The organism is Mesorhizobium sp. M0514 (assembly GCF_040321145.1).
In the GTDB taxonomy this organism is placed as follows: Bacteria; Pseudomonadota; Alphaproteobacteria; order Rhizobiales; family Rhizobiaceae; genus Mesorhizobium.
This window is the reverse complement of sequence record NZ_JAMYQZ010000009.1, coordinates 55,123-106,183: the sequence shown is the minus strand read 5'-3', so window position 1 is coordinate 106,183 and position 51,061 is coordinate 55,123. Positions and strand designations below refer to the sequence as shown.

Sequence of the window (51,061 nt, the reverse complement as noted above, 5' to 3'; positions counted from 1 at the left end):
GTAGGCAGTAGGCAGTAGGCAGTAGGCAGTAGGGCGACCTATTCGGGTGCGAGTTTGAGAATAAGTTGGCGAAGCATTTTTCCGATGGCCTCGGCTGCCAGAAGCAGGTGCTCAGCTTGCCCATGCGTGGCAACGCCAATGCGTTGAGCGATTTGGAGGTGTGTCTCGAACTCCTTAAGCGAGCCTTGGGCTATCCTGAGAAATTGCTGATAGGAGCCTCGGTTGTCTCGGCCATAGCCTTCCGCGATGTTTGCAGGGATAGAGGTTGCTGAACGGCGGATTTGGCTGGTCAGCCCATATATTCCTCTTTGGGCCATGTCTTGGTCAATGAGTAGGTGCTGACAGCCAGATCCATCGCCTGCTGCCATACGATAAGATCCTTGTACGAGTTGATCTTGCCGGTCATCTTTGCCTACTGCCTACTGCCTACTGCCTACTGCCTACTGCCGTCCGATCAACGCCCGCGCGATGATGACGCGCATGATCTCGTTGGTGCCTTCGAGGATTTGGTGGACGCGCAGGTCGCGCACCAGTTTTTCGATACCGTAATCATGAAGATAGCCGTAACCGCCATGCAGCTGCAGCGCCTCGTTGGCGACGTTGAAGCCGATGTCGGTGACGAAGCGCTTGGCCATGGCCGACCATTTGCCGGCGTCCGGCGCCTTGCGGTCTAGCTTCGAGGCGGCAGCATAGAGGAAAATGCGTGCCGCCTGCAGTTCGGTTTCCATGTCGGCCAGCCGGAACTGCAGCGCCTGGAACTGGTTGATCTTCGAGCCGAAGGCTTTGCGTTCGCCCGTATAGGCCAAAGCCTTGTCAAGCGCCGATTGCGCGCCGCCGAGCGAGCATGCCGCAATGTTGAGGCGGCCGCCGTCAAGGCCGGCCATGGCGATGCCGAAACCTGCGCCTTCCCCCGACAGCAGGTTTGCAGCCGGCACCTTGCAGTCCTCGAAGATCACTTGGCGGGTCGACTGCATGTGCCAGCCCATCTTGTGCTCGTTGGCGCCGAAGGAGAGGCCGGGCGCATCCTTCGGCACGACGAAGGTGGAAATGCCCTTCGGCCCGTCGGCGCCGGTGCGCGCCATGACGACATAGAGGTCGCTGTCGCCGGCCCCGGAGATGAACTGCTTGGCGCCGTTAAGCACATAGTCGTTGCCGTTCTTCACCGCGCGCGTCTTCAGCGCCGCGGCATCCGAGCCTGAACCCGGCTCGGTCAGGCAGTAGCTCGCCAGCCATTCCATCGAGGTCAGCTTCGGCAGGAAGCGTTGGCGCTGCTCGTCGTCGCCGAAGCGGTCGATCATCGACGCCGCCATATTGTGGATCGAGATGAAGGAGGAAAACGCCGGATCGGCGTGCGACAGTGCCTCGAAGATCAGCACGGCGTCGAGCCGGCCGAGCGCCGAGCCGCCGACATCATCCCTGACATAGATGCCGCCAAGGCCAAGCGGGCCGGTCTCGCGGATTACATCGGCGGGAAAGTGTCTTGCCCGGTCCCATTCGAGCGCATTGGGCGCAACGCGATCGGCGGCGAAGGCCTGTGCCATCTCCTGGATGGCGCGCTGTTCCTCGTTGAGCTCGAACTGACTGGTGCTCGCATCGACCGCGGCGTCCATGGCGTGCTCCCTGTGGTTCCCCAGCTGGGGTTGGCTTGCTGGCCTGTTGTTTTTGGCTTTGCGCGCCGCTCAATCTAGACCAATGATGCCGCCGCGCAACCCGGCTCGCCGCGCAGCCGCTGTGCATGGGATCAACGGAGCATTGCGTGCCGACATATTTCGACCAATTGCTCGACCGCTTCCATGCCTATCTCCGGGGCGTGGACAACGCGCTGGTGCGGGACGCCGTGACCCGGATCGGCTGGAATATGACGGCGCGCGTGCTCGAAGCGCATCCGCTGCCTTGCCTTGGTCTGCTCGACCGCATTGTCGAACTGGCGCCGCCGGACCCGCAGCCTCTGGCGCAACTGCTGGCGGAGCGTCGTGACGATCTGTGCTGGGGGCAGACCTACAACGCGAGCGATTTTGGTGAAGCGTTCTTGCAGAAATACGGCTGGCTGGAGGTGTTTGGCACGCGCGGCCATTTCGCCAATGAAGAGGTCGCGGCCGGATTGCTGATCCTGGGGCCCGGCATCACCTATCCCGACCATCATCACATTGCCGAGGAGATCTACATTCCGCTGACCGGCGGCACCGAGTGGCGCATGGGCGAAGGCGGCTTTCACACCCGCCAGGCGGGCGAAATTATCCATCACGCCTCCAATGTCAGCCATGCCATGCGCACCGGCAGCGAAGCGTTGCTGGCGCTCTACATCTGGCGCGGCGGGCCGCTGGCGCAGAAATCGACCGTTTCCGGCGCGCAGGGCAGGGGCTGAGCATGGCCAAGGCGATCATGCTGCAAGGCACGGGTTCGGATGTCGGCAAGACGGTGCTGGTGGCGGGGCTCTGCCGCGCGGCCAGGAATCGCGGGCTGAAAGTCAGGCCGTTCAAGCCGCAGAACATGTCGAACAATGCCGCCGTCGCCGACATTCCGGGCGACGACCGCCCCGGCGGCGGCGAGATTGGCCGTGGGCAATGGCTGCAAGCGCTGGCGTGTGGTGTTCAGCCGACCGTGCATATGAATCCGGTGCTGCTCAAACCCCAGAGCGACATCGGTTCGCAGGTGATCGTGCAGGGCAAGGTGTTCGGCGAGGCGCGAGCGCGCGACTACCAGACAATGAAAGCGGGGCTGATGGACGCCGTGCTGGAGTCCTGGACGAAGGTCGGTGAGGGCGCCGATCTGGTCATCGTCGAAGGCGCCGGATCGCCGGCCGAAATCAACCTGCGCAGCCGCGACATCGCCAATATGGGCTTTGCCACACGCGCCGACGTGCCGGTGATTCTGGTCGGCGACATCGACCGCGGTGGCGTCATCGCTTCGGTCGCCGGCACGCATCTGATCCTGCCGGAGGAAGACAGGCGCATGATCGTCGGCTACCTCATCAATAAGTTCCGCGGCGATGTCTCGCTGTTCGACGACGGCATCCGGTCGATCGAAAGCTTCACCGGCTGGCGCTGCTTTGGCGTCGTGCCGTGGCTGAAGGCGGCGGCGCGATTGCCGTCCGAGGATTCGGTCGTGCTCGAACGCCTGACGTCGGGCGAGAAGCGGGCGTTGAAGGTCGCCGTGCCGATGCTGTCGCGCATCGCCAATTTCGACGATCTCGATCCGCTCAAGGCCGAACCGCAGGTCGAAGTGGTGTTCGTGCCGCCGGGGCAGCGCTTGCCGGAGAATGCCGGCCTGGTGGTCATTCCCGGTTCCAAATCGACGATCGGCGATCTCATGAAGTTCCGCGAGAATGGCTGGGATCGCGATCTCCTCGCGCACCGCAAACGCGGCGGCCATGTCGTCGGTATCTGCGGCGGTTTCCAGATGCTCGGCCGCCTGGTGCGCGATCCCGATGGCATCGAGGGCAGTGTCACCGAGGCCGAGGGACTCGGCCTGCTCGACATCGAGACGGTAATGGAACCGGAAAAGACGGTGCGCAATGTCAGCGCCCGCTCAGTGCCGTTCGGCCTGGCGCTCGAGGGCTACGAAATTCATCTCGGCCGCACCACCGGGCCGGACATGGCGCGGCCGTCGGCTGTGATCAACGGCATCGACGACGGTGCGATTTCCGCCGACGGCAAGGTTTTTGGCACCTATCTGCACGGCCTGTTTTCCGCCGACGCTTTCCGGGCGAGATTCCTGGAAAGCCTCGGCGTGAAAGGCGGCGGCATCGACTATCGCGCGGACGTGGAAAAAGCGCTGGACGAGATCGCCACCGAGCTGGAGCGCCATCTTGAGTGCGATGCGATTTTTGGGTTAGCAAGGTAGGGCCGCCCATCGTTTCGTCATCCTCGGGTCTGCGCTTCCGCTTCGCCCGTTGATGACGAAGTTCGGGCGCTTCGCCGACCTCGACGCGGGCTTGCGGCCAAGGCCGATGGCGAGGGGTTCTGCGAAGCTGATCACCAGCGGGACGGTGAGCGAGGCGTATTCGACATTGCGAAAATGGCCGGGCGCCGTTTCGCGATAGCCACAAATGTCGGTGACCGCATTCTGCAGCAGCAGGCCCGGCGCGCGCCGCACCATCTCGAACCGGTCGGCTACCGGGCGGTGCTGTTGATCGTGGCGCTCCGTCTCGCCGGACATGGTCATCCTCCGCGCGGAAGAGCCTAACGGACCATGCATCCAAAGCAAAAGCGCCCGGCTTTTGACCGGGCGCTTCGAATTGCAGAGGTCGCGGGTGCCTAGGCGCCGCGCATCAGGCAGGCGGCGGCAAGCACGATGTATGCGATGAGGACAATCCACACCGCAGCCAGAGGAATGAACGCAAGAACGCCAAGCGCGGCGAGCACGCCGATGATGGCGATGACAAGGGATATGATGAAAACAAGCTGAGTGGGTGCACTAAGATTCATGTGTGGTCCCTCCAACATGATTCGTACAACGGCATCCTATCAGGCGTGCGGCTCATACACCAACTAGCTGGCGCAATGGGTTCGCCGGATCGGCCAGCAGCTTCACCGCCAGCGCGAGGCAGATGATCACCAGCAGCGGCTTGATCAGCCTTGCGCCGCTGCGGATGGCAAGGCTGGCGCCGAGCCGGGCGCCGAGGAACTGGGCGATGCCCATCATCAGCCCGATCTTCCAGTAGACGACGCCGGCGATAGCAAAGACGATGAAGCCGCCAATGTTGGAGGCGAAATTGAGCAGCTTGGTGTGTGCCGTGGCCTTGAGCACGCCGAAGCCGGCGAGGCTGACGAAGGCCAACATGTAGAAGGAGCCGGCTCCCGGCCCGAACAGCCCGTCATAGAAGCCGACCAAAGGGGCGATGATCAGCCCGAACAGGAAGGGCGACAGGCGCTCGGCGCGGTCGACATCGTTCATGTTGGGTTTCACGGCGAAGTAGATCGCGATGGCGATCAAAAGTAGCGGCAGCAGCGCCCGCAGGAGATCACCTGGCACGAATGCCGCCAGCAAGGCGCCGACGGCACTGCCGGTAAGGGCCAGAAGCGCCGATGGCAGCTGTCGACGCAGATCGACATGGCCATTCCTGGCATAGTGGATGGTCGCCGAAGCGGTGCCGAAAATGCCCTGCAGCTTGTTGGTTCCAAGTGCTGCGACCGGCGGGAATCCGGCAAGCAGCAGGGCCGGGATGGTGATCAGCCCGCCGCCGCCGGCTATCGAATCGACAAAGCCGGCTGCAAAGGCGGCGAAGGCAAGCATGATGACGGTGTGGGTAGCGAGGTCGAGCATCGGGATTTCTGAACATTCCGGCGGGAAAGGTGATGCCGCGCCTTCTCATGGCCATCCGGTTTGCGCAAGGCCGATTCCGCGCTACGTCCATCCAAGCGCGTTGCGCTTGGATTTCCTGTGGTGCATGTCATTATCTCAGTACCGCTGCGCAGTTTTGGGTCATGTGCGCTGGGCGGGCTCGGGAAAGGGACACTGTTGGCGATGGCATTGCTCGACCAGATACGCTCGATCTTCGATGGTGACCCCGGCGTGCGCAAGGTTGCCGACGACCCCGTGCTGTCGGCGGAACTCTTGATGCTGTTTCGCATGATCCTGGCCGACGGCTCGGTTTCGGAGAGCGAAATGGTCGCCTTCCGGCGCATCTGCAAGGACGCCTTCGGCATCCCGGAAACCAGCATCGACGCGGTCATCGAATATCTCAATGATTTCGGCTACGAGACCAACGGTTCGCAAGCCATGGCGCTGTTCCGCGATCTCGATGTCGAACGGCGCAAGTTGCTGGCGCTCCACATGGCGGAGATCGCCAAAGCCGATTCCAAACTGGCCGAGAGCGAGGTGCGGCTGTTGCGCCGCACGCTCGATTTGCTCGACATCAGCCCGGTCGATGTGGTGAAGCCGGAGGAGTGAGGCAGACCAGGGGCAACGGCCGCCCAGCCGGGTCCCCGCTGCTTCGCAGCGTCCCAGCGTTCGTGACCTTTCATCGTGCCACTGGCACGATGAATTCGCTCCGCGAACCGGTCGCTCAGCCCTGTTCCTGCATACGGTGAGCGATCGCCCGATGCAGATCGGGCGCAGCCGCGACCAGCGCCCTGGCCGCCTCCGACTGCGGATGATCGAGCACGTCGCCGGTCTTGCCGCGCTCGACGATCCTGCCGTCATGCATGACCAGCACCTCATCGGTGATGGCGCGGGCGACGGTCAAATCGTGAGTGATGAAGAGATAGCCAATGCCGAGCTTCTGGTTGAGCTCTGCGAACAGATCGAGGATCTGGGCGCGGATCGACACGTCGAGCGCCGAGACCGGCTCGTCGGCGACGACCAGCTTCGGCCTTGTGATGATGGCGCGGGCGATCGACAGGCGCTGGCGCTGGCCGCCGGAAAACTCATGCGGATATTTGTCCATGTCGCTGACGCCGAGGCCGACCTCGTGCAGCGCATGCGCCACCATCTCGCGCCGCTCGGCCGGTGTCGGCTTCTTTTCCAGTACATGCAGCGGCTCGGCGACCAGTTTCTCGACCTTCTGGCGCGGGTCGAAAGAGCCGTAGGGATCCTGGAACACCACCTGCATGTCGCGCCGCGCGGCTTTGAGCTCCGCCTCGCTTTTGCCGGTGATGGTCTCGCCGCGAAAGCGGATCGTTCCCGATGTCGATTTGTCGAGCGCCAGGATCATGCGGGCAAGCGTTGACTTGCCGCAGCCGGAGCGGCCGACCAGCGCCACCGATTGGCCCGGCGCCAGCGACAAGGACACGTCGTCGACGGCGCGGATTGGAGCCGCTGACTTGAACAGGGAGGTGCGCCGGCCCGGATAGTCCCGTGTCACGCCTTCGACCTCAAGCAGCGGTTTGCCCTGGCCGGTGGCGTGAACCTTGGCGCGCGCGGGCACGTGCATGGAGGCCAGCGCCAGCTGGCGCGTGTAGGGATGCAGCTGTTCCGATAGCGTGCGTGCGGTGTCGCCGGCTTCCATCACCTCGCCATGACGCAGGATGGTGATGCGGTCGGCCATTTCGGTGACGACGGCGAGATCGTGCGAGATCAGAAGCAGGCCCATGCGGTTTTCGCTGACAAGGCCGCGCAAGAGGTCGAGGATCTGCGCCTGCAGCACCACGTCGAGCGCCGTGGTCGGCTCGTCGGCGATGAGCAGCTTGGGTTTCAATGCGCAGGCAATGGCGATGACGACGCGCTGGCGCTGGCCGCCCGACAGTTCGTGCGGATAGCGCGACAGCGGGAATTTGGCCTCGGGCAGGCCGACGCGGTCGAGCATTTTGCGCGCCCGGTCTTCGGCTTCCGCGCGGCTTGCCCTGGTGTGCCAGCGTATGCCTTCAGCGACCTGCTCGCCGATCGTCTTGACCGGGTTAAGCGCCGTCATAGGTTCCTGGAACACCATGCCGATGTCGTCGCCGCGCAGCGCGCACATCTGGTCCTCGGTTGCGGCCAGAATATCGATGCCGTCGAAGGTCACGCGGCCGGTGGCGCGCGCAGCATGCGGCAGAAGCTGCATGATGGTCAGCGCCGTCATCGATTTGCCCGAGCCGGATTCGCCGACCAGCCCCATCACCTCGCCGGGCGCGACGGAGAGGTCGACCCCTTTCAGGATCGGCGTGTCGCCGATGGCCAGCGACAGGTTCTCCATCTGCAGCAGGCTCATCGCTGCCGCCGCGATTTCGGGTCGAGTATGTCGGCGATGCCGTCGCCGAGCAGATTGAGCCCAAGCACCGTGACGACGATGGCCATGCCGGGGAAGATGGCCATCCAAGGCGCCACCACCATGCGCGTCTGAGCGTCGAACAGCATGCGGCCCCAGCTCGGCATTGGCGGCTGGGCGCCGAGGCCGACATAGGAGAGGCCGGCTTCGGCCAAAATGCCAAGCGCGAACTGGATGGTGCCTTGCACCAGAAGCAGCGTGGCGATGTTGGGCAGCACGTGCTCGGTTGTAATCTGCGCTTTGCTCTTGCCGGCGGCGCGGGCGGCGAGGATGAATTCGCGCGGCCAGATCGCCAGCGCGCCGGCGCGGGCGACGCGCGCAAACACCGGGATGTTGAAGATGCCGATGGCGATGATGGCGTTGATTGCGCCCGGTCCGAAGATGGCGGTGATCATGATCGCCGACAGCAGCGCCGGGAAGGCGAAGACGAGGTCGGTCAGCCGCATCAGCGCCTCGTCGACCAACCCGCCGCGCGCCGCGGCGAAGGCGCCGAGCGGCACGCCGACGCCCATGCCGATGCCGACCGCGACCAGCGCCACGGCAATCGAGTTGCGGGCGCCGACCATGATCATCGACAGGATGTCGCGGCCGAAATGATCGGTGCCGAACCAGTGCGCCGCAGAGGGCGCCAGCGTCTTGTCCGAGATCACCAGTTTGGTCACGTCGTAGGGCGTCCAGACGTAGGAGATGACCGCTATTGCAGCCACCAGCACCGTGATGGCGAAGCCGATGAGGAAGGAGCGGTTGCGGAAGGCCTTGGCCAGAATGCTGCCCAACGTCTCCTGCGGGATGTCGATGTGCAGCGTCATTGCCGGCCTCGAAGGCGCGGATCGACGATGGCGTAGGAGACGTCGACGACGAGGTTGACCGCAATGACGGCGACGACCAGCAGCATGACGATGCTTTCCACCACGATCAGGTCGCGCTGAGTGATCGCCTGGAACACCAGCCGTCCGAGGCCGGGGAGATAAAAGACGTTCTCGATGATGATGGTGCCGGCGAGCAGGAAGGCGAATTGCAGGCCCAGAATGGTCAGAACCGGGATCATCGCGTTGCGCAGCGCGTGCCGCCATAGCACGGCGCGGTAAGGCAGGCCCTTGGCGCGGGCGGTGCGGATATAGTCCTCGTTCAGCACCTCGAGCAGCGCGGAGCGGGCAACGCGAGCCAGGATCGCGGCCTGCGGCAGAGCGAGTGCTACGGCCGGCAGCAGCAGCGATTTCAGCGCCGGCCAGGCGCCGGCGCTCCAGCCGGGAAAGCCGCCGGCCGGCACCAGCCGCAGCCAGACGGCAAAGAGGTAGATCAGCATCAGCGCGAACCAGAAGTTCGGGATGGCGACGCCGAGCTGGGCGGCGCCCATGGCGATCGTATCGCCGGCCCGCCCGCGCCGGCTGGCGGAATAGAGCCCGACCGGGATGGCAATGATGGTCGACAGCGCCAGCGCGATCAGCGCCAGCGGCAGGGAAACCGCCATGCGCTCGCGGACAAGGTCGATGACCGGCACCGAATAAGTGTAGGAGCGGCCGAAATCGAGGCTGAGCAGGCCACCGACCCAGTGGAGGTAACGCAGGAGAAGCGGTGCGTTGAGGCCCATCTGGTTGCGCAGGAGTTCGACCTGCTCGGCGCTGGCGTTGAGGCCAAGCATCAGCCGCGCCGGATCGCCGGGCAGGATTTCTAGCACGGCGAAGACGACCATCGAGGCCAGGATCAAGGTTGCGATGGCGATGGCGAGGCGTTTGAGGAGGTAGGCGGTCATGGTGGAGGGGCGCCCGGTGCGGCTGCGCCTTGAAAGTCGAGTTCCCCCCCACCCCCCTCTGTCCTGCCGGACCCGGCCCTTCGCTGTCGCTTCGGGCGTTCGTTGTTCGGAAAGCCAAGCAGTTGGCTTTCCGTCCGCTGCGCGGACCACTCCTCACCCCCCGCAAGGGGGGAGATCAGCAGTTTCCGTGTCGTCGACCAGCGTTCAACGTTCGCGATAGGCGAAAGCGGAGATGAGAGCCCAATCTCCCCCCTTGCGGGGGAGATGCCCGGCAGGGCAGAGGGGGGTGTGAAGGAATGCACACTGTTGCCTGTCGGGCGCCGCCTCAATCCGTCCACTTCACCTTGGTCAGATCATTCGCCTGGATCGGCGCATTCTCCCACAGGCCCTGCAGCTTGGCGTCCCAGACGCCGACCTTCGGCAGTTCATAGAGGAAGCCGACCACGGCGTCGTCGGCCAGGATCTTCTGTGCTTCGCCGAGCAGCGTGTTGCGCTTGGCGTCGTCGGAGGTGAGGTTCAGCTCGGCGATGATCTTGTCGAAGGCGGGGTTGTCGTAGTTGAAGTAGTAGTCCTTGCGCGAGTAGATATCGATGTCGTTGGGCTCGGTGTGGGAGACGATGGTCAGGTCGTAATCCTTCTTGGTGAACACCTGGTCCAGCCACTGCGCCCATTCGACCGGAATGATTTCCAGGTCGATGCCGACATCGCGCAGCTGCGAAGCGATGATCTCGCCGCCAAGCCGCGCATAGGAAGGCGGCGGCAGTTTCAGCATCGCCTTGAAGCCGTTCTCCAGGCCGGCCTGCTTCAGCAGTTCCTTGGCCTTGTCGACATTGTGCGGATAGAGGCCGGTGAGGTCGACATAGGCCTTGCTGGCCGGCGACATGTGCGAGCCGATCGGCACGCCGAGGCCGGCCGAGGCGCCGTCGATGATCGCCTTGCGGTCGAGCGCGAAGGCAATTGCCTGCCGCACCTCGAGCTTGTCGAAAGGCGGCTTCTTGTTGTTGATCGCCAGAATGGTCTCGCCCTCGGTCGAGCCGATCACCACCTTGAAGCGCGGATCGTCCTTGACCTGCGCGACGCTGTCGGGATCGAAGAAAGGGAAAGCCTGGATGTCGCCGGAGAGCAGCGCCGGCACGGCGGCGGCGGCGTCGGGAACGATGCGGAACTCGGCCTTGTCGAGGAACACCGGGGCGCCCCAGTAAGTGTCCGATTTCACCAGCGTGATCGACGAGCCCTTGGCCCAGCTCTGGAATTTGAACGGGCCGGTGCCGATGGGCTTTTCCTTGTTGGTGTCGGCGCTCTCGGGCGCCACAATCACCGCGTCGCCCCAGCCCAGATTGTAGAGGAACGACCCCTGCGGGTTCTTCAGCGTCACCTTGACCGTCGTCGGATCGACGACTTCGACCGTATCGATGGAGGCGAACAGGGCTTTTTGCGCGTTGACCGAATTGTCGGCGCGGGCGCGGTCGAGCGAGAACTTCACGTCGCCGGCGTCGAAATCGCTGCCGTCATGGAATTTGACGCCGGTGTGCAGCTTGAAGGTGTAGACCTTGCCATCGTCGGAAATGGCCCAGCTCTCGGCAAGGTCGGGCAGCACTTCGCCATTCGGACCGATGCGGGTCAGGCCCTCGAAGACGTTGGCGTAGAGCACTTCGTCGATCGCCGCGGCAGCACCGGCGGTCGGATCGAGATGTGGCGGCTCGAGCGTAATGCCGATCACCAGATCGGTGCGTGCGGCAAATGCCTGACTGCCGGCCAGTGCCAGCACCGCGGCGGCAAGAATGGTTTTCCACAATTTCATCGTGCAACTCCCAAATGCTCGAACCCTGGTGCGATAGAAGCGTGATTTCGAGGTGGAGTAAATTGCGTTTCGTGCTCCGCAGCGGCGCGGGGAGGAATGTTTTTTCAGCGAAGTCGATGGTTCAGTCCGCGGCCGTGCCCCTAAGCAGCACATTCAGCCCGATCGCCATCACCTTGGCCGACTCCACCATATCAGAGATACCGACCCATTCGTCGGGCCGGTGGGCGAGGTCCAAAATGCCCGGGCCATAGGCGATGCAATCATAGATGTGGCCGATGCGGGCGATGTGCTTCTGGTCGTAAGTGCCTGGTGAAATGACATAATCCGGCTCACGGTCGAAGATCGCCATGATGCCTTGCGCCACCGCCTTGACCACCGGCGCGTCGCGCTCGGTCATCAGCGGCAGCACCTCCATCAGGTCGCGAATCTCGTAGTCGAACTTTTTGCGCTCGCGCTTCAGCCGGTCGAGGATATCGGTCACCTCGCTCTTGACCGTGGCAAGGTCCTCCTCGAGCAGGAAGCGGCGGTCGATGGTCAGCCGGCAGGCGTCGGGCACGTTGGGTGAGGGCAGGCCGGGGCGGAAATCCTCGGTCTGGCCGCCATGGATCGAGTTGATGTTCATGGTCGAGCGCTTTGCGCCTTGGGGCACGACAGGCATGCGCGTCACCTTGCGGTCGAGCGCCGGAAACAGTTCATCCTCGAAGGCCTGCAGCACGGCGCCCATGTGGCGCACCGCATTGTCGCCGAGGAACGGCATCGAGCCATGCGCGATCTCGCCCTTGGTCTCGATCTCCGCCCACCAGACGCCGCGATGGCCAAGACAGATGCGGTCCTTGTTCAGCGGCTCCGGGATGATGACGTGGTCGACCTTGGGTTTCGAGAAATAGCCAAGCTTCGCCAGATGGGCGACGCCGCCGAAGCCGCCGGACTCCTCATCGACCGTGCCCGAAATTTCGATGGCGCCGGGAAAGTCGGGGAATACCTCCATGAAGGCTTCCGCCGCGATGATCGAGGCGGCCATGCCCCCTTTCATGTCGCAGGCGCCGCGGCCGTAGACCTTGCCGTCCTTCACCACCCCGGCAAAGGGATCGACGCTCCAGCCTTCGCCGGCTTCGACCACATCGATGTGCGAGTTGAAATGGACACAGGCTCCAGGCGAGCGGCCGTCGAAGCGGGCGACGACATTGACGCGGGGATAGCGGTCGGTGTCGCCGGGCGTGCCTTCGGCGCGGATGAATTCGGTTTCGAAGCCAAGCCTGCCTAGGCGCGCACCGATATATTCGGCGCAGGGGCGATAGGCTTCGCCAGGCGGGTTGATGGTCGGGAAGCGGATCAGGTCGGCGGTCAGTGCGACCAGGTCATCAACACGGGCGTCTATCGCTTTGAAGAGTCGTTTGTTCATTCCCGGATTTGAGCAGGCAAGGGGGTGGTTTTGCAAGCATCGCGCCACTGGCGCCGAAACTTCGTGTCGCAGCGGCAACTATGGCGGAAAATCGTTCAAATTCGCTGCTTTAGATTGGCGAATTTATCAAGGAGTGTGTGTTAGATCACTCACCTGTCGTTAAAAAGATGAAAAACCGCGTGATGACAGGGCAGGCAAGGGGCATCAAAGGGGTTTGATCTCATGACTAAAATTGTTCTCATGGCAGCTGCTTTTGCGGCGATGCTGTTCGGCACGTCCATCGAAAGCAGGGCTGCCTCGCTGGTGGCCAGCATCGACGTCTCGTCGCAGACCATGACCGTCAGCCAATACGGCCAGGTGCTTTATCGCTGGAGCGTGTCGACCGCCCGCAGCGGCTATTTCACGCCGCGCGGCACCTATCGGCCGCAACGCACGGCGCGGATGTGGTATTCGAAGAAATACCACATGTCGCCAATGCCTTACTCGGTGTTCTTCCATGGCGGCTACGCCATCCACGGCACCGGCGCGGTCAGGCAGCTAGGGCGTCCGGCATCGCATGGCTGCGTGCGGCTGCACACCGCCAATGCCGCGATGTTCTATGCGATGGTGCGCGAAGTCGGCTTCGGCAATACGCGGATCGTTGTGACGAACTGAGGCTTTCGACGACTTAAGATTGACGCTGCCCCTGGCCGGTGGCGTTGGCCTGTCCGCGCCGGCGGCGACGCCGGCCTGAGATTTCCCACCTTTTGTGGAACCACATCCACTGTCCCGGATCTTCGCGCACCCAGCGCTCGACCACGTCGGCGAGCAGTTGGGTGGTGGCCGCGACATCGACGCTGCCGCTTTCATTGCGCGGCAAGGTCAGCTTGTCCTCGATCTCGAGGCGGAAGCGGTTGCCTGGCAGCCGCACACATCGCGCCGGATAGACGTCGCAATCATAGTGACGGGCGAGCATGCCCAGAACCGGATTGCTCTGGCATGGGCGATTAAAGAAGATCGTCTCCAGTCCGCTGGAGAATTTCTGGTCGACCAAAACGCCGATATTGCCGCCTTTCTCCAGAATCGACGCCAACGCGAAGGAGGCGCCGGTCGAAGACGGCAGCAAGGCGCCCATGCTCGAACGCCGCGTCGAATGGATATAATCGGCGAGGTAAGGATTGTTCGGCGGACGAAACAGCGCCGTGATCTTCATGCCGAACGTCGCGGCAGCCACCGGCAGCAATTCAAAATTGCCGAGATGGCCGGTGAACAGGATATGCGGTTTGTCCTCGCCAGCTATCTGATGGAAATGGTCGGCGCCACCGACTTCGACGCGGCCGGGCGTCGCTGCGTTCGGATCATAGTCGAAGAGCGCATCGAGAAAGATGTATTCGGCGGCGAGCCGGGCCATGTTGCCCCACATGTCGGAGGCGATGGCCTCGATCTCGGCATCGCTCTTTTCGGGATAGGCAAGGCGCAGATTGTTGACGGCGACGCGGTGGCGCCCGACACGGGGGCCGATGCGGCGGGCCGCGCGGTCGGCGAAATTGAGCGCCTTGTCGGCGGGCAAGAGGCGCAGCAGCGAGATGATCGTCATCGCCGCGCGCGCCACCAGCCAGTGCTCCATCTGGCGCAGTCTTCGGCCATAGCGGAACATGAAGTCCCGGCGGGCTTTCTTGAACACCTTGCCGGCCATTGTCCTAGGAAACGCGCAGGATGATCTTGCCGAACACGTCGCGGCCTTCCATGCGCTTCAACGCGGCGTCGATGCCGTCGAAGCCGACCTCGGTGTCGATGACAGGTGCTACCTGTCCCGCCGCCATCTTCTGCATGGCGTTGGCCATGTTCTCCATGCGGCAGCCGAAGGACCCGAGCAGCTTCAGCTGCTGCTGGAACAGCTGCATCAGATTGATCTGCGTCGACACGCCGGAGGTCGAGCCGCAGGTGACCAGGCGGCCGCCGCGCTTGAGGCACAGCATCGAGGCGGCAAAGGTGTCGGCGCCGACATGCTCGAAGACGACGTCGACGCCCTTCTTCCTGGTGAGCTTGCGCACGACGCCTTCGAAACGGTCGTCGCGGTAGTTGATGACATGGTCGGCGCCGAGCGCCTTGGCCTTGTCGATCTTGTCGTTGGAGCCGACCGTGGTGATGATGGTGCAACCCATGCGCCTGGCCAGCTGGATCGCCGCCGAGCCGATGCCGGAGCCGCCGGCATGGATGAGGATGGTTTCGCCGGGCTGCAGCTTGGCATTGTCGAACAGCATGTGCTCGACGGTGCCGAAGGTGACGGGGGCGACAGCCGCGCCGACATCGGTCACGCCGGGAGGAGCAGGGACCAGCAGGCGCGCCGGCAGGTTGATCTTCTCCTGGGCAAAGCCATCGAGATGGAAGCCGTGGACGCCCGAGACATGTTCGCAGAGATTGTCGCGGCCTTCGCGGCAGGCGCGGCAAAGGCCGCAGGTGCGCGCGCCATAGATCGATACCAATTGTCCGGGCAGCAGGCTGGAGACGCCGGGGCCGACAGCTTCGACCTCGCCGGAGGCTTCGGCGCCGACGACCAGCGGCAGCTTACGCTTGGCGAAGGCCATGCCACGCCAGCCCCAGACGTCGATATGGTTCAGCGCCACCGCCTTGATGCGCAGCGTGACTTCGCCCAATGCGGGGGGCGGCGGGGGCGGCAGGTCCACCGTTTCAAGACGGCGGTCCTCGATAAGTTGCAGTGCGCGCATGGGGCCTGTCAGTTCAGTCTGGCTGAAAAAGGTCGCTTAGACCGGTTCCCGCGCCATGACAAGGCAAGTGTTCTGGCCGCCGAAGCCGAACGAGTTCGAGAGCACGGTGCCGACTTCGGCATTGCGCTTCTTGTTGGGCACCACGTCGAGCACGATTGCCGGGTCGGGATTGTCGTAGTTGATGGTCGGCGGAATCACGCTTTCGCGCATGGTCATCAGCGAAAACGCCGCTTCGACAGCACCCGCCGCCGACAGCGTGTGGCCGATCATCGACTTGTTCGACGAGACCGGCATCGAGCCGATGCGATCGCCGAACACGGTCGACAGCGACAGATGCTCCATCTTGTCGTTTTCCGGTGTCGAGGTGCCGTGAGCGTTGACGTAGTCGATCTCGTCCTTGCTCAAGCCGGCATCGGCAAGGGCGGCGCGGACTGCTGCGATCGCCGGCGAACCGTCGGGCTTGGAACGGGTGCGATGGAAATCGTCGGCCTTTTCACCGCAGCCGCGCAGGATGCCGAGAACGCTGGCGCCCCGAGCAAGGGCTGCCTCAAGCGATTCCAGCACCAGAGCGCCGGAGCCTTCGGCCAGCACAAAGCCGTCGCGGTCCTTGGAGAAGGGTTTTGACGCCTTTTCAGGGATGTCATTGTGGGTCGACAGCGCCGAGAGCAACGAAAAGCGGATCAGCGCCTCGGCGGTTGCCGAACCGTCGGCGCCGATGGACAGCGCCCGGTCGCATTCGCCGCGGCGGATCGCTTCGACGCCGAGCTGGATGGCGGTGGCGCCCGAAGCGCAGGCCGTCGACAGCGTGATCGGCAGGCCGCGCGTGCCAAAGCGGTCGGCCAGCCGGTCGGCGATCGCGCCGAACTGCGTGCTTGCGAACGTATCCGTTTCCTTCAGCCCGCGCGCCACCCTGAGCAGCCTTTCGGCGCCGGCGCCTTTGGCGTCGGAATTGTAGAGCGCGAAGCGATCCTGCCAGTCGAGTTCGACCGGCGGCGAGGCGAGGAACAGAGGCCCGCCAAAATCAGAGGAATCGAGGCCGGATTCGGCCGCCGCCTCATTCGCGGCGGTTTCGGCCAGCTCGTAGGTCAGCAGGCTGGCGCCTTTCGAGCTTGAGTCGAGGAAATCGACCATACCGGAGATGCGGGTGTTGAGGTGGTCGACGGGAAAGCGGGTGATCGGGTGGATGCCCGATTTGCCGGAGGTCAGTGCCGCCCAATTGTCTGCCTTGCCGACGCCGAGCGAGGTTACCACGCCGATGCCGGTGACGGCGACGATCGGCCTGCCCATGTGATCTCTGAGATTGGCCATCCGGAACCTCTTAACTTTGCAGCATGATCGCGCAGCGCTGCTTCAAGCAGCGTTGACCAGCGCCATGCCCTCGAATTGGTGATAGCCGATCGCCGTTGCGAGCACGGTTTCGGGAATGCCTTCGAACGGCTTCTCGGCCGCGGCGTCGAATACGGGGTAGGCGGCCTTGCGGTCGACGGCCAGGGCGGCGAGGGCGACCGCGAATGGAAACTGCGCTTCCTTCATATGCCCGGTCAGCGTGGCGAAGCCGCGCGCCGATATCGCCGGATTGGCATCCAGCGCTGACTTTTCGGCTGACGTCGCGGTATGCGCCCCGGAGGCGCCCGACAGGGCCAGCAACTTGCCGTTCGGGAGAGCCGCCTGTTTGAGCAATGCCGCGATCTCGGCGTCAAGCTCGCCGCGCGAGCGCCGGGCGCGGCCTGAGACGACCGGTCCGAGCTCGGCATAGATTTTCCGCCCACGGCTTTGCGCGTGTTCGCGCTGCTCCAGCACCAGGAAGGCGCCACCGGAGCCGGAGACCAGGCCGCCGCCCTCGGCGCCCTGTCTCTGCCAGACCGGCTTCCATGGGCCGCGATGCAGATAACCGGCCAATTCATAGCCGAGCAGCATGTCGGAATGTTCGGTCTGGAAGGCGCCGCCGACCAGTATGTGCGTCGACTGTCCGGAGCGGATGCGCGCGGCGGCGGTCTCGACGGCCGCGACGCCGGCACCTTCCTCGCCCATGAAGGTCCTCGACGACCCCGTCACCTTGTGGACGATGGAGATGTTGCCGGCGAGCAAATTGGAGAGCTGGGCCAGGAAAAGGGTCGGCCGCAATTCGGTGGTCAGTTTCTCGTTGAGCAGCACGTCGCGGTCGTTGCGGCTCTCGGACGCTGCGAGGATGGCGGCATCGACCGCCTCGTCCCGCTCGCCGCCGCCGGCGGCCACCACCATGTCCATCGTCGTGCAGAGATCGTCATTGCCCTTGATGCCGGCGTCATCCAGCGCCATGCCGGCGGCATAGGTGCCCAGCCTCTGCCAGGTTTCCATCTGCCGCTGGTCGCCGCGCTTGGCGATCTGCAGGTTCCAGTCGATCTCCGGCAGGGGATGCACGGTGTAGGGCGCAAAGCGTGCGGATTCGAGCACCGGCTGCAGGCCCGGCTGCGCCAGCTTCTGCCAGTGGGTATCCGGACCCTCTCCCAGCGAGGAGACAAGGCCGATACCGGTGATGACGACGTCGCGAGGGCTGCTCATGAGCGGCTTTGTGGGTCAGGCGGCGCAGCCCGTCAAGGCCGCGCGCCAGCCGATATCAGGCGGTCTTGGCGGCGACCAGCGCGTCGATCTTGGCGCACAGGTTCTTCATGACGAAGTAATCGTCGGTCGAAGCCTTGCCGTCATTGACTTCCTGGGTCCACTTTTCCAGCGGCACCTTGATGCCGAATTCCTTGTCGATGGCAAAGACGATATCGAGGAAATCGAGACTGTCGATGCCGAGATCGTCGATCGTGTGGCTCTCGGGAGTGATGGTATCGATGTCGATCTCGCTGGTGTCGGCAATGATCTTGGCGACTTTGTCGAACGTGGTGGACAAGGGCTCTTCCTTCGGTTGCGGGCGGAATCTGTCCGCATCTGGTTTGGGCGCTGTCTAATCGGTTTTTCCCGGCAGGAAAAGGCCTGATGCGCCGGGCGCAGATGGGATGGCCTTCCCATAAAGACAAGAAGGGCCGCCCGACAAGCCGACGGCCCTCCCAGTTGACGTTACGTCAGCTCAGTTTTCACGGAGCTTGACCACTGGCTTTCTCAGAACGTGACGCGGCCGAGCACGCGCAAGCCATCGCCCTGCGGCTCGACCACCACCGCTTCGCCCTCGCGCGGCGAGACGCCGGTCAGCGCGACGATGTTTTCGAGATGCGTGACCATGACCAGATTGTCGGAACCGGTGTAGGCGCGGATTTCCTTCATCACCGCGTCGAGCTGCGCGGCCTTCTCGGTCGGATCGCTCCTCAGGAGGTCGAGCGGCGCAAAAAGCTCCGGCTCCGCCTCGAAGGCGATGCGGGCGGTGTCAAGGCAGCGGCAGTAGCGGCTGGACAGCACCCGCTCGATGGGGGCGGCACGGGCGCCGAACAAGGCGCCGATCTTGCTCGCCTGCTGCTTGCCGCGCGCCGATAGGTTGACCTGGGTGGCGCAGTTGTCGATGACGAAATTGGCGGGGTCGGTGGTGCCGGTGACCAGTGCGTGGCGAAGCAGCACGACATGGCCGCCGTCACGCAGCAGCGCCCAGCCGGCGTCGGTCGCGTGGGCGACGGCGGGAACAGCAAGCAGGAACAGCGACAGCACAAATCGAATCATCGAAACCTTTCCGGGAGCCGGATGCCGCTCCGGTCATTCTGATATAGGGATCGGAAAGCCGGCACAAAGACAAGCGAAAGGCGAACCCTCGGTTCGCTTCACATTTTCGCCATTTGCTTCTTCGCCAGCTCGATCTTCTGATCGGTGAGCGGGATAGGGATCGTGTAGCCGGCTTCGGTGAAGCCCTGCTTGGCGTTCTCGAAGAATTCGATCGCCTTGAGATATTCCGGCTTGCCCGCGCCATAGCTGGCGCGGTTCCAGTGGACGTCGCCGATATTGTTCTGCTCGAAGGCCCACTGCAGCGGCTGACTTTCGCGCGTAAACACCTTCAGCGCCGCCGTGAACGCCGCTTCGGCGTCGTTGAGATATTTGTCGGTCCGCTGGAGATTGCCGAGATTGAGCAGGCTCATACCGATGCCATTTTGAGCGTTGGCCCAGTCGACCGGCGCGGCCTCGATGGTGAGTATTTCGAGCGCTGCCCGCCGCGCCGCAATCGAATCCTGCAGCGTCTTGGCATCGCCATTGCTCATGCTCAACCAGTGCAGCGTCGAGCCCAGGCCGGCCTGGGCCATTGCCCATTGCCGCGGGTTGGTCTCGCGCTTGTACTCGCGCAACGCATTGCCGTAGGCGTCGACCGCCTCGCTGTAATGCTCGGGCTTGTCGGTGACGCCGCCGAGAAGCTGCAGCGTGTTGCCGAGATTGTAGTAGCTCATCGCCCAGTCCTGCGGGAACTTCCGCCTGACATAGACCTGCCGTGCCGCCTGGAAGGCTGCCGCCGACTGTTCCAGCTTGGCCGCACCACGGGTGCGCTGACCAAGGGTCTGATAGATCGATCCAAGATTGTTCTGGGCTGACGCCCAGTCCATCGGGAAGCGCTTGCGGGTAAACACCGTCAGAGCGTCGTTATAGGCAGCTGCAGCTTCTTCGAGCGTAGCCGTGCCCATATCGAAGCGGGCGATACCGCTCAGCGCATTGCCCAGGTTGAGGCGGCTGGTCGCCCAGGACACCGGGAAAGTTTCGCGGGTTCGCACTTCCAGCGCGGCGCGAAACGCGTCGGCCGCCTCGTTGATCTTCGCCTTGTCGTTGAGCTGGATGCCAAGCGTTACAAGCGTGTTGCCGAGATTGTTCTCGACCATCGCCCATTCCACTGGTGCTTTCTCGCGTGTGTATTCCTCAAGCGCCAGCCGGTAGGCTGCTTCCGCCTGGGTGAGATGCTCGCCGGCAGGCTCACGCTCGGAGAGTGCATAGAGCGCGAGGCCTAGATTGTTCTGCGAACCGGCCCAGTCCAACGGCAGCTTGTCGCGCGGACGCTTCTCAAGGGTGGCGCGCGTCGCCGCCACCGCTTCATTGAGACGCTTCGGGTCGCTCTCGCGTTCGCCGATCTTCAGAAGCACGTTGGCCAGGTTGTTCTGCGCCGCGGCCCAGTTGCGGTCGTCCTTCTCGCGCTCGAACACCACCAGCGAATCGCGGAAAATCACCGCTGCTTCTTCGAGATGCGCAGTCTCGGTTTCGCGCTCTCCAATGGTCTGCAGCACCACCGCCATGTTGTTGCGGGTGATTGCCCAGTCGCGATTCTGTTCGCCGTTGGGGATGAAGTTCAAGATGGTGCGATAGGCCTCGATGGAGTGCTGCAGCGCATCGAGGTCGCCGGTGGCGTAGCCATGAGCGTTCAGCGCCTCGGCCTCCTGGTTCTTGTAGTTCCAGCGCAGCTTTTCGTCCCACTTCTCGACCAACGAATACGCCTTGGCATAGTCGTTGGCGGCGGATTTGTAGTCGAAGACCAGCGCGGCGGCGTCGGCGCGTTTGGCATAGATGGCGGCGTCGGCGATGCGCTTTTGCCGGAGCAGGTCCTCGGCCTCGTCGACCGCACCGCTGTTTTCCTCGATCCGGCCGACCGCGTCGTCGAGGAATTTGCGCGCCGTCACCATGGCGCCCTGGCCTATGGCCTTGTCGGCGGATGCGACCAGGCGACTGATCTCGGGATCGTCGGTGCGTAATGCGGCGCGCTCGGCCATCATCTTCTTCAGACGCTCGGCCTGGCTGTCCAGCACCTTCTGCAGGTCGTTGGGATCCTCAGGGATCTTTTCCGTGCCGAGCGCCTTGAGCACGCCGTAGAGCGCGTCAAGGGGCACGCCGTCCTGCAGAGAAGCCAACTCCACCTGAGCCCGTTTGGGATCGGGCAGGTCGGAAATGGTCAGCAGCAATTGCCGCCGCTCACCGGTGATCAGCCCGTCGTCGCCGGTCGGTTCCGGCGGCGCGACGCCGAAATAGAGCAGGCGACGCAGACTCTCGCTGACCCAGGGGCGCTGCTTTGCCTTGGTGTCGAGATAGACCTCCTCGGTGACCATGCGCATGACCGAGCCGAATTCCGTGCCTTTCATCGCGGTGAGGTGGCGCAGCAGGGCGGCGGCGTAGGGGCTGTTTTCGCCGGCGGCGCCATCAAGTGCGGGTCGGCCCGGCTCGGCGGCGAAGCCGACCACAGTTCCCAGGCTGGCATCATCCAATGAGGCATCGGCGAGGGCTTTTGCGCCGCGCACCGGTTCCAGCCCGCCGGCGCCGACAGGCTCGGCGGAAGCCGTCGGCCCGCGTCGCACGACCGCGTCCGGCGGAAACGGGTTGGTGCGGCAGGCGTCAAGCAGCACGATCGTCACCGGCACGGTCTTTTTCAGCTCGTCCATGACGGCTGAAATCGGCACCAGCGCCTCACCGGCATTTTTCAGCGACGAGACGTCGGCGTCGACCGGCACCAGATAGTTCTCGCCGCCCGCCTCGATGCCGTGACCGGAATAATAGATGAAGGCGACGTCGGCGCCGTCGGCATCCTCGACAAACCGATCGAGATCGCGCTTCAGCTTGGCGGCATCGCGATCGGTGACGTTGCGGGCGTCGAAGCCGAGATCGGTCAGCATCTTGGCCATGTCGCGGGCGTCGTTGGCCGGGTTGGCAAGGGCTGCGATGTGTTCGTATTTCGACTGGCCGATGATCAGCGCCACGCCCTTGAGGCTCTTGGTCTCCGCAACCGCAAGCACCGTCGCGGCAAGGCAAAACAGCCCGGCGACGAAAGCCGTCAGCCACGCCTGTCTGAAATGACGCTGTTTCGGCGTCGCAACCATTCTCTGTGTGTCCGCCCTGATGATCCCAAGCCTGTATAGCGCTGCCACCCGACCATGATCAAATTCAGGCGCCGGGCGGATCGAGGAGCGGTTTCTGAAGATCATGGCGATTGCGCTGGAATCCGGGCTCGCCTATCCCTGAAAAATGTCTCCGCTCACCGAAACCGTTCTTTTCGTCTTCAGCCTCGTCGCGCTCGGCTATGTCACGGGGCTCACCGGCTATCTGAAACCGGCCAGCGGGGACGGCATCTCCGAATTCGCCATCAACGTCGCGATGCCGCTGCTGCTGTTTCGGACGATGGTGAATTCCGATTTCCACGGCGTGGCGCCCTGGTCGCTGTGGGGTGCTTATTTCGCGGCGGTTGCAATGACATGGGCCGCCGGCCATCTGGTGACGACACGGATCTTTGGGCGGGACGCGGGCACCGGCATCGTCGGTGGAGTGTCGTCATCCTTCTCGAATGTGGTGTTGCTGGGCATTCCCTTCGTTCTCGGCGTATTCGGGTCCAGCGGATTCGAAGTGCTGTCGCTGCTCGTTTCCGTGCATCTGCCGACCATGATGATGGCTTCGATCATCATGTTCGAGATATTTGGCCGCGGCGGCAGCGAGCCCGTACACCCGCTGCGCATCATCCAGAGCTTTCTGAGAAGACTGTTCACCAATCCGTTGATCATCGGCATCCTGGCCGGGCTGGCATGGCGCCTCACCGGCGCGCCGCTGCCGAACCTTGCCATGCGACTGGCCGATGCGCTGGCTAACACCGCCGGGCCGGTGGCGCTGTTCGCCATGGGGCTCAGTCTGCGCCGTTTCGGCATTTCCGGTAACATCCGACCGGCGCTGGCGCTGTCGACGCTGAAACTGTTCCTGATGCCGGCGCTGGTGCTCGGCCTGGTCTGGCTGTTTGGCCTGCCGCCCTTGACGGCCAAAGTGGCGGTCGTGGTGGCGGCGCTGCCGTCCGGCATCAATTCCTATCTCATCGCCGTGCAGTTCAACACCGGCCAGGCGCTGGCGTCGAACCAGATGACCATCGCCACGGCAAGCGCGGTTGTTACAACCGCCTTTTGGCTGACGGTGGTGGTTCATGTCTTTGGGTAGGCTTGGTCTTTTGTAAGGCTGTCTTTGGCAAGGCTGGTCTTTGGCAAGGCTGGGGCCCAAACTAATTTACATGTGAATTTTCTCTGGCGTTTGGCTGGCCCAAAGCCTATATGCCATCTTGCAATTGCTTGCCGAGCTTGCCCTAGGTAAAGAGCAGTGGCTCAGCGTGTCGGGCATCCAGGCCATTGCGCGCGCTCATCGAAGACATCCACAGACCGGCCCGTCAGTGCGCCGAACGGAGGCTAGACCATGCTGCAGAAAACCAGCCATTTCATGCGCCAGGCCAATCTCATCAATGGCGAATGGGTGCAGGCCGACAGCGGCCAGACGGTCGACGTCAACAACCCGGCCACCGGTCTCAAGATCGGCACCGTGCCGAAGTCGGGCAAGGCGGAAACCCGCCGCGCCATCGAAGCCGCAAGCGAAGCCTTCAAGACCTGGCGCAAGACGACCGCGCTGGAGCGCTCGAAGCTGTTGCGCAAGCTGCATGACGCGATGATGGACAATCAGGATGTGCTGGCCGAACTGCTCACCATCGAGCAGGGCAAGTCGCTCGCCGAATCCAAGGGCGAGATCGGTTCGGCTGCCGCCTACATCATGTGGTTTGCCGAGGAAGGCCGCCGCACCTATGGCGATGTCGTGCCATCACCATGGGGCGATCGCCGCATCCTGGTGACCAAGGAGCCGGTCGGCGTCATTGCCGCCATCACGCCGTGGAATTTCCCCTCCTCGATGCTTGCCCGCAAGCTTGGTCCCGCGCTTGCCGCCGGCTGCACCGCCGTGGTCAAGCCGGCCTCGCAGACGCCGTATTCCGGCCTTGCATGGGGCGCGCTCGCCGAGGAGGTCGGCTTCCCAAAGGGCGTCATCAACATCCTGACGGGTGCTGCCGGCGAAATCGGCGACGAGATCTGCGCCAATCCGCTGGTGTCGAAGATCACCTTCACCGGCTCGACCGAGATCGGCAAGCTGCTGATCCAGAAGTCGTCCGTCACCGTCAAGAAGGTCTCGATGGAACTCGGCGGCAATGCGCCGTTCCTGGTCTTCGACGATGCCGACCTCGATCGCGCCGTCGCCGGCGCCATCACCGCCAAATACCGCAATTCCGGCCAGACCTGCGTGTGCACCAACCGCTTCCTGGTGCAGGCCGGCATCTACGACAAGTTTGTCGAGAAGCTGGCTACCGCGAGCAATGCGCTGAAAGTTGGCTCGGGCCTGGAAGAGGGCGTGCAGCAGGGACCGCTTATCGACGCGAAGGCGGTCGAGAAGGTCGAGGAATTCATCGCCGACGCCACGTCGAAGGGTGGCAAGGTCGTTGCCGGCGGCAAGCGCCACGCGCTTGGCGGCTCATTCTTCCAGCCGACCGTCATCGCCGATGCGAAGCCTGACATGCGCTTCATGAAGGAAGAGATTTTTGGCCCGATCGCCCCGGTATTCAAGTTCGAGACCGAAGAGGAAGCCATTGCGCTTGCCAACGACACCGAGTTCGGCCTTGCCGCCTATTTCTACACCGGCGACCTCGGCCGCGCCTTCCGGGTCATGGAAGGCCTGAAATACGGCATGGTCGGCGTCAATGAAGGCCTGATCACCACGCCGGAAGCGCCGTTCGGCGGCGTCAAGGAATCGGGCCTCGGCAAGGAAGGCGGACACCAGGGCATCGAGGATTACCTCGACACCAAATATGTCTGCATCGGGGGTCTCGGCCTCTAAATCATTGACGGGCAGGGCAGGCCCGGGCCGGCCCTTGCCAGACGACATTCAGCCGGACTGGAGCGGTTCAGCGTTTCACGGAAACGCCGAACCGCTCCAGTTCTTTGTTTTTTGCAATTCCGGACGGAAAACCGTTTCACACTTTTCCTGGAATTGCTCTAAGTCGATAGATCGACGAATTAGCATTTGGACATAGCGATGAAGGACGGCGAAGTCTTCGGCACGACGCAGGCAGGCGAACCCGTTCGCCGTTTCACCATCCGGGGCGGCGGCGTCAGCGCCAACATCATCGGGCTCGGCGCAATCATCCAGGATCTGCGGCTCGCCGGTCACGACGCGCCGCTGGTGCTGGGCTACGACCGCTTCGAACCTTACGAGACCGACCGGGCCTTCTTCGGCGCGGTCGTCGGCCGCTATGCCAACCGCATCCGCGACGGCCGCTTCACCATTGCCGGCCAGCGCTACCAGACTGAGCGCAATTTCCTCGGCAAGCACACGCTGCATGGCGGCTCGGAGGGCTTCTTCCATCGGCCGTGGACGGTTTCGCTGCACGGCCGGGATTTTGTCACCCTGACCCTGCACGATCCCGAGGGCACGATGGGCTTTCCCGGCGCGCTCGACGTCACCTGCACCTACCGGCTGAAGATTCCCGGCACGCTCTCGATGGAGCTGACCGCCACCTGCGAGGAGCCGACGCTGTGCAATCTGGCGCAGCATTCCTATTTCAATCTCGACGATGGCGGCGCCGGTGACATTCTCGACCACCGGCTGATGCTGAATGCCGGCGCCTATACGCCGGTCGATGGCGAGATGATCCCGACCGGCGTGGTCAAACCTGTCGACGGCACGCCCTTCGACTTCCGCCAGGCGCGGCTGCTGCGCATGGAAACGGAAGGCGAGCAGCTTCCCTACGACGTCAATTTCTGCCTGGCGTCAGCCCGGGGCCCGCTTCACCAGGTGGCGTGGGCGCAAGGCGCCAATTCCGGCGTCGAGATGGAAGTCTGGACCACAGAGCCCGGCCTGCAGCTTTATACCGGCCAGTATGTCGCGCCGACCTCGGGCGGCCTGGACGGACGGCGCTACAAGGCGTTTTCCGGCTTTTGCCTGGAAGCGCAGACCTGGCCCGACGCGCCGAACCGGCCCTATTTCCCACAGGCCACCCTATGGCCGGGACAGATCTATCATCAGGTGACGGAATATCGTTTCAGGCTTCCCTAAGGCCTTAGCCCTCGAAAGCGATTCTTAGAACCTCGAACGGCGCCAGCGCGCCTCGCACCTGCACGACAGCGGCGGCGACGCGATGCGCGCGCTGCACGGCATCCGCCGGGGCATGGCCGGCAAGCCGGGCGGCGAGATAGCTGCCATTGAAGGAATCGCCGGCGCCGGTGGTGTCGACCGGGGTGGCGACATGCTGGGCCGGAACCGGCTGCAGGGCTCCGCCAGTGGCGATCAGCGCGGGTTCCTCGCCATTCTTGACGACGACTTCGCCGACCAGTTTTCCGAACCGCTCGGCGGTCGCTTGCGGTGCCGAGTCGCCAAACAGCATCTGCTCGTCGGGAAAGGTCGGCAGCGCGATGTCGGCGACGGCAAGCGCGTCGAGGATCGCGGCTTGCGCCTCCTCGCGGCTCTGCCACAGGCGCGGCCGGTAGTTGGGGTCGAAGGCGACGAGCGAACCGGCAGCGCGCGCTTTGGCCACTTCTGCCAGCAACGTCTTGCGCGCGCTGGCATCCAGAATTGCCAAGGTGATTCCGGAAAAATACACAAGCGCCCGGTTTTCAAGGCTTTTTGCCAAGGCGGCCGGGTCCGAGGCAAGCCGCCTGGCCGCCGCGTCGCTGCGCCAATAGGTGAAGGCGCGTTCGGCGCCGGTCAAGGTGATGGCGTAGAGGCCGGGCCGCGCGCCTGGGATGACCGGGCTGGCGCCGATGTCGATGCCGTTTTCGGCGAAGAACGAAATCTGGCCCTGCGAGAAGGGATCGTCGCCGAAGGCGGAGACGTAGGTCGCCGGCCGCTCGCCGCTCAGCGCATGCAGCGCCCACAGCGTGTTGAACGTGTCGCCGGCAAAGCCCATGCGCCATTTCGGCCCGGCCTGGCCGGACAGTTCGAGCATGCATTCACCGATCGAAGCGACGCCGTCTGCTGCCATGTATCTGTCTCCGGATCAGTTCGCTGCTGTAGCTTTTTGCGGCCGGCAGCGCCATGCTTGGCGGCGGCGGTTTTTTGCGCCAGAAGCGTTTTCCCACAGAAGCGGGGACGCGAATTGCTTCCCGAGACGTTATGCCCAGAAGAGGAACCGGTTTGGCATCGATATGGCGTTATCTTCTTGCGGGCGTTGGACTGGCCGCCTCGCTGGCTGGCATATTGGCGATCGTCTATCTGACCGCGCCGCAGTCGGCGCCGGGCCCGGATATTTCGCGCTCGAAGAAGACGGCGAACGGCTTGTTTGTCGCCAGCATTCAGCCGGAACGCGGCGTTATCCGGCAAGGCGAACTGCAATCCTGGTTGCTGACCCTGAAGACGGTCAACGGCGATTCCGTGGAAGGTGCGGCGATCTCGGTGTCCGGTGGCATGCCGCAGCACAATCACGGCTTGCCGACCAGTCCGCAGGCGACCGATTATCTTGGCGAGGGGCGCTACAGGATCGAGGGGCTGAAATTCACCATGAGCGGCGTGTGGCAGTTGCGCTTCGCCATTTCGGCGGCGGCCGGTTCCGACACGGTCGTCTTCAACGTGGTGCTGTGAGCGGATGAACGGCCTGTTGCGCCTTCTGGCATTGGCGGCGGTCGTGCTCGTTGCCGGCTGCGGCAAACCGGATTTTTCCGATGCCGAGAAGAAGACCATCGCTTCGCTGGCGCTGAACACCTTGCCGGCGCTCAAACCCGACACGACCAACCGCTTCGCCGACGTGCCGGCCGCCGCCGCCCTGGGCTCCACTCTGTTCTTCGATCAGGGGATGAGCCGCGACGGTAACGTATCCTGCTCGACCTGCCACAAGATCGACTGGCAGTTCCAGGATGACCTGCCGCAATCCGTCGGTGTCGGCCGCACCAACAGGCGCTCGATGCCGCTGGCCGGCATCGCCCGCAATCCGTGGTTCTTCTGGGATGGACGGCGCGACAGCCTGTGGGCGCAGGCGCTGACGCCGCTGGAAAACCCGCTTGAGCAGGCGGGGAACCGCGCCGCCTTCGCGCATTACATCCAGAAGCGGTTCGGCGAGCGCTATGAGCGCATCTTCGGGCCACTGCCAGATCTTTCCGCCGTGCCGGCCAACGCCAGCCCGCTCGGCAATGAGGCCGAGCAGGCGGCATGGAAGGCAATGACCGCGGCCCAAATGGACGACGTCAACCGCGTCTTTTCCAACATCGGCAAGGCGATCGCCGCCTTCGAACGGTCGGTCGAACCGGCACAGACGCGCTTTGACCGCTTTGCCATCGATCTTGCGTCAGGCGCCAAGCCGAAAGCCGACGATGCCTTTTCGCCGGAGGAGATGCTCGGGCTGAAACTGTTCATCGGCAAGGCCAATTGCGTCACCTGCCATAACGGCCCGCGCTTCACCGACAACGCTTTCCACAACACCGGCGTGCCGCCGGTCAGGGATTTGCCATTGGATCGCGGCCGTTTCGATGCGGTGGCCCAGGTTCAGGCCGACCCATTCAACTGCTTCGGCGCCTTCCGCGATGGCGACGCCGGCGCCTGCGGCGAGCTGCGCTTCATCGTCAAGGCAGCACCCGAACTGATGCGCGCCTACAAGACGCCGTCGTTGCGGGGCGCGGCAACGCGGCCGCCCTATATGCATGCCGGACAGTTTTCCTCGCTGGAGGAGGTGGTGGCGCACTACGCGAAGGCGGAGGCGGCCGTTGAAGGCACCTCCGAAGTGCACCCGTTGCAACTGTCGGATCGCGAACGCGCGGCGCTGGTGGCGTTTTTGAAGACGCTGTCGGACTGAAGAGTCAGCGATCCTTCACCGTCTCCATGGCCACGAAGGTTGAAGTCTGCGCAACATGCGGCAATGCCGAGATGCGCTCGCCGAGGACACGGCGATAGGCGGCGATGTCCGTGGTGCGGACCTTCAGAAGATAATCGAAGCTCGACGCCATCATGTGGCACTGCTCGATCTCCGGCACGGCCTGCACCGCGCGATTGAAAGCATCGAGCGCGGCCGAGCGTGTGTCCGACAATTTGACCTGGACGAAGGCGACATGACCTTCGCCCATGCGCTCGCGGTCGATGATCGCCTGATAGCCCCTGATATAGCCGTCCTTCTCCAGGCGCTTCACCCGCGCCTGCACCGGCGTCTTCGACAGGCCGACCTTGCCGGCCAGTTCCGACATGGACAGCCGCCCGTCGCGCGCCAGCGCCGACAGGATGTTTCTGTCGATGCGGTCCAATTGGTCTCCTGTCACGGATATCACAGTCCATCTGATAACAATTTAGCCGCATGATAGACCGCTCGGCCTGCCATGTCGATTTCTTTGGACCGGCCGAAAATGCGGCTCTGTGCTAGCTTGCGCCATTCGGTCCGGCGACCGCCGGCCCGCTCCCAGATGCTTGCTCCGCAGGGACCGCCATGCCGCTCGACACCATCCGCCAGCAGATCCGCGCCAACTACCTGCCCGACGAAGACGCGGCTGTGAAGCGGCTAGCTGCGGCGACAGAACTTTCGGCCGATGACCGCAAAGCCGTCTCGGCCCGTGCCGCGGATCTGGTGCGCGCGGTGCGCGGCTCGTCCGACCCGCGGCTGATGGAGGTTTTTCTCTCGGCCTACGGCCTCTCCACCAAGGAAGGCGTGGCGCTGATGTGCCTGGCCGAGGCACTGCTGCGCGTGCCTGACACCGAGACCATGGACGACCTGATCGCCGACAAGATCGCACCGCATGACTGGTCGGCGCATTCGGGCGGTTCGAGCTCGATCTTCGTCAACGCCTCGACCTGGGCGCTGATGCTGACCGGCCGTGTGCTCGATGAGGGCGAGGGCGGTATCGAAGGCACGCTGCGCTCGATGGTTCGCCGGCTGGGCGAACCGGTGATCCGCAAAGCGGTCGCCGCCGCCATGCGCGAAATGGGCGAGCAGTTCGTGCTCGGCCGCACCATTGCGGAAGCCGTCAAGCGCGGCAAGTCGATGATCCAGAAAGGTTATCTCTATTCCTTCGACATGCTGGGCGAGGCCGCCCGCACCGAGGCCGATGCGCTGCGCTACCTCAAGGCCTATGCCGACGCGATCTCCTCGCTGGATTCGGGCTCCAACGGTCCCGATATCCGCCAGAACCACGGCATCTCGGTCAAACTGTCGGCGCTGCATCCGCGCTACGAAGAGGCACAGAAGGAAAAGATGCTGCCGGTGATGGCCGAGCGGCTGCTGTCGCTGGCGCTGGCCGCACGCCATTCGCGCATGGGCCTCAACATCGACGCCGAGGAGGCCGACCGGCTCGACCTGTCGCTCGATGTGATCGAGCGTGTGTTGTCCGAGCCGGAGCTTGCCGGCTGGAATGGCTTTGGCGTCGTCGTCCAGGCCTACGGCCCGCGCGCGGCCTTCACCATCGACTGGCTCTATGCGCTGGCGGAAAAGTACGACCGCAACATCATGGTGCGGCTGGTCAAGGGCGCCTATTGGGACACCGAGATCAAGCGGGCACAGACGCTCGGGCTTTCCGGCTACCCCGTCTTCACCCGCAAGGCCAACACCGATGTTTCCTACATGGCCTGCGCCAAAAAGTTGCTGTCGATGACCGACCGCATCTATCCGCAATTCGCCACGCACAACGCCCATACAGTCGCTGCCGTCCTGTCGATGGCTGACAACCGTGACGCTTTCGAATTCCAGCGCCTGCACGGCATGGGCGAGGCGCTGCATGAGACGGTGCGCCAGGCCGAAGGCACGCGGTGCCGCATCTATGCGCCGGTCGGCGCGCACTCCGACCTCTTGGCTTATCTGGTGCGACGTCTGCTGGAGAATGGCGCCAACTCCTCCTTCGTTCATCAGCTCACCGATGAGGATGTCGAGCCGGAGGATATTGCGCGCGATCCGCTCGAGACGGTCGAGAGCCAGGGCTCCGCCGCCAATCCGGCAATCGCTCGTCCGGCGACGATCTTCGGCACTGGGCGGCGCAATTCGAAGGGATTCGACATCACCGACCCGGTGACGCTGGCGGCGATCGACAAGGCCAAGGCGGCCTTTGCCGGGCACGAGCGCTGGCATGCCAAGCCGATCACGCGCGCCGCCGGCTACGGCAAGCAGCGCCCGGTGGTCAATCCGGCAAAGCCTGCCGAGATCGTCGGCACGGTCGCTGAAGCCGCTGCCAAGCAGGTAGCGACCGCGGTGCGCTTCGCGGTGGAGGCGCAGCCGGCCTGGGCAAAACGCCCCGTCGCTGAGCGCGCCGCCATCCTCAACCGCGCCGCCGACCTCTATGAGGCCAATGCGGTCGAGTTTTTCGCGCTGGCTACAAGGGAAGCCGGCAAGTCGCTGGCCGACGGCGTGGCTGAAGTGCGCGAAGCCGTCGACTTCCTGCGCTACTACGCTGCCGAAGCGGCCAACAACGAAGCGGGCAGCGAGGCGCGCGGCGCGATCGTGTGCATTTCGCCGTGGAATTTCCCGCTCGCCATCTTCACCGGCCAGATCGCGGCAGCGCTCGTCACCGGCAATTCGGTCATCGCCAAGCCAGCCGAACAGACGCCGCTGATCGCCTTCCGCGCCGTCGAGCTGCTGCGCGAGGCCGGCGTTCCGGAAGATGTCATCCAGCTTCTGCCGGGCGACGGTCCGGCGGTCGGCGGACCGCTAACTGCGGATCCGCGCATTGCCGGCGTCTGCTTCACCGGCTCGACCGAGGTTGCAAAGCTGATCGAGAAGCAACTGGCCGAGACGGCCGCGCCGGACGCCATGCTGATCGCCGAGACCGGCGGTCTCAACGCCATGATCGTCGATTCCACCGCACTGCCCGAACAGGCGGTGCGCGACATACTGGCATCGGCTTTCCAGAGTGCAGGCCAGCGCTGTTCGGCGCTTCGCGTGCTCTACGTGCAAAAGGATGTCGAGAAGAAGATGCTGGAGATGCTGAAGGGCGCCATGGAAGCGCTCACCATCGGCGATCCCTGGCAGATTTCGACCGATGTCGGGCCGGTCATCGATGACGAGGCGCAGGAATCGATCAGCGAGTATTGCACCAAGATGGGGCTGCAGGGCCGGTTGATTGCCAAGCTCGAAGCACCGAAGGACGGCCGCTTCGTTGCGCCGCATGTGTTCCGGGTCAAGGGCATCGAGGAGATGGAGCGCGAAGTGTTCGGTCCGGTGCTGCATGTCGCCAGCTTCGACGCCGACGGGATCGACGCCGTCATCGCCGCCATCAACCGCAAGGGCTATGGCCTGACCTTCGGCCTGCACACCCGCATCGAAGGCCGCGTCCAGCATTTCGTCGACCGCATCCATGCCGGCAACATCTATGTCAACCGCAACCAGATCGGCGCCGTCGTCGGCTCGCAGCCCTTTGGCGGCGAGGGGCTTTCGGGCACCGGGCCGAAGGCCGGCGGGCCGCATTATCTCCGGCGGTTCCGCAAGGGGCCGGAGGCGGGCACGGAGATTGCCGAGGGCCACAAGGTGACGGCGACCGAATTGGCCGACAATCTGCCCGATCCGACGCTTGGCGGCTGGTCGACACGGCCGGACCGCATCGCCATCTTGAGAAAGCATCTGCGCGGCAAGGGCGCTGCAGCGATCGGCGCTGCAGCCGCCATCGATTTCGGCCAGGTCGACCTGCCCGGACCGACCGGCGAGGCCAACACGCTGTCGCTGTCGCCGCGCGGCCGGGTGCTGTGCCTCGGTCCGGACGCCGAAACGCTGCTTGCCCAGACGATCCAGGCGCTGGCCGCCGGCAATGCGGTGCTGGCCGTGGCGCCGGGCGCGCCGGCAGCACTGTCGGCGCTGACCGGCAAGGGGTTGCCGCTGGCGGCCATAGACGGTCGGCCAGACCCAGTCGAAGCGCGTTCGCTGCGCGTCGATGTCGTCGCCTTCTCGGGCAGGCCCGAGGCGGCCCGTATCGTGCGCAAGGTCATTGCCGACCGCAGCGGGCCGATCGTGCCGCTGGTCAGCGAGGTGCTCAACCCGGCGGCCTATGCGCATGAACGCGCTGTCTGCGTCGACACCACGGCTGCCGGCGGCAATGCCAGCCTGCTCGCGGCGGCCTAGGGGGCTTTTCGCGGCTCGCTTGCCTGCGTCGGGTTGCAAGGGTATGCGCAAGGGACAGAGAGCAACTCGAGCGGGCAGCTGAACAGATGGAAGACACGTCCGGACCGTTTGAGCTGCCGCGCGTGGCGGTGGTCATCACCTGCTTCAACTATCGGCCGTACGTCGAACAGGCGATCCGCTCGGTGCTTGCGCAGACCTACCGGAATTGGGAATGCGTCATCGTCGACGATGCCTCGACGGACGGCTCGGCCGACCATGTCCGACAGCTTCTAAGGGATATAGACGATCCGCGCCTGCGCCTGTTGGCGCGCACGGAGAATGGCGGCCAGACCGCGGGATTCCGCGACGGCTTTGCCGCAACCGACGCGCCCTTCGTCGCGTTTCTCGACGCCGATGACGTGTGGCTGCCAGATTTTCTCCTCGCGCATCTGTCCGCCCATCTCAACACGACGCATTCGGCCGCTCTCTCGAGTTCCGATGTGTTCCTTGTCGATGGCGACGGCACGTTGCTGGGCGGCACCTTCCTTGCCTTGCGCAAACCGCGCTCCGGAGCGGATCGCAGCGGCGTCGCCATCGCGCCCGGTGGCCGGCTTGCCGGCATGGCGCCTGGGATCGCCTACGCATCGGAGCATCCGGTAACCTATTTCGCACCTGCGGTGACGGGCTGGCTGTGGTCGCAATGCTCGGCGATCATGTACCGGCGTGGCGCGCTGGAACCGGTATTGTCCTTCCCGTTCAAGGCCAAGGTCGGGACGGATTATCTGACGGCGACACTCGCGCACCAGGCCGGCGGCAGCCTCATCCTGTCAGAAGGTCTCGGCCTCTATCGCCTGCATGGCTCCAACCTGTCCACCGGAACTGCCTTTGCCGGCGGCAATGTGCGGCAAACGCCTGCATACAGGAGCTACAGGAGCGTGTTGGCGGCGGATGCCGCAGACTATTTGCTGGCGAATTCTGCCTGGCTCAGCGATCTCAACGGGCGCAATTTCATACCTGCATTCCTGACGCAGCATGTGCGCCAGTTCCCGGAGCTGGCCGGTGATCCGCGGTTGGCGCGCTACCTGACACGCGGACAGCCCTGGCGGCGGCTGCGCCTGCACATTGCCCAGTGGCTTCGGCGACTGGGCGGCCGGAATTCAACCGGAACCTGACGGCATCTGCCCGTCGTCAGATCTCGTCGACGGGTGAAATCTCAATCAGGCCCCTTCGACGACCGAAAAGCCTTCGAACTGCGGATGGCCGAGATAATGCACCTTCGAGGTGCCGGTGTTGCGATGGGCGGCGCGAAAATTCTCGGATTTGGTCCAGGCGGCGAAATCCTCATGGCTTGCCCACACCGTGTGCGAGGCAAACAGCGTGTAACCCTCGGCCTCGTTGACCGGGCCGCGCAGCAAGTGGAATTCCCTGAAGCCTTTCATCTCCGAGAGGCTCGAATCGCGGTTCTTCCAGACATCCTCGAAGGCGGTCTCCGAGCCGTTCTGGACCTTGAAGCGGTTCATGGCGATGTACATTGGGCTTCCTCTTGAATTGATGGACGATTTGGCGAAGGTCTACGAGCTGGTTAAAACGGACCGATCCGCGCCCTGAACACCCAACTTGATAATCCGGTCTCAGGTGGAATGGGCGGGAACGGGGCTTGCTGGCGCACCAGTTTCAAAGCGAATTGGTCTAGCTCGGCAGACCCTGAACTTTCGACAAGCTGCAAGTCGCTGACGCTGCCGTCGGCCATGACGACGAAATAGACCCTGGCATTGTTGCGAGCCTTGGCTTGAACCGCCTTCGAAACGTGGCGGTTGGCGCGGACAAGCTTCTTTTGAATTTCACCGCCGTAACGAGATTCCATCGCATTGCCAGCCGCGTCCTGGTTTTTACCCTTGCTGGCAACCGCCGGTGCGTCGCGTTCTTCGCCATCTGCCGCACCGCGGGTATCTCCAGATCCGGCTGGAGGGGTCGGCCGCGGGCTCGGGACTGGTGGTTTGGCAGCAGGCAAATCAACGGCGGGCTCGTCGGCGGGCGGTGCCTCTGAACTTTGCGTTTGAACCCCTGGCGGAGTCGACGTCTCAGCGCTTGGGGCGACAGTTTGATCATTCGGGATGGCGGCCGTCAGTGTATCTGGCGCGGCGGTCGCCTGTTCGGCGGCTTCCGGCGCAGGCTTGGGCGCCGCCGGCTCCTTTACCGGTTGAGGCGCCTCGGTCGGCGGCACGGGTCGAACGGCCTCGGGCTTGGCCGGCTGCGGATCGGTTACCACGGTAACATCGACCGCGTCGGGAGCCTGGCTGTCCAAGGCGCTGCCGACCACCTCGGCGCCCGATTGGTCGGTGCCTTCGGATTGTATCGCGTTACTGGAATCGAATGGCCCTGCGGGTCCGATGAAGAACGCCGCTGCGGCAGCGGCATGGAGCAGGCAGGACGCGACGATCGCCACAGTCCATTTGCGGTCCGCGGCTGCCGGCTGTGCGAGCTCGTCCATCGTTATCGCCGGTTCGTTGCCGGCGTCGGGGAGGGGGGTGATGTCCTGCATGGTTCGCGGCGAGACCTGCCGCGAGCGCGGCGGGATTGTCAAATCAAGATCGGTTGCCGGCCATGACGGCGGAGCTGCGACGGGTCGTGTCGCATTGTCGTGCAGGAAGGCGGGATGCAGGCCCACCTCAGACGCCGAATGCGATACCGGTCTTGGTCTGCGTCTTCAGGCCGCGCATGCAGGCGCCCGGTTCGACGCCGGCGCATTCGGTGGCGCTGTTGATCAGCACGCGGCTGAGTTTGGTGCAGTCGGTGCCGGCGAGGTCGAAGCGGATCACCTTGGTCTTGCCGGCCGGCAGGTCCTTGAAGTCGAGCACGCTCAGGCGGTCGACAATGCCGGCCTCGTTGAACAGCGCGATTTCGAATGCCGCCTTGGAAAGATCGGCGCCGAGCGCATTGTTGACGACGAAGGTCAGGCGGCAACCCTTTTCGGAGGGCTGCGCGGCATTGAGCTCGAGGCTGAGTTGCGGAGCCGGCGCGGACTGAGCCCATGCCGGCATCAAGCCAAGCGACATCGCCAGCGTCGAGGTCAGGAGCCGAAGCGATGCCGTCAAACTTGTCATGGGTGTCAGCCTCCAAAGCGCATGGTTGCGGCCAGCTTCAGCGTGATGCCGGGTTCATAGATGACGGCGGTGGTGCCGCCGTTCAGCGGGTTGGTGTATTTGACGTCGAACAAATTGTCGGCGCGGAAGTCCACCTTCAGATTGTCGGTGGCCTGGTAACTGGCGAAGGCGTTGACCAGAGTATAATCCTTGGCTACGGGGTTGCCCTTCGGCTTGCCGTTGTACTGCACCTCGCCGCCGACGGTCAGCTTGTCCTGAAGGAAGCGGAAGCCGAGCTGCCCGGTGACCTGCGAGGACGGGATGGTGGCAAGGTCGGCGCGCTCACCTTCATCGGAGATGGTGTGGCCGTTGGTGATCGAGGCGGAGAGCCCGGCATAACCCCAGGCGGCATCGTAGACGCTTTCCAGTTCGAAGCCGTTTATCTTGGCCTGGGCGACGTTCTGGTACTGGAAGCAGATCGGAATGCCGGGGCCGAACGGGCAGCCGCTGGTCGGGTCGAATGCCGACAGTGTGACGCCTTCGATGTAGTCGTCGACATCGTTGTGGAAGTAGGCGGCCTTGAGCCGGAACGCGTCGCCGGCCTCGATAAGGTCGTTCAGCTTGTAGTTGACGCCGAACTCGGTGGTCTTGCCGGTTTCAGGCCGCAGGTTTGGGTTGGGCAGGAACGGGAAGGTGACGCCTGCCGGATGGTTGCCGCTGATCAGCGTTTCGGTCAGCGAGGGTGAGCGATAGCCTTCGGCGTAGGTGCCATAGAACTGCAGGCCCGCCAGGCTGGCGCTTTCGAAGGGCGTGACACCAACGGTGATGCGCGGCGACAGACGATCACCTGACGTTCCATTGTCGGAATCCTCCAGGCTGTAATTGTCGTAACGCAGCCCGGCAATGACCTCGAGCCAGTCCCAGGTGAGCTTGTCCTGGATGTAGGCGCCCGAAACACTACGCTTGCCCGATGGGGTGTAGAAGCTGTCGCCGCCGGCGGTGCCGCCGGTCTCGACATCGTCACCCACCCAGTCGCCGCCATAGGTCAATTCGTGCGCAACACCGGCTGTTTCGAAGCGCGACGTGTTCCAGATGTCGACGCCGGCCGTGCCAACGTCGAAGGTCGAGGTCGAACCGACGGGCAGCAGCACGGGAAGGCCGGTCGACGGATCGAAGCGGTTCTGCGGGACCAGCGTGGCGAGGTCGAGATTGGTCTTGTTGTAGGAGGCGTTGATGTGGAGATCGAGCCAGCTCCTGGCGTCGTCAGTGATGTTGTAGCGGGCGGTGAAGGTGTTCGACTTCAGGTCGACGTCGTTGGCCGGCACGCCGCCGCTGGTTTCCGTCCAGCCGTCGCTCGAGCCGACCCAGCCGAGCTTCAATTCGCTGTTCTCGCTCGGGCGGATTGTGGTCTTGAGCAGGCCGCTCAGCACGTCGAAACCGGTACCGGCGACGGTGTCGCCGCTGCCATTCTTGTAGTCGCCGTAGTCGCGGTAGACGATGTTGCCCAGCACATCCAAATCGTCGTTGAATTTGTAGGCGCCGCTGGCGCTGGCGGTCCAGCCCTTGCCGTTGCTTTCATAGCGCCCGGTGACGGAGCCGGCCCAGGTTTCGCCCGGTCTGAGGAAATCCACCGCATCCTTGGTGTCGAAGAAGACGACGCCGCCAATGGCGCCGGAGCCGTAGGTGTTGGCGGTCGGTCCGCGAATGACGTCAACGGATTTGATGAGCTCGGGATCGACATAGAAGGTCGACTGCGTGCCGTGGTCTGAGCGCTGGAAATTCTGCCTGGCACCGTCGACGATGACCGCGACGCGACCGAAATCCTGCAGGCCGCGGATGTTGATGCTGGAGCTGACGCGTCGCGCATCGGCCTGCACGGCGACACCAGGCACACCGAGCAGCATTTCGTTCGGCGTCGTCGCCATGCGGCGGTCGAGCTGTTCCTGGTCAACATGGCAGGCCGAGGCCAGCGATTCGATTGCCGTCTCGCCGGTGCGGCTGATGACGAGGATCTTGTCCAGCAGGGTCGCGCCGGCGGGCGCCGGCTTGGTGTCCTCGGTTTTCCTGGTCTGGTCGGCCTGGTCAGCGGCCGGCTGAGCGGCCTGCTGAGCGCTGACCGGCGATGTCAGCAGCGCGATCGTCGCTGCCCCCGCAAGCAAGGCCACCTTTGCCATACACCGATGCACCGGACCGGTGCTCGCCAGACCCAGTCGTCCAGAATTTCCCAAGCCCATGCCCCAACTCCAAATTCCAGGTTCGACGCTGGCTGGCTTGGCGCTCGCTGGCTTTTTTCATTCCGTCCGGCGTCTTAAATATTGACTCATTTAGTCCGGTATTGCACTGACTAATAAACATGATGATTCAAGTCAAGAAATGAATCGGCATTTGCAACGCCTAGCCAGTTGCCCGGCACAGGAAAGGGATCGAAAGAGATGAACACCCACAATCCCAACGACTTCCGTTACCGCGTCCGCCGTTCCGAGGAGACGCCGACCCGCTTCGACCGGGTGCCGCTGGCGGTGCGGACGCTGTCCTCCAACACGCTGTTCCAGGGCGAGCACGAGATCGGCATCGAGCACCATGGCGCGCTCTATCGGCTGAAGATCACCCGCCAGGGCAAGCTCATCCTCAACAAGTGACGAAACGACCAAACACGGCAGACAGGTAAGCAGGACATGGACCAGCGCGCAAAACCCGCCCCGCATGAAATCCGGCGGGCGCGGGCAGACAATCCGAAAGCGCGCGAGCGCGATCTTGCCGCCGAGCTCGGTATTTCCGAAGCCGAGCTGGTGGCCGCGCATTGCGGCGACGGTGTCGTGCGCGTCGAGCCCAGGGTCAACGATCTTCTGACCGGCCTCGACGCCGTCGGCGAAGTGATGGCGCTGACCCGCAACGAAAGCGCGGTGCACGAGAAGATCGGCGTCTACGACAAGGTTGTCACAGGCGCGCACAATGCCATGGTGCTGGGCGAAAACATCGACCTGCGTATCTTTCCAAAGGTCTGGGCGCATGGCTTTGCCGTGGAAAAGCGCGACGGTGGCGACATCCGCCGCAGCCTGCAATTCTTCGACGCGGCCGGCGATGCGGTGCACAAGGTGCATCTGCGGCCGGCGTCCAATCTCTATGCCTACCAGAAGCTCGTGGCCGCACTCGAATCGCCGAACCAGGAGGCGACCGTGTCTATCGCAGGCCTGGCCGACGACGACGCGGAGACGTCGGGCATTGCCGCAGACATCGATGATCTGCGCGACCGCTGGAGCCGGCTGACCGACGTCCACCAGTTCTTTGGCATGTTGAAAGCGCTGAAGCTCAGCCGCCGCCAGGCCGTGCGCATGGTCGGCCAGGACTATGCCTGGCTGCTCGACAATGACGCCATCGGCGCCATGTTCCACCATGCCGCCGCCGACGGCATGCCGATCATGTGTTTTGTCGGAAACCGAGGCTGCATCCAGATCCATTCCGGCCCGGTCAAGTCGATCAAGCCGATGGGGCCGTGGATCAACGTCATGGACGAGACCTTCCATTTGCATCTGCGCACCGACCACATCCAGGAGGTGTGGGCGGTGCGCAAACCGACCAAGGACGGTCATGTCACCTCGCTCGAAGCCTATGGCGCCGACGGCAAGATGATCATCCAGTTCTTCGGCAAGCGCCGTGAAGGCGAGGGCGAGCGCGACGACTGGCGGTTCCTTGCCGAGAACCTGCCGCGCATTCCAAGCCCGACCGCAGCCTGAGGAAACGACGATGATTTCACTGTTCAGGACGCTTGCCGCGGCCATGGGCCTGTCGCTGTTTATTGCCGCCCCAGTGCCGGCCAGCGAGAACGTGGCCGTGTTGGCCGACACGTCGCGGATCGTGGCGATCGGCGGTTCGATCACCGAGATCGTCTACGCGCTTGGCGAGGAAGGTCATCTCGTCGCCCGCGATTCGACCAGCCGCTACCCCGCCGCCGCGGTCGCGCTGCCCGACGTCGGCTATATGCGCCAGCTGTCGCCGGAAGGCGTGTTGTCGGTCAATCCTTCGGGCATTCTGGCGCTGCATGGCAGTGGGCCGAAGGAAGCGGTCGATGTGCTGAAAAAGTCGAGCGTTCCGTTCATCGACGTGCCCGAGCATTACAGCCATGACGGCATCCTGGAAAAGATCCGCATCGTCGGCAAGGCGCTTGGCGTCGACGCCAAGGCCGAGACGCTGGTGGCTGAGACCGACGCCAAGCTGAAGGCGGCCGAGAAGCAGACGGCGTCGATCAAGCAGCGCAAGCGCATCCTGTTCGTGCTGTCGATCCAGGGCGGCAAGATCCTGGCCGCCGGCACCGACACCGCCGGTGACGGCATCATCAAGCTCGCCGGTGCCGTCAATGCGGTCGAAGGTTTTTCCGGCTACAAGCAGATGTCCGACGAGGCCATCGTCACTGCCAGGCCGGACGTGATCCTGGCCATGAAGAATGCCGGCCCGCCGATTGCGGAGGCCGAGCTGTTCGCCATCCCGTCGATCACCTCGACGCCGGCGGGCGAAGGCCGCAAGCTGACCCTGATGGATGGCAGCTATCTCCTCGGCTTCGGGCCGCGCACGGCCGATGCCATCCACGATCTGGCCGCCTCGCTCTATGGCAGCCAGGTCACGGACTGAGCCGATGGTGGATCAGTCGATCGCCGGCGCGGCGGGCAAGGTGGCCGAGGGCGATCGTTCCGGGCGCGCTCGCCTGGTTATTGTGCTCCTGTGTGTGGCGCTTGCCCTTTCGATGTTCCTGTCGCTGAGGTCGGGCGCTTCCGATGCATCGGCCGTTGGTGTCATTCGTGACTGGCTGACCGGCGCCACGCCGGACGACGCCGCGCTTGGTGCCCGCGACCGGTTGATCGTCTACGATATCCGCATGCCGCGCGTACTGCTCGGTGTGCTCATCGGGGCGGCACTGGCCGTATCGGGTGCGGTCATGCAAGGCCTGTTTCGCAACCCGCTCGCCGATCCCGGCCTGATCGGCGTTTCCGCCGGGTCGAGCCTCGGCGCGGTCGCCGTCATCGTGCTCGGCACGACGTGGCTGGCGCCGCTCACTCTGGCGCTCGGCGGGCTGGCCTTGCCGCTCGCCGCTTTCTGCGGCGGCCTTGCGGTCACGCTGGTGCTCTACCGCGTCGCCACGCGGCAGGGGCGCACATCGGTCGCTACCATGCTGCTTGCCGGCATTGCGCTCGCAGCCCTTGCCATGGCGCTGACCGGTATCCTGATTTTCATGGCCGACGACCGGCAGTTGCGCGACCTGACCTTCTGGCAACTGGGCTCGCTGGGCGGCGCGACCTGGCCGAAGATCGCTTCCGTCGGTCCGATCATCATCCTGGCGCTTGCGGCAATGCCGTTCCTGGCCAAAGGCCTCAACGCCCTGGCGCTCGGCGAGGCGACGGCCGGACATCTCGGCATCCCGGTACAGCGGCTGAAATACACCGCGATCGTCGGCGTCTCGGCAGCGGTCGGCGCCTCTGTCGCAGTCAGCGGAGGCATCGGTTTTGTCGGCATCGTCGTGCCGCATCTGCTGCGGCTGCTGATCGGTCCGGACAATCGCTATCTTTTGCTCGCATCGGCGCTGCTCGGCGCCTCGATGCTGCTTCTTGCCGACGCAGTTGCCCGCGTCATCGTGGCGCCGGCCGAATTGCCAATCGGCATCGTCACGGCGATCGCCGGCGCGCCGTTCTTCCTCTGGATCCTGCTGCGCAAGCGCGGCGTAATCGACTTGTGAGGCGGCATGATCGAAGCACGCGATGTCTCGGTGGCGATCGGCGGCAAGCGCATTGTTGCCAATGTCGATTTCGTCGCGCGGCCGGGCGAAATTGCGGCAATCGTCGGACCCAACGGCTCGGGCAAGACGACGTTTTTGAAGGCGTTGTCGGGCGATCTGGCGTTTGCGGGGACAGTGGCCGTCAACGGGCGCGACCTCTCCGCGATGAAGCCGGTGGAGGCCGCGACTGTGCGTGCCGTGCTGCCGCAGGCCGCGACGCTGTCCTTTCCCTTCACCGTGCACGAAGTGGTCAGGCTCGGCCTTATCGGCGGCCGTTCCGGCGTTCTGCCGGGCGAAGATGATCGTCTGCCCGAGCGGGCGCTGGTGCGGGTCGACCTCGACGGCTTTGCCGGCCGCTTCTATCAGGAGCTTTCGGGCGGCGAACAACAGCGTGTGCAACTGGCGCGCGTGCTGTGCCAGGTCTGGGCGCCGGTGCTCGACGGCAAGCCGCGCTATCTCTATCTCGACGAGCCGGTCTCCAGCCTCGATATCAAGCACCAGCTGATCATCATGAACATCGCCCGCGATTTCGCCCGGCGCGGCGGCGGTGTGATCGCCATCCTGCACGACCTCAATCTGACGGCCATGTATGCCGACCGGATTTTCGTGATGCATCGCGGCCGGCTCGCCGCCGACGGTTCACCGCAGGAGGTGCTGAGCGACGATCTGATCGAAAAGGTGTTCGATTGTCGGCTAAGGGTCGGTGTGTTGCCGGCGGCGAGCATGCCGTTCGTCTTGCCGCAGTCAGCCGCCTAAAAGCGCGTCGCGTTTGAACGGACTCAGGCGACGCGCTTTAGGTCTTTGTTTTTATGCATGTCGTTGTCTCAAAACCGGGGCCACTTTTGAGCGACATGCACTAGAAAACTCAGGCGGCCGGAGCTCGCTGGACCAGCATGTCGATGCCGAGCAAATGACGCACATTCGGGCGCGCCGCCACCATATCGGCGATGGTGTAGCGGGAGAGTACGGCAAAGAAGGCGTTGAGCGCCTCGCGCAGCGCCGAATTCAGCTGGCAGCTGTCGACCAGCGGGCATTCGGCGGCGTCGTTTTCGAAGCACTCGGCCATGGCGAAGCTCTCTTCGGTCACCCGTACGACGTCGAACAGGCTGATCTGCTCGGCGGGGCGGCCGATCCTCACGCCGCCATTCCTGCCGCGCACCGTCTCGACCAGGCCATGCTCGACCAGCGGCTGCAGGATCTTGAACAGGAAAAGCTCCGACACCGAATAGGCGGCCGCAATCTCGGGGATGCGGCTCAGGCGATCGTTGTTGGCGGCGCAATACATCAGGATGCGCATGGCGTAGTTGGTCTGGCGCGTCAGCCGCATTTAATTCCTCACCCGAGTGCTGGCGCGCTGGAACTGCACCAGATTTTAGATTGTGCTGGTGCGGCTTTCTCACCCGGAGTTTCGGATTCGCCCACACTGGCCCGATCGGAATATGGCCTATACCTTGGAACAATTCCAGACTGGGATTTCATGATAGATGAACATTCTCGTCAACTTTGCGTGCGAAACCGGCAATTCCCGGACGAAATCGGCCCATCCGATCATGCTACGGGCCCAAACACCCCCTAAATAGCCCATGCCAGATAGCCAAGAGATCGATGAGGAGCGGCGTATCATGTCCCAATCGGCTTCGTCCCTGGCGCCTGGCGGTTTTGATGCCGAGACGGGCGCCAAGCTTTTCGCGTTGCGGCGGACAAAGTTCCTCGCCACGGCTGCGCTGGTGCTTTGCGTCGTGGTTTTTGCCGTGGCCAAATCGTTCGAGGCCAAGTATCCGTGGCTGGGCTTCGTGGCGGCCTTCGCCGAGGCGGCGACCATTGGCGGCCTGGCCGACTGGTACGCGGTGGTGGCGCTGTTCAAGCGGCCGCTGGGCCTGCCGATCCCGCACACCGCCATCATCCCAGCGAACCAGAACCGCATCGCCGATAATCTGGGCCGCTTCATCGAGGTCAATTTTCTGGCGCCGGAGCCGGTGCGGGAAAAGCTGGCCGAGGTCGATTTTGCAGCACTCGTCGCCGACTGGCTGACTGACGCCGAACGCTCTGCCGGCCTGTCACGCTTCGTCGTACGGCTGGTCCCGCAGACGCTTGCGGCGATCGAGCAATCCGGCCTGCGCGGCTTCGTCACCAGCCGCATGCTGGAGCAGATCGACAAGGTGCCGCTGGCGCCGCTCGCGGCCGAATTGCTGTCGGCACTGACCGACGACCGCCGCCACCAGAAACTCTTCGACGAATTCACCAGGGTGATCGGCCGGTTCCTGAACGATGAAGAGGCGCTGGCGACCATGCGCGAGAAAATCCGCGAGGAATTGCCGTCGCTGTTCAACCTGTTCAGAGCCGACGCCTATCTGCTGAAAAAGATCGTCGCTTCCGCCGGTTCGCTGCTTGACGAGGTGCGGGCCGACCCCGACCATCCGATGCGCGCCGAATTCGACCGTTTCGCGCACAGCTTCATCGAGCGGCTCAGAACCTCGAAGCAATACGCCAAACGGGCCGAGAAGCTGAAGCGCGATTTCCTGGCGCGGCCGGAAGTGAAGTCGCTCGCCGGCGACATGTGGCAGAGCCTCAGCGTGTTCATCGAACAGGACGCCAAGGCGGAGAATTCGATTGTTCGCGCGCATCTCGCCAACATGTTCGTCGAGGTCGGCCGCCATCTCTCAGGCGATCCGCAGATCAGGGCCGACATGAACCGGGGCTTTGTCGTGGCGCTGTCGTCGTTCGTGGAGAGCCAGAAGAGCGGTGTGTCGACATTCATCGCCGACCAGGTCAAGCGCTGGGACCTCGCCCAGCTGACGAGGCTGATCGAGATGAACATCGGCAAGGACCTGCAATATATCCGCTTCAACGGCATGATTATCGGCGGATTGGCGGGTATCGTGCTCTACACGGCGGAGAGGCTGTTTCTCGCTGGCTGATGCTGCATTTGCCGCTGAATTGCTTGGGCGTGCGAATGGACACACGGCGCGCGAGTGCTATTGTCCAGAACAGGGTTCAGCATTTGCGACAACTGGGGAGCACGAGCAATGGCCAAACAACCCGACTCCGATTCGTTCCTGGACATGTTCAGCCGGTTCGGCCGTGACCTGAAGGTGCCGAATGTCGAGGCGATCCTCGCGCATCACCGCAAGAACCTCGAGGCGCTGGAAAGATCCGCGCGGGCGGGAGCTGCCGGCGCGACCTCATTGTTGTCCAGACAGCGCGAGATGCTGCAGGACACGCTGCGTGAAGTCAGCGACATGGCGCAGAGCTACAAGGCGCCGGGCAATCCCCAGGAACTGATGACAAAACAGGCGGAGTTCGCCAGGAAATCCTTCGAAGCCGCCCTGAAAAATGCCGGCGAAGTGGCCGAGCTGGTCAAGAAATCCGGCACCGAATCGATCGAAATCCTGCGCAGCCGCATCAAGGAAGCGATGGAGGAAATCCGCTCGGGCTATGACAAGAAGTGACTCTCAACGCAACCATGAGAGGAGTGGCCGGTTGCGGCGCATGAGCATGGACGAGGGACGCTGTTTGGCGGAAAATGGCGGAACGGAATCGCAACGGGCGAATTGACAGGAGCCGTCCGTTCGTGGTCCGAGGCACTGGGAGCCACCGGGAAAGCAGGAATGACGGAACTACGGCCGAAAACGCCGCCGACCTTCGAGCAGTTAAGGGCGATGGCCGGGCAGGAGCTCGGCGTGTCGGAATGGACGACCGTCGACCAGAACCGCATCAACCAGTTTGCCGAATGCACAGGCGACCATCAGTGGATCCACGTCGATCCGGAGCGGGCGAAGCGGCAGAGCCCATTTCGCACCACGATCGCGCATGGCTATCTGACGCTGTCGATCATCGGCGCGCTGGCGCTGGGCATGGGCATCGTCCCCGAAAACACGCAAGCCGCCTTCAATTACGGCTTCGACAAGGTGCGGTTCCTGGCGCCCGTCAGGGTCGGCGCACGCATCCGGCTGCGCACGACGCTGTTGTCGGTGGAGGACAAGGGGCCGGGCAAGTATCTGATGAAGGCCGCCAATACGGTCGAGATCGAGGGCGAACAGAGGCCGGCGCTGACCGCCGAAACGCTGGTCATGCTTTATGAGCGGCGCAAGCGGGCGGGAGCGTAAGCTCCCTATCTTCGGTCATGATGGCTGTTGCCGCACCGACAGCCTGCCGCCGGCGCGGGTCGAGAGCAGTGCCAGCAACAGCGCAGCCACCGCCAGGACCGTTGCCGTCTGAAAGGTAACCTGCATGCCGCGCGCGGCTGCCGCTGAGGTCAGCATGTCCTGGCTTTGCCGTTCTCCCGTCGAGGCAGCCGCAAAAATGGCGCCCATAAGCGATGCGCCGGTGATCAGGCCGAGATTGCGCGACAGATTGAGCAGGCCGGACACCACGCCGCGCTCGCCGGCAGCGACACCGCTCATGACGGCGGCATTGTTGGATGTCTGGAACAGGGCGTACCCGAAGCAGGTGACGGCGATCGGCACGATATAGCTGGCAATGCCGAGTTTTGTTGCGGCGAGCGACAACAATGAGGTTCCGACGGCAAGACTGAACAGTCCGACGACCATCATCCTGTGCGCGCCGAAGCGATCGGTGAGGCGGCCGGCGACGAGCGCCGAGAGCGCGGAGACCAGCGGACCTGTCGACAGGACCACGCCGACCATCGCAGCATCGAGCCCCAGCGCTCGCGACAGATAGAATGGAGCGACCACCAGGGTCGCCATCATCACTGTGGCGACAACGAGGTTCGTGGCGAGGCTGGCGCTGAGCCGGATGTCGTACAACCGGGCAAGCCGGATCAAGGGATTCTTCGCCCTCTTCTGCGCGACGCCGAACAGAACGACGCCGATGCCGGCGGCAACCAGCAGGCCGGTGTTGAGGGCGCCGAAATGGCCGCGGCCGAGCGTCATGGCCAATGCATAGGCGGCCAGCGTCAGGGCCAGCAAGACCGTCCCGATCGCATCGAAGCTGTTTTGAGCTGCTTCCGCAGTCTTGTCGCGGGCAGGCAGGGCCAGCGAGGCGAGGGCAAAAGTCAGGAGGCCGAGCGGCACATTGACGAGGAAGATCGCCCGCCAGCCGAAGCCGGCGATCAGCAAGCCGCCGAGCGAGGGTCCGAGCGTCGTGCCGATCGCCGACATGGCGCCGAGCAGGCCCATGGCGCTGCCGGTTCTCTCCTTGGTCACGGTCTCCGCGACAAAGGCCAGCGTCAACGCCATCATCAGCGCGGCACCCAGTCCTTGTACGGCGCGCGCCGCAATCAGCAGCCAGAGCGTCGGCGCCAGGCCGCAGAGCACCGAAGCCAGTGTGAACAGCGCGATGCCGCCGAGCAGCAACGGCCGGCGGCCGAGCATATCGGCCAGCCGACCGGCGCTGACGATCAGGGCCGTGATGGCGAGCAGATAGGCGAGAACCACCCATTGCACGGACTGGAACGGCGCACCGAACGCCTGCATGAGGGAAGGCAGTCCGACGCTGGCAATGCTGGTTCCAAGCGACGACAGCAGCGTGGCGAGCGACAGGCTGGCCAATGCCAAGACAGGAGAGTGGGCCAGGCCTGCGGACCGGGTGTTGTGCGGCGCCGATGCGCACTCGTTCTGCTCAGCAATTGCCATGGCGATTTCCTCCTTGTCAGTCCCGCAACCGGACCTGTCGGAGATCTAGTCGTCAGGATGGAATGGCGGAAGGCGCATCATTTGCATCTTATTCGTGCACCAAACGCCATGGCATGTGCTACAATCCGCCGATGGCATCGCCAGATCTCAATCTGCTGTTCGCTCTCGACGTCCTGCTGACCGAAGGTAGCGTGGCTCGCGCGGCAACCCGGCTGCGGCTCAGCCCTTCGGCGATGAGCCGCACGCTGGCGCGGCTGCGGGAAGCGACCGGCGATCCGCTGCTGGTCCGCGCCGGCCGCGGCCTGGTCCCGACGCCGCGCGCGGAGGCATTGCGGCAGCAGGCCGGCCGTGTCGTCCACGATGCGGAAACGCTATTGCGTCCCGCCAGGCTGCTCGATCTGGCAAAGCTGAACCAGATCTTCACGCTGCGCACCAATGAAGGGTTCGTCGAGGAATTCGGGCCGCGTCTTGTCGCCCGCATCCAGGCCGAGGCGCCGGGCGCGCGGCTGCGCTTTAGGCCCAAATCCGACAAGGATGTCGCCTCGCTGCGCGACGCGGACATCGACCTCGAAATCGGCGTTGCCGGCGAGGCCGGACCTGAAGTGCTGATACAGGCGCTGTTTCGCGACCGCTTCGTCGGTGCTGTGCGAGCCGGCCACCCTTTGAGTGAAGGCGCGGTAACGCCTGAACGCTACGCGGCCGGCCGCCACATCAGCGTTTCACGGCGGGGTCGGGAAAGAGGGCCGATCGATCAGACTTTGGCGCTGCTCGGCCTGCAGCGAACCGTGGCGTGCATGGTCTCCGGCTTTTCGGCTGCACTCTCCATGGCGCGCGCTTCGGACCTTATTGCCAGCGTGCCCGAACGGCACACGCAAGGCGCACGCGCCGGCATGGTCAGCTTTCTGCTGCCGGTCGCCACGGTGGAGGTCACCATCTCGATGCTCTGGCATCCACGGCTCGATGCCGATCCGGCGCAACGCTGGCTGCGAGATTGCGTTCGGGAGGTCTGCGCGGCCTCCCGCTGAGCCCTCAGCGCGCCATTGCCCCCTTGAGCACCCTGAAAATCCGCTCGTCCTGGCACTGGGCAACGTTGAAGCGCAGGAAGCGGCTGGCGGTTCCCGACAGGCTGAATGCGTTGCCGGGCGCCAATACGATGTTGTCGGCCAGCGCGCGGCGGGCGATTTCGGCTGCGTCCACGCCATCGGGCAGGCCGCACCACAGGAACAGTCCGGCGGGCTGGTCGATCCAGGGCGCGATGCCGATCGCCTTCAGGCGCGCGCTCGTCTCGCCCATGGCGCGGGAAAGGCGCGCGCGCAGCAGATCCATGTGCTTGCGGTAGCTGCCATCCCTAAGCAGCGTCAGCACCAGTTCGGCCGCCAGCCTGCCCCCGCCGAAGGTGGTGGCGATCTTGAGGTCGGTGAGCTGTTCGATCCAGTCGCGGGGTGCGGCGATAAAGCCGCAGCGCACCGAGGCCGACAGCGTCTTGGAGAAGCTGCCGATATGGACGACGCGGTTGAGGCCGTCGAACGCCGCCAGCCGAGGCGCTGGGCTGTGCTCGAAATCGGCGAAGATATCGTCCTCGATGATGGTCAGGTCCGACTGGTCGGCGAGTTTCAGCAGCCGGTGCGCAGTGACCGGCGACAGGATCGCGCCGGTCGGGTTGTGGATGGCGGAATTGGTGATGTAGAGGCGCGGCCTGTGCTCGGCGAGCGCCTGCGCGAACATCTCGATGTCCGGCCCCGATGGCGTGTAGGGCACGCTGACGACCTTGGCGCGGTGGGCGCGCAGCAGTGCGTGGAAATTGAAATAGCAGGGGTCGTCGACCAGCACGGTATCGCCGGGTTCGATCAGGAAGCGGCACAGAAGATCGATGGCCTGCGTGCCCGATTCGGTCAGCATGATCTGTTCGGGCGAGACCTCGATGCCGTGGCCGGCCATGCGCCGCGCGAGCAATTGCCTGAGCGGCGGCAGGCCGAGCGGCGTGCCGTAATCGGCGAGGTCGACATCGTCGGCGCGCGCCACGGTGCGCAGCGCCCGGCGCAAGGCGGCCTGCGGCATCCATGAGGCCGGCATCCAGCCGCAGCCGGGTTTCAGCATCTCGTCGCCGGCTTCCAGCGACTGGCGCGAAACCCAAAGCGGATCGACAGCGCGGTCGAGCCGCGGGCCGATCTCGGCCAGCGACAGTGGCGCCAGCGATCCGGCGGCATAGAAACCCGAGCCCGGCCGTGAGCGTATCGCGCCTTCGGCAGCGAGCCGCTCATAGGCTTCGACCACGGTCGACTTGGACACCTGCATGGCCTTGGCAAAGGCGCGGATCGAAGGCAGCCGCGCGCCTGGCGTCAGGCTGCGCGCCGATATCCGCTGGCGGATGGTCGCCATGACAGTTTCCACAAGCGTGGTCGCGACAGGAGGGTGCGCATTGCCGGTTTCCAAAATGAGTTCGGTCATCTGTATTGCTCTGATAGCCATTACAGTTTTGCGGAATTGTACTGCATTGTCTCTGGCTGCACCATAGGCACTTGCCCAATAGAGGGCGAAAGCAATGGAGCCTGGAATGGACAAGACCGCGAGCGGCTGGATGAACGGATTCATCGGCGTGTTGATCTTCTCAGGCTCGCTGCCGGCAACGCGCGTGGCCGTGGCCGATTTCGATCCGATATTCCTGACCTCGGCCCGCGCCGCGATTGCCGGACTTCTCGGTCTCGCCATGCTGATGCTGTTTCGGCAGAAACGCCCGGAGCGCGGCGATTTTCTGTCGCTGGTGATCGTCGCCCTTGGCGTGGTTGTCGGCTTTCCCTTGCTCACCGCGCTGGCGCTGAAGCACGTCACCTCTGCGCATTCCATCATCTTCGTCGGCCTGCTGCCGCTGGCCACCGCGATCTTCGGCGTGCTGCGCGGTGGCGAGCGTCCGCACCCGGCCTTCTGGCTGTTTTCCTGCATCGGCAGCGCGCTGGTCGCCGGTTTTGCCCTGATGCAAGGCGTGACGGCCTCACCTGTCGGCGACGGCCTGATGCTGGCCGCCATCATCGTCTGCGGCCTGGGCTATGCCGAGGGGGCGGCATTGTCGCGCAGGCTGGGCGGCTGGCAGGTGATCTGCTGGGCGCTGGCGATCTCGCTGCCGATCATGCTGGTGCTGACCTTTGCGACGCTGCCGTCGTCCTTCGCCGGCGTCGGCTCCGGCGCCTGGGCGGGTCTCGCCTATGTCTCGCTGTTCAGCATGCTGATCGGCTTCGTGTTCTGGTACCGTGGCCTCGCCCAAGGCGGCATCGCTGCCGTCGGGCAGTTGCAGCTACTGCAGCCCTTTTTCGGCCTGGCGCTGGCAGCGTCGCTGCTGCACGAGCAGGTCAGCCCGCTGATGGTGGTCGTCACGCTCGGCGTGGTGGCTTGCGTGTTCGGGGCGAAGAAGTTTGCACGCTAGGGGTTTGGTGGTGGAGGGCGACTCCGCCCTAGAACTTCGTCACCACCCCAATGCCAATCCCCTCGAACCCGCCCATTGCCATCAGCGCCGCAGGCGCCTCGTCGAGGCTGATCTTTCTGCCGACCAGCAGTTCGGGCTTGAGCTTGC

The 51,061-nt window shown here is 64.1% G+C and carries 46 protein-coding genes and 2 pseudogenes (1 of these 48 cut by a window edge); 21 read left to right on the top strand and 27 right to left on the bottom strand.

The genetic code is table 11. From position 1 onward, the window contains the following. Window positions 1-38: 38 nt before the first annotated feature. Window positions 39-406, bottom strand: a pseudogene (locus NKI61_RS06560) (four helix bundle protein). 34 nt (window positions 407-440) lie between these two features. Continuing rightward, on the bottom strand, window positions 441-1,610 hold the full coding sequence (locus NKI61_RS06555) for an isobutyryl-CoA dehydrogenase (RefSeq protein ID WP_023681757.1): 1,170 nt from the start codon (window positions 1,608-1,610) through the stop codon (window positions 441-443). A 146-nt stretch (window positions 1,611-1,756) separates the two neighbouring features. On the opposite strand from NKI61_RS06555, the gene NKI61_RS06550 reads away from it, so the two are divergent. Together NKI61_RS06550 and NKI61_RS06545 are read left to right on the top strand one after the other, a co-directional pair. After that, the gene (locus NKI61_RS06550; RefSeq protein WP_352839050.1) at window positions 1,757-2,365 is read left to right on the top strand and encodes a dimethylsulfonioproprionate lyase family protein; all 609 of its coding nucleotides are present in this window, start codon (window positions 1,757-1,759) and stop codon (window positions 2,363-2,365) included. A gap of 2 nt (window positions 2,366-2,367) precedes the next feature. Next, window positions 2,368-3,843, top strand: a complete 1,476-nt coding sequence (locus tag NKI61_RS06545) for a cobyric acid synthase (protein ID WP_352839049.1) — start codon at window positions 2,368-2,370, stop codon at window positions 3,841-3,843. A gap of 87 nt (window positions 3,844-3,930) precedes the next feature. Here the strand turns inward: NKI61_RS06545 and NKI61_RS06540 are convergent. From NKI61_RS06540 to NKI61_RS06530, 3 genes and pseudogenes are all read right to left on the bottom strand, one after another. Beyond that, window positions 3,931-4,158 (bottom strand): annotated as a pseudogene (locus NKI61_RS06540) (AraC family transcriptional regulator); the annotation flags it as partial. A gap of 98 nt (window positions 4,159-4,256) precedes the next feature. Further along, on the bottom strand, window positions 4,257-4,427 hold the full coding sequence (locus NKI61_RS06535; protein ID WP_023670429.1) for a hypothetical protein: 171 nt from the start codon (window positions 4,425-4,427) through the stop codon (window positions 4,257-4,259). A gap of 52 nt (window positions 4,428-4,479) precedes the next feature. Next, window positions 4,480-5,265 (bottom strand): TSUP family transporter, encoded by a 786-nt coding sequence (locus tag NKI61_RS06530; RefSeq protein ID WP_352839047.1) that lies wholly within the window; start codon window positions 5,263-5,265, stop codon window positions 4,480-4,482. Window positions 5,266-5,460: 195 nt separating this feature from the next. Here NKI61_RS06530 and NKI61_RS06525 point away from each other — a divergent pair, with 195 nt between their 5' ends. After that, window positions 5,461-5,892, top strand: a complete 432-nt coding sequence (locus tag NKI61_RS06525) for a TerB family tellurite resistance protein (RefSeq protein WP_023691035.1) — start codon at window positions 5,461-5,463, stop codon at window positions 5,890-5,892. Between the two features lie 115 nt (window positions 5,893-6,007). On the opposite strand, the gene NKI61_RS06520 is transcribed toward NKI61_RS06525, so the two are convergent. The 5 genes from NKI61_RS06520 to NKI61_RS06500 form a co-directional block, all read right to left on the bottom strand. Continuing rightward, window positions 6,008-7,630 carry an ABC transporter ATP-binding protein gene (locus tag NKI61_RS06520; RefSeq protein WP_023710756.1) on the bottom strand — a complete coding sequence of 541 codons (1,623 nt, stop codon included), beginning with the start codon at window positions 7,628-7,630 and terminating at the stop codon, window positions 6,008-6,010. After that, window positions 7,627-8,496, bottom strand: coding sequence for an ABC transporter permease (locus NKI61_RS06515; protein ID WP_023706066.1), 870 nt, complete (start codon window positions 8,494-8,496; stop codon window positions 7,627-7,629). Before NKI61_RS06515 ends, NKI61_RS06520 begins: the two co-directional genes overlap by 4 nt. Beyond that, complete coding sequence (locus NKI61_RS06510) at window positions 8,493-9,440, bottom strand: ABC transporter permease (RefSeq protein WP_023805451.1); 948 nt, start codon at window positions 9,438-9,440, stop codon at window positions 8,493-8,495. Before NKI61_RS06510 ends, NKI61_RS06515 begins: the two co-directional genes overlap by 4 nt. A gap of 325 nt (window positions 9,441-9,765) precedes the next feature. Further along, on the bottom strand, window positions 9,766-11,241 hold the full coding sequence (locus NKI61_RS06505; RefSeq protein ID WP_023751596.1) for an ABC transporter substrate-binding protein: 1,476 nt from the start codon (window positions 11,239-11,241) through the stop codon (window positions 9,766-9,768). A gap of 121 nt (window positions 11,242-11,362) precedes the next feature. After that, window positions 11,363-12,643, bottom strand: a complete 1,281-nt coding sequence (locus NKI61_RS06500) for an acetylornithine deacetylase/succinyl-diaminopimelate desuccinylase family protein (protein WP_023706064.1) — start codon at window positions 12,641-12,643, stop codon at window positions 11,363-11,365. Window positions 12,644-12,865: 222 nt separating this feature from the next. Here NKI61_RS06500 and NKI61_RS06495 point away from each other — a divergent pair, with 222 nt between their 5' ends. After that, complete coding sequence (locus tag NKI61_RS06495) at window positions 12,866-13,297, top strand: L,D-transpeptidase (RefSeq protein ID WP_023681747.1); 432 nt, start codon at window positions 12,866-12,868, stop codon at window positions 13,295-13,297. Between the two features lie 13 nt (window positions 13,298-13,310). Here NKI61_RS06495 and NKI61_RS06490 read toward each other — a convergent pair whose 3' ends face one another. The 7 genes from NKI61_RS06490 to NKI61_RS06460 all read right to left on the bottom strand — a co-directional run bounded on the left by NKI61_RS06490 (window position 13,311) and on the right by NKI61_RS06460 (window position 22,100). Beyond that, a complete protein-coding gene (locus NKI61_RS06490) occupies window positions 13,311-14,318 on the bottom strand; it encodes a lipid A biosynthesis lauroyl acyltransferase (RefSeq protein ID WP_031201841.1) in 1,008 nt (335 codons plus the stop codon). 4 nt (window positions 14,319-14,322) lie between these two features. After that, complete coding sequence (locus NKI61_RS06485) at window positions 14,323-15,351, bottom strand: zinc-binding dehydrogenase (protein WP_023681745.1); 1,029 nt, start codon at window positions 15,349-15,351, stop codon at window positions 14,323-14,325. Window positions 15,352-15,387: 36 nt separating this feature from the next. Beyond that, window positions 15,388-16,659 carry a beta-ketoacyl-ACP synthase gene (locus NKI61_RS06480; RefSeq protein ID WP_023714370.1) on the bottom strand — a complete coding sequence of 424 codons (1,272 nt, stop codon included), beginning with the start codon at window positions 16,657-16,659 and terminating at the stop codon, window positions 15,388-15,390. A gap of 42 nt (window positions 16,660-16,701) precedes the next feature. Beyond that, window positions 16,702-17,892: a beta-ketoacyl-ACP synthase gene (locus NKI61_RS06475; protein ID WP_023681743.1), complete on the bottom strand. Its 1,191-nt coding sequence runs from the start codon at window positions 17,890-17,892 to the stop codon at window positions 16,702-16,704. Between the two features lie 55 nt (window positions 17,893-17,947). Beyond that, entirely contained in the window at window positions 17,948-18,229 is a 282-nt protein-coding gene (locus tag NKI61_RS06470; protein ID WP_010909964.1) for an acyl carrier protein, read from the bottom strand. A 209-nt stretch (window positions 18,230-18,438) separates the two neighbouring features. Next, the gene (locus NKI61_RS06465; RefSeq protein WP_023670442.1) at window positions 18,439-18,987 is read right to left on the bottom strand and encodes a histidine phosphatase family protein; all 549 of its coding nucleotides are present in this window, start codon (window positions 18,985-18,987) and stop codon (window positions 18,439-18,441) included. A 98-nt stretch (window positions 18,988-19,085) separates the two neighbouring features. Next, entirely contained in the window at window positions 19,086-22,100 is a 3,015-nt protein-coding gene (locus NKI61_RS06460) for a caspase family protein (RefSeq protein ID WP_023741557.1), read from the bottom strand. Window positions 22,101-22,245: 145 nt separating this feature from the next. On the opposite strand from NKI61_RS06460, the gene NKI61_RS06455 reads away from it, so the two are divergent. From NKI61_RS06455 to NKI61_RS06445, 3 genes are all read left to right on the top strand, one after another. Continuing rightward, window positions 22,246-23,196 (top strand): AEC family transporter, encoded by a 951-nt coding sequence (locus NKI61_RS06455; RefSeq protein ID WP_352839046.1) that lies wholly within the window; start codon window positions 22,246-22,248, stop codon window positions 23,194-23,196. 249 nt (window positions 23,197-23,445) lie between these two features. Beyond that, window positions 23,446-24,903 (top strand): NAD-dependent succinate-semialdehyde dehydrogenase, encoded by a 1,458-nt coding sequence (locus NKI61_RS06450; protein ID WP_023741556.1) that lies wholly within the window; start codon window positions 23,446-23,448, stop codon window positions 24,901-24,903. Window positions 24,904-25,095: 192 nt separating this feature from the next. After that, on the top strand, window positions 25,096-26,121 hold the full coding sequence (locus NKI61_RS06445) for an aldose epimerase family protein (RefSeq protein WP_023741555.1): 1,026 nt from the start codon (window positions 25,096-25,098) through the stop codon (window positions 26,119-26,121). Between the two features lie 4 nt (window positions 26,122-26,125). Here NKI61_RS06445 and NKI61_RS06440 read toward each other — a convergent pair whose 3' ends face one another. After that, window positions 26,126-27,046 carry a sugar kinase gene (locus tag NKI61_RS06440; protein ID WP_352839045.1) on the bottom strand — a complete coding sequence of 307 codons (921 nt, stop codon included), beginning with the start codon at window positions 27,044-27,046 and terminating at the stop codon, window positions 26,126-26,128. A gap of 152 nt (window positions 27,047-27,198) precedes the next feature. Between NKI61_RS06440 and NKI61_RS06435 the strand changes: the two genes are divergently transcribed. Together NKI61_RS06435 and NKI61_RS06430 are read left to right on the top strand one after the other, a co-directional pair. Next, window positions 27,199-27,642, top strand: coding sequence for a FixH family protein (locus tag NKI61_RS06435; RefSeq protein ID WP_023741553.1), 444 nt, complete (start codon window positions 27,199-27,201; stop codon window positions 27,640-27,642). 4 nt (window positions 27,643-27,646) lie between these two features. Next, a complete protein-coding gene (locus NKI61_RS06430) occupies window positions 27,647-28,846 on the top strand; it encodes a cytochrome-c peroxidase (RefSeq protein WP_352839044.1) in 1,200 nt (399 codons plus the stop codon). Window positions 28,847-28,850: 4 nt separating this feature from the next. Here the strand turns inward: NKI61_RS06430 and NKI61_RS06425 are convergent, their stop codons facing one another. Further along, window positions 28,851-29,303: an Lrp/AsnC family transcriptional regulator gene (locus NKI61_RS06425; protein WP_023688158.1), complete on the bottom strand. Its 453-nt coding sequence runs from the start codon at window positions 29,301-29,303 to the stop codon at window positions 28,851-28,853. 164 nt (window positions 29,304-29,467) lie between these two features. Between NKI61_RS06425 and putA the strand changes: the two genes are divergently transcribed. Further along, on the top strand, window positions 29,468-33,076 hold the full coding sequence (gene putA, locus NKI61_RS06420) for a bifunctional proline dehydrogenase/L-glutamate gamma-semialdehyde dehydrogenase PutA (RefSeq protein ID WP_352839043.1): 3,609 nt from the start codon (window positions 29,468-29,470) through the stop codon (window positions 33,074-33,076). A gap of 86 nt (window positions 33,077-33,162) precedes the next feature. Then, complete coding sequence (locus tag NKI61_RS06415; RefSeq protein ID WP_023741550.1) at window positions 33,163-34,227, top strand: glycosyltransferase; 1,065 nt, start codon at window positions 33,163-33,165, stop codon at window positions 34,225-34,227. 45 nt (window positions 34,228-34,272) lie between these two features. Here the strand turns inward: NKI61_RS06415 and hmuQ are convergent, their stop codons facing one another. The 4 genes from hmuQ to NKI61_RS06395 all read right to left on the bottom strand — a co-directional run bounded on the left by hmuQ (window position 34,273) and on the right by NKI61_RS06395 (window position 38,312). Continuing rightward, window positions 34,273-34,587 carry a heme-degrading protein HmuQ gene (gene hmuQ / locus NKI61_RS06410; RefSeq protein ID WP_023741549.1) on the bottom strand — a complete coding sequence of 105 codons (315 nt, stop codon included), beginning with the start codon at window positions 34,585-34,587 and terminating at the stop codon, window positions 34,273-34,275. Window positions 34,588-34,637: 50 nt separating this feature from the next. Beyond that, window positions 34,638-35,597: an energy transducer TonB family protein gene (locus NKI61_RS06405; RefSeq protein WP_023741548.1), complete on the bottom strand. Its 960-nt coding sequence runs from the start codon at window positions 35,595-35,597 to the stop codon at window positions 34,638-34,640. Window positions 35,598-35,724: 127 nt separating this feature from the next. Next, window positions 35,725-36,159, bottom strand: coding sequence for a hypothetical protein (locus NKI61_RS06400; RefSeq protein ID WP_023710743.1), 435 nt, complete (start codon window positions 36,157-36,159; stop codon window positions 35,725-35,727). 5 nt (window positions 36,160-36,164) lie between these two features. Continuing rightward, on the bottom strand, window positions 36,165-38,312 hold the full coding sequence (locus NKI61_RS06395; RefSeq protein WP_352839042.1) for a TonB-dependent hemoglobin/transferrin/lactoferrin family receptor: 2,148 nt from the start codon (window positions 38,310-38,312) through the stop codon (window positions 36,165-36,167). Between the two features lie 258 nt (window positions 38,313-38,570). On the opposite strand from NKI61_RS06395, the gene hemP reads away from it, so the two are divergent. The 5 genes from hemP to NKI61_RS06370 are packed head-to-tail and all read left to right on the top strand — an operon-like array spanning window position 38,571 to window position 42,658. Continuing rightward, a complete protein-coding gene (hemP, locus tag NKI61_RS06390; protein ID WP_023673860.1) occupies window positions 38,571-38,777 on the top strand; it encodes a hemin uptake protein HemP in 207 nt (68 codons plus the stop codon). A gap of 36 nt (window positions 38,778-38,813) precedes the next feature. Next, window positions 38,814-39,872 (top strand): hemin-degrading factor, encoded by a 1,059-nt coding sequence (locus NKI61_RS06385; protein WP_352839041.1) that lies wholly within the window; start codon window positions 38,814-38,816, stop codon window positions 39,870-39,872. Between the two features lie 10 nt (window positions 39,873-39,882). Then, the gene (locus NKI61_RS06380; protein WP_031194752.1) at window positions 39,883-40,764 is read left to right on the top strand and encodes a heme/hemin ABC transporter substrate-binding protein; all 882 of its coding nucleotides are present in this window, start codon (window positions 39,883-39,885) and stop codon (window positions 40,762-40,764) included. 4 nt (window positions 40,765-40,768) lie between these two features. After that, on the top strand, window positions 40,769-41,863 hold the full coding sequence (locus tag NKI61_RS06375; protein WP_286461669.1) for a FecCD family ABC transporter permease: 1,095 nt from the start codon (window positions 40,769-40,771) through the stop codon (window positions 41,861-41,863). A 6-nt stretch (window positions 41,864-41,869) separates the two neighbouring features. Beyond that, the gene (locus NKI61_RS06370; RefSeq protein ID WP_023681728.1) at window positions 41,870-42,658 is read left to right on the top strand and encodes a heme ABC transporter ATP-binding protein; all 789 of its coding nucleotides are present in this window, start codon (window positions 41,870-41,872) and stop codon (window positions 42,656-42,658) included. A gap of 109 nt (window positions 42,659-42,767) precedes the next feature. Here NKI61_RS06370 and rirA read toward each other — a convergent pair whose 3' ends face one another. Then, window positions 42,768-43,229: an iron-responsive transcriptional regulator RirA gene (gene rirA, locus NKI61_RS06365; RefSeq protein ID WP_023672640.1), complete on the bottom strand. Its 462-nt coding sequence runs from the start codon at window positions 43,227-43,229 to the stop codon at window positions 42,768-42,770. A gap of 295 nt (window positions 43,230-43,524) precedes the next feature. Between rirA and NKI61_RS06360 the strand changes: the two genes are divergently transcribed. The 3 genes from NKI61_RS06360 to NKI61_RS06350 all read left to right on the top strand — a co-directional run bounded on the left by NKI61_RS06360 (window position 43,525) and on the right by NKI61_RS06350 (window position 46,008). After that, window positions 43,525-44,820 (top strand): DUF445 domain-containing protein, encoded by a 1,296-nt coding sequence (locus NKI61_RS06360; RefSeq protein WP_023739062.1) that lies wholly within the window; start codon window positions 43,525-43,527, stop codon window positions 44,818-44,820. 108 nt (window positions 44,821-44,928) lie between these two features. Beyond that, entirely contained in the window at window positions 44,929-45,351 is a 423-nt protein-coding gene (locus tag NKI61_RS06355) for a phasin family protein (protein WP_023672638.1), read from the top strand. Between the two features lie 159 nt (window positions 45,352-45,510). Further along, entirely contained in the window at window positions 45,511-46,008 is a 498-nt protein-coding gene (locus NKI61_RS06350) for a MaoC family dehydratase (protein ID WP_352839040.1), read from the top strand. 15 nt (window positions 46,009-46,023) lie between these two features. Here the strand turns inward: NKI61_RS06350 and NKI61_RS06345 are convergent, their stop codons facing one another. Further along, window positions 46,024-47,496 (bottom strand): MFS transporter, encoded by a 1,473-nt coding sequence (locus NKI61_RS06345; RefSeq protein WP_023735265.1) that lies wholly within the window; start codon window positions 47,494-47,496, stop codon window positions 46,024-46,026. Window positions 47,497-47,627: 131 nt separating this feature from the next. Here NKI61_RS06345 and NKI61_RS06340 point away from each other — a divergent pair, with 131 nt between their 5' ends. After that, window positions 47,628-48,521 (top strand): LysR family transcriptional regulator, encoded by an 894-nt coding sequence (locus NKI61_RS06340; RefSeq protein ID WP_023688168.1) that lies wholly within the window; start codon window positions 47,628-47,630, stop codon window positions 48,519-48,521. Between the two features lie 4 nt (window positions 48,522-48,525). Here NKI61_RS06340 and NKI61_RS06335 read toward each other — a convergent pair whose 3' ends face one another. Next, window positions 48,526-49,944, bottom strand: coding sequence for an aminotransferase-like domain-containing protein (locus tag NKI61_RS06335; RefSeq protein WP_352839039.1), 1,419 nt, complete (start codon window positions 49,942-49,944; stop codon window positions 48,526-48,528). Window positions 49,945-50,050: 106 nt separating this feature from the next. Between NKI61_RS06335 and NKI61_RS06330 the strand changes: the two genes are divergently transcribed. Continuing rightward, window positions 50,051-50,914 carry a DMT family transporter gene (locus NKI61_RS06330; protein WP_352839038.1) on the top strand — a complete coding sequence of 288 codons (864 nt, stop codon included), beginning with the start codon at window positions 50,051-50,053 and terminating at the stop codon, window positions 50,912-50,914. 28 nt (window positions 50,915-50,942) lie between these two features. On the opposite strand, the gene NKI61_RS06325 is transcribed toward NKI61_RS06330, so the two are convergent. Beyond that, window positions 50,943-51,061 carry the final stretch of a zinc-dependent alcohol dehydrogenase family protein gene (locus NKI61_RS06325; protein ID WP_352839037.1) on the bottom strand. Its footprint extends 922 nt past the window's final position, so only the last 119 of its 1,041 coding nucleotides appear in the window; its start codon lies off the right edge, out of view; the stop codon is at window positions 50,943-50,945.

Coding starts and splice junctions, on each gene's coding strand:
- NKI61_RS06555 (WP_023681757.1), bottom strand. CDS start 1,610: ATGGACGCCGCGGTCGATGCGAGCACCAGTCAGTTCGAGCTCAACGAG.
- NKI61_RS06545 (WP_352839049.1), top strand. CDS start 2,368: ATGGCCAAGGCGATCATGCTGCAAGGCACGGGTTCGGATGTCGGCAAG.
- NKI61_RS06535 (WP_023670429.1), bottom strand. CDS start 4,427: ATGAATCTTAGTGCACCCACTCAGCTTGTTTTCATCATATCCCTTGTC.
- NKI61_RS06530 (WP_352839047.1), bottom strand. CDS start 5,265: ATGCTCGACCTCGCTACCCACACCGTCATCATGCTTGCCTTCGCCGCC.
- NKI61_RS06520 (WP_023710756.1), bottom strand. CDS start 7,630: ATGAGCCTGCTGCAGATGGAGAACCTGTCGCTGGCCATCGGCGACACG.
- NKI61_RS06515 (WP_023706066.1), bottom strand. CDS start 8,496: ATGACGCTGCACATCGACATCCCGCAGGAGACGTTGGGCAGCATTCTG.
- NKI61_RS06510 (WP_023805451.1), bottom strand. CDS start 9,440: ATGACCGCCTACCTCCTCAAACGCCTCGCCATCGCCATCGCAACCTTG.
- NKI61_RS06505 (WP_023751596.1), bottom strand. CDS start 11,241: ATGAAATTGTGGAAAACCATTCTTGCCGCCGCGGTGCTGGCACTGGCC.
- NKI61_RS06500 (WP_023706064.1), bottom strand. CDS start 12,643: ATGAACAAACGACTCTTCAAAGCGATAGACGCCCGTGTTGATGACCTG.
- NKI61_RS06495 (WP_023681747.1), top strand. CDS start 12,866: ATGACTAAAATTGTTCTCATGGCAGCTGCTTTTGCGGCGATGCTGTTC.
- NKI61_RS06490 (WP_031201841.1), bottom strand. CDS start 14,318: ATGGCCGGCAAGGTGTTCAAGAAAGCCCGCCGGGACTTCATGTTCCGC.
- NKI61_RS06485 (WP_023681745.1), bottom strand. CDS start 15,351: ATGCGCGCACTGCAACTTATCGAGGACCGCCGTCTTGAAACGGTGGAC.
- NKI61_RS06480 (WP_023714370.1), bottom strand. CDS start 16,659: ATGGCCAATCTCAGAGATCACATGGGCAGGCCGATCGTCGCCGTCACC.
- NKI61_RS06475 (WP_023681743.1), bottom strand. CDS start 17,892: ATGAGCAGCCCTCGCGACGTCGTCATCACCGGTATCGGCCTTGTCTCC.
- NKI61_RS06465 (WP_023670442.1), bottom strand. CDS start 18,987: ATGATTCGATTTGTGCTGTCGCTGTTCCTGCTTGCTGTTCCCGCCGTC.
- NKI61_RS06460 (WP_023741557.1), bottom strand. CDS start 22,100: ATGGTTGCGACGCCGAAACAGCGTCATTTCAGACAGGCGTGGCTGACG.
- NKI61_RS06455 (WP_352839046.1), top strand. CDS start 22,246: ATGTCTCCGCTCACCGAAACCGTTCTTTTCGTCTTCAGCCTCGTCGCG.
- NKI61_RS06450 (WP_023741556.1), top strand. CDS start 23,446: ATGCTGCAGAAAACCAGCCATTTCATGCGCCAGGCCAATCTCATCAAT.
- NKI61_RS06440 (WP_352839045.1), bottom strand. CDS start 27,046: ATGGCAGCAGACGGCGTCGCTTCGATCGGTGAATGCATGCTCGAACTG.
- NKI61_RS06430 (WP_352839044.1), top strand. CDS start 27,647: ATGAACGGCCTGTTGCGCCTTCTGGCATTGGCGGCGGTCGTGCTCGTT.
- putA (WP_352839043.1), top strand. CDS start 29,468: ATGCCGCTCGACACCATCCGCCAGCAGATCCGCGCCAACTACCTGCCC.
- NKI61_RS06415 (WP_023741550.1), top strand. CDS start 33,163: ATGGAAGACACGTCCGGACCGTTTGAGCTGCCGCGCGTGGCGGTGGTC.
- hmuQ (WP_023741549.1), bottom strand. CDS start 34,587: ATGTACATCGCCATGAACCGCTTCAAGGTCCAGAACGGCTCGGAGACC.
- NKI61_RS06405 (WP_023741548.1), bottom strand. CDS start 35,597: ATGCAGGACATCACCCCCCTCCCCGACGCCGGCAACGAACCGGCGATA.
- NKI61_RS06400 (WP_023710743.1), bottom strand. CDS start 36,159: ATGACAAGTTTGACGGCATCGCTTCGGCTCCTGACCTCGACGCTGGCG.
- NKI61_RS06395 (WP_352839042.1), bottom strand. CDS start 38,312: ATGGCAAAGGTGGCCTTGCTTGCGGGGGCAGCGACGATCGCGCTGCTG.
- hemP (WP_023673860.1), top strand. CDS start 38,571: ATGAACACCCACAATCCCAACGACTTCCGTTACCGCGTCCGCCGTTCC.
- NKI61_RS06385 (WP_352839041.1), top strand. CDS start 38,814: ATGGACCAGCGCGCAAAACCCGCCCCGCATGAAATCCGGCGGGCGCGG.
- NKI61_RS06380 (WP_031194752.1), top strand. CDS start 39,883: ATGATTTCACTGTTCAGGACGCTTGCCGCGGCCATGGGCCTGTCGCTG.
- NKI61_RS06375 (WP_286461669.1), top strand. CDS start 40,769: ATGGTGGATCAGTCGATCGCCGGCGCGGCGGGCAAGGTGGCCGAGGGC.
- NKI61_RS06370 (WP_023681728.1), top strand. CDS start 41,870: ATGATCGAAGCACGCGATGTCTCGGTGGCGATCGGCGGCAAGCGCATT.
- rirA (WP_023672640.1), bottom strand. CDS start 43,229: ATGCGGCTGACGCGCCAGACCAACTACGCCATGCGCATCCTGATGTAT.
- NKI61_RS06360 (WP_023739062.1), top strand. CDS start 43,525: ATGTCCCAATCGGCTTCGTCCCTGGCGCCTGGCGGTTTTGATGCCGAG.
- NKI61_RS06355 (WP_023672638.1), top strand. CDS start 44,929: ATGGCCAAACAACCCGACTCCGATTCGTTCCTGGACATGTTCAGCCGG.
- NKI61_RS06350 (WP_352839040.1), top strand. CDS start 45,511: ATGACGGAACTACGGCCGAAAACGCCGCCGACCTTCGAGCAGTTAAGG.
- NKI61_RS06345 (WP_023735265.1), bottom strand. CDS start 47,496: ATGGCAATTGCTGAGCAGAACGAGTGCGCATCGGCGCCGCACAACACC.
- NKI61_RS06340 (WP_023688168.1), top strand. CDS start 47,628: ATGGCATCGCCAGATCTCAATCTGCTGTTCGCTCTCGACGTCCTGCTG.
- NKI61_RS06335 (WP_352839039.1), bottom strand. CDS start 49,944: ATGACCGAACTCATTTTGGAAACCGGCAATGCGCACCCTCCTGTCGCG.
- NKI61_RS06330 (WP_352839038.1), top strand. CDS start 50,051: ATGGACAAGACCGCGAGCGGCTGGATGAACGGATTCATCGGCGTGTTG.